Genomic DNA, 57,671 nt, shown 5'->3' on the forward strand with positions numbered 1-57,671 from the left:
CGCGCGGACCGAGGCTGGCCACCGCCAGGTCCAGGTCGGCGCCCGGGTCGGCGGCGGCGTGCCGGGCCAGCTCGACGACGAGGTTCTCCGCCCCGCCGAAGCTGAAGGAGTCGAGGACGTGCAGCACTCTCACGAGGCACCTCCGGGTCGCAGCATGCGGGTGACGCGGGGCAGGGCCTGCCGGTCCAGGAGGGCGAGGGCGCCCACGTAGACGACGGCGCCGGCCAGCACCTCGAGGACGAGCAGGACGAAGGGTTGCGGCAGCGGGACCAGCCGGTCGACCAGCGTGACCGCCCCCGCCATGACCAGAGCGCTCACGGTGGCCGGGACCACGGCCCGCAGCTGGGCCCCGAGGGGGATGCCGATGACGCGGTCGGTGACGACGAAGCGCAGCAGGGTGAACGCGACGTGGCACGCGAGGAAGGCCACGGCCACCGCGAGGGTCGACCGCCCGGCGGCCAGCCACAGGACCGGCGCGAAGACGGCGACCTGGGCGATCGCCAGCCGGTTGAGCAGGCCCGCGTGCCCCGTGGCCTTGTAGACCTCGCCGGAGTGGAAGCCCAGCGCGTAGACCGCGGAGTAGCAGCCGAGCACGACGAGGATCGGCTCGGAGGGGGCGTACTGCTCGCCGAACACCGTGTCGACGACGGGACCGGCGGCGGCGGCCAGGCCGAGCCCGGCGGGCACGGTGAGGGTGGCGACGGCGGCGATGGCGCGCAGGTAGTGCTCGCGCAGCGCGTCCCGGTCGTCCTGCAGCCGCGAGAACGAGCTGAACAGCACCTGGCCGATGACGATGCACACCCCGATGACGACGAGCTCGGGCAGCCGGAAGGCCATCGTGTAATAGCCCAGCTCGGTCTCGCCGAGACGCCGACCGATGCTGAAGTAGTCGAGGTTGTCGATGACCAGGGCCAGCAGCGCCAGCAGCGACAACGACCCGCCGAAGCGGAGCAGCTCGCCGGCCACCGGGCGGTCCCAGCCGAGGTGGCGGTCCGCCGGCTCGGCGAGCGGAGACGCGGTGGGCTCCGCGCCCGGCACACGGGCCCGACCGGTTAGGTGCAGGTAGACGAGCCAGTAGAGGACGGCCATCGTCGCGGTCGCCGCAACCTGGCCCCAGACCAGGCTCCACGCCCCGGCCCCGGCCAGCGCCATCCCGATCGAGACGATGGCCTTGACCACGGCGCCGCCGAGCTCGGGGAGCGTGCGCTCCTTGAACGCCAGGTGGCGGCGCAGGGCGGCGTCGGGAAAGACGGCGAGGCCCTGCAGCAGCATGGACACCGACAGGGCCTGGATCAGCGGGACCAGGGCGTCGTTGCCGAGCAGGGCGGCGAGCCACGGGGCGGTGACGAGGCACAGGAGGCCGAACCCCAGCGCGAGGACCAGCGTGAGCGTGGCCCCGGTGGGCGCGATTCGGCGCCACGACCCGGAGTGTTGCACGAGCGCCGTGCCGACCCCGAGGTCCTTGAGCCGGTCGAAGATGTTGATGGCGAGCAGCGCCAGGGCCACGAGGCCGAAGGCCTCCGGGGCCAGCAGACGCGCGAGGACGACGGTGGAGACGAAGGTGACGAGCTTGCTGCCGCCGTACTGCAGGACGTTCCAGACCGTGCTGGTGCCGACGCGACCGGTGGGCGTGGAGCGCGACTCCTCATCTGGCGGCGGGTGGTGCTCGTCGGTGACGTGCTCGCTCATGGGGCGTCCGGGAGGCCGTCGAGCAGGGCGGCGGCGACGTCGTCCCACGAGGCGCCGCTCGCGAGGCCGGCCCGGCCCGCGTCGCCCAACCGGGCCGCGAGGTCCGGGTCGCGCAGCAGGGTGACGATGCCGTCGGCGAGCCGGTCGGGGTCGTCGGGCGGGACGACGACGCCGGTCCGACCGTCCTGGACCACGGCCGGTATGTCGCCCACCGCCGTCGCGACCGCCGGGCGCGCGAAGGTGTGCGCGAGGTGCGCGACGCCGCTCTGGCTGGCCCGGCGGTAGGGGAGGACCACCGCCCGCGCCCGCGCCAGGATCCCCGGGACGTCCTCGACGGCGACGTAGCCGTCGCGCAGCTCCACGCCGGGGAGGGCGGCCACGCGTCGGCGCAGGGCGTCGGCGTCGACGTCGGCGCTGATCGACCCGGCGATGGTGAAGGTCGCGTCGGGGACCTGCTCGCGCACCCGCGGCCAGACCGCGAGGACGTCGTCGAGGCCCTTGTAGCCGGTCACGGTGCCGAAGAACACCAGGTGAGGGGCGGTCGAGCCGGCGCTGGTCGGTGCGCCGGTGCGAAAGACGTCCTCGTCGCCGTGCGGGATGACGTGGACCGGGCCGGTGACGGGCCAGGTCTCGAGGATCACCTGGCGGGCGCGCTCGCCGAGGACGTACACGACGTCGACGGTGCCGTAGGCCGCGCGCAGGGCTTGGTAGGTGGGGCCGCTGTCGTTGTAGAGCCCGTCCTGGCCGGGCTGCTCGACCAGCGGGCGGGGCTCGTGCGCCACGATGCCGAGGGTCGCCCACGGCGCGAGGCGGCGGGCCGCGACGACGCCCCACCCGTCGACGGGGAAGCGCCACGCGGACCAGAGGACCAGGTCGGGGCGGCTGCGACGGATCTCGAGCAGGAGACGCACCCACGCGGCGTGGTGCTGCCCGGCCCGGACGACGCGGCGCGCCTTGCGCCACAGCTCGGGGACGTCGGCGCCGGCGGTGGGGTGCCAGGTCGGCAGGATGGGCTCGACCGTGCAGCCCTGCTCGCGGGAGGCCAGCTCGGGGGAGGGGCCGGTCACGACGCGCACCGACTGCCCGCGGCGAGCCAGGCCCTCGCCCAGCTGCACGGCGAACTGGAAGAGGCCGCCCGCCGGCGGGAGCTCGACCAGCATGATGCGGCGACGGGAGGACGGCGGCACGGGGGACGACCTCCGGGGAGGGGGCGGGACGGGCTGGACCTGGCGCGGGGGCATCCGCTCCAGGATAACGAGACGCCGTCGACGCCCACGGGGTAACGGCGAAACCGCCTGTGGACGACGCGACGCAGGCCGGTGAGCAGCTGGCCTAGCGTGAGGCGGACGTCAGGAGGCGTGACCGTCGAGGTGGGGAGGGTGCGATGCCGTGGGCCACGAGCGTGGTCGTCGCGCTGCTGGGCCTGACCGTGGGGCACTACCTGCGCGGTTGGCTCGCGTCGGGCGCCTACCGGCGTGACGGGGACGTGGTCCGGCGGCGGGGAGCTCCTTGTTGGGTGCGGCCCGTCGCCGCGGTGCTGCCGGCCCTCGCGTGGTGGCAGCTGTGCGCGCACGACCGTGCCCCGCTCGCGATGGTGGTCGTGCCCCTCGCCTGGCTCATGGTGGCGCTCGCCGCGATCGACCTGGACGTCCATCGGCTCCCCGACGCGGTGCAGCTGCCCCTGTATCCCGTCCTGGCCGTCGCGCTGTCGGCCGTCGCCGTGATCACCGGTGACGGTGCGTCGCTGCTGCGGTCCGTGGCGGCGTGCGCGGTCGTGCTCGCGGTGGGCGCGCTGCTCTGGCTGACCGCCCCGCGCCAGGGTCTCGGGCTCGGGGACGTCAAGCTCGCCGGCCTGCTGGCGGCGGTGCTCGCTCAGCTCGGCTGGTCGCAGGTGCTGCTGGGGCTGTGGGCGGGCTTCGCGCTGGGCGGGGTGGCCGCTGCCGCCCTGCTGGTGACGCGCCGGGCGGGCCGGCGGGACCACCTGGCCCTCGGGCCGCCGCTGATGCTGGGCTCGCTGCTGGGCGTCCTCGTCGGGTGAGGTGTCGCCGTAGACTCCGCGGCATGACCATCGCCTTCCTCGTCCTGCACTACCTCACGCTCGCCGTGCTCGTCTTCGGCTACGTCCAGAGCATCGAGCCCGGCGCCGCCACGAAGCTCATGGCCTGGGGCGCCCGCCTGCAGCTCCTCTCCGGGCTGGCGCTCGTCGTCCTCGAGGAGATGGAGGGCGACGCACCCCACATGTTCATCGGCATCAAGCTGCTGGTGATGCTGGGCGTCCTCGCGCTCACCGAGATCTCGCACGCTCGGGGTCGCCGTGGCGTCGCCGCGCCGGCCCTGCTGCACGCGGCCGCCGCCCTCGTCGTGGTCAACCTGGTCGTGGCCTACACCCTGCCCCACTGATCGGACCGGGTGACCCGTCCCGGTCACGGCCCGTATGCCGACGGCCCGGCCTCCTCGCGGTGATCTGCGAGGAGGCCGGGCCGTCCGTCATACCGGGTCTGGATCTGAGCCCGGCCGCCGGTCACGCGGCCCGGCTCAGCCCTCGGCCTCCACGGCCGCCACGGCCTTCGGGTGGTGCTCCGCGAAGTGGTCCACGGCGCGACGCACACGGCGACCGAGCAGCGTCGAGGCGAGCAGACTGCCGACCACGAAGGCGGCGAGCCCGGCCCAGGCGAAGGTCTTGAGCCATTTCTCGGCGACCGTGCCGAGGACGTAGACGCCGTAGGTCGTGGCGAAGGCCCACGTCGCGCCGCCCAGGGCGTTGGCCGGCAGGAAGCGGTGGTAGGGCAGGCGCAGGACGCCCGACAGCGGACCGGCAAAGATCCGCAGGAGCGCCACGAAGCGGCCGAAGAACACCGCCCACACCCCGTGCCGGGTGAAGACGGCCTCGGCGTAGGCGATCTCCTTGGCACCGAAGTGCCGCGAGAACCGGTGCCGCAGCCAGACCAGCAGCCGGCGCCCGACGTGGTGACCGACGCCGTAGCCGATCGAGTCGCCCACGACGGCACCGGCCGTGCCGGCGACGGCGACCCACAGATGGCTGACGTCGAGCTGGTGGTGGGACGAGAGGATGGCGGCCGTGACGAGGGTGACCTCGCCGGGGAGGGGGACCCCCATGGACTCGACCATGACGACGAGGGCGACGACGAGGTAGACCGCGAGCGGCGGGATCGACAGGAGCAGCTGGTCGAGGCTCACGAGCCGGCCTCGGAGATCCCCGAGATCTCCGAGGTCTCCGAGGTCTCCGAGACCTCCGAGGCATCCCGGGCCCGGCGGGCCACCCGGGCGAGGGCGTCGCCGTGCAGCCGCTGGGTGCGCCACTGCTCGAGCGGCTCGGCGCCAAGAGAGCGGTAGAAGCGGATGGCGGGGGCGTTCCAGTCCAGGACGGTCCACTCGACGCGGGTGCCGCCACGCTCGACGGCGCGGGCGGCCAGGCCCTCCAGGAGCCGGCGGCCCAGCCCACGGCCGCGGTGCTCCGGCTCGACGTAGAGGTCCTCCAGCCAGATGCCGTGCTGCCCGGTCCAGGTGGAGAAGGTCAGGAACCACACGGCCATCCCCACCACGTCGCCGTGGACCTCGACCACGTCCGCGTGGACGGCCGGGTCGGCGTGGACGGCCGGGTCGGCGGATCTGGGGAAGAGGGCGATGCGCAGGTCCTCGGGCGTGGCGGTGACGGCGTCCGGCTCGCGCTCGTAGGCCGCGAGGTCGCGGACGAGACGGTGCAGGGCCGGGATGTCGTCGACGGTGGCAGGCCGGATGAGGGGTCGGGTCACGGGATGAGGAGCACCTTGCCCGACGTCCCGCGGCCCTCGAGGGCGTCGTAGGCGGCCCGGGCGTCGGCGAGCGGGTGCCGGGAGTCGATCGCGATCTCGAGGGACCCGTCGGCGATCAGGCCGAGCACCTCGCCAGCGCGGGCCAGCAGCTCCTCGCGACCGGCGATGTAGTGACCAAGGCTCGGCCGGGTGAGGTAGAGCGAGCCGCCCTGGTTGAGCCGCTGCGGGTCGACCGGCGGCACAGGCCCGCTGGCGGCGCCGAAGAGGACGAGCAGGCCGCGGGGTCGCAGGCTCGCCAGCGACGCGTCGAAGGTGGCCTGACCGACCCCGTCGTAGGCCACGTCGACCCCCCGCCCCGCCGCCTCGGTGACGGCGTGCGCGAGGCTGTCGCCGGTGTCGTGCTCCCGGTAGTTGATGACGTGGTCGGCGCCGCGCTCGCGCGCGACGGCGAGCTTGTCCGCGCTCCCCGCGGTGGCGACGACGGTGGCGCCCTTGGCCTTGAGCAGCTGCACGAGCAGCTGGCCCACGCCACCCGCCGCCGCGTGGACCAACGCGATCGTCTCGGCGGTGCAGGGGTAGGTGTCGTTGACCAGGAAGTGAGCGGTCATGGCCTGCAGCATCGCGGCAGCGGCCACGTCGAGGTCGACGTCGTCGGGCACGGGCACGAGGCTCGCGGCCGGAAGGGTGGCAACGGTGGTGGCGCTGCCCAGCTGCATCGCCCAGGCGACCCGGTCACCGGCCACGACCTCGGTGACTCCCTCCCCGACGGACTCGACGGTCCCGGCGCCCTCCATGCCGAGCACGAACGGCGTCTCGACGGGGTAGACGCCGCCGCGCTGGTAGGTGTCGATGAAGTTGGCGCCGCTGGCTGCGACCCGGACGCGGGCCTGGCCCGGGCCGGGGTCGGGGACCTCGCGCTCCTCGACGCGGAGCACGCTGGAGTCGCCGTGCTTGGGGACGATCAGGGCTGAGGCGGTCAGGCTCGTCATGACCAAACCCTACCGGGGGTAGGGGCATCGACCGGGCTTCGTTCGCCAGGCTGATGATCCCGCCGGGGGTAGGGGCATCAGCCGGCCTTCGTTCGCCAGGCTGATGATCCCGCCGGGGGTAGGGGCATCAGCCGGCCTTCGTTCGCCAGGCTGATGATCCCGCCGGGGGTAGGGGCATCGACCGGCCCTCGGACCGGCGGCCCGTCAGAGCGCGATCCAGTAGCGCCGCGTCCGCGCCCCGGGCGCCAGCTCGCGCACGTCCTCGAGCTCGCCCCCGTTGCGCTCGATGACCGCGGCCGACGCCAGGTTGGCGTCGTCGCAGGTCACGAGGATGCTGTCGAGGTCGAGCCGCCGGGCTCGGGGGAGCACCGCTGCGAGCGCCCAGGTGGCCAGCCCACGCCCGCGCACAGACGGCCGTATGCCGTACCCCACGTGGCCGCCGACCTCGATCAGGTGCGGGTTGAGCGTGTGCCGCAGCTGGATGGCGCCGAGGTAGGCGTCACCCTCCACCACCCACAAGGAGGTCGCCGGCACGTAGCCGTGCGGCCGCTCGGCGGTCGGGTCGGCCTGCAGCAGGAGCTGCTCGACCCACGCCGCGAAACCCTCGGCATGGCAGAGAGGTTCGACGTGCGGGGGGAGCGAGGCGCCGTCCTGGTGGACGCCGGGCCCCCACTCGTCGAGCGACTCCAGCCAGGAGCGGTGCAGACGGGTGGTCGGGGCGATCAGCTGCGGCATACGGCCCACCCTCCCAAAGATCGCGAGGGGAGGGGCGAGGTCAGGCCAGGGCGGTCGACAGCGCGGCCCAGTCCACCTGCCGCGGCGCCGCGGCGCGGACCGAGGCCAGCAGCCCGAGCCGCGCGGCCCGCACCTCGGGGTCCTCGGCCATCACCAGGATGTCGTCGAAGAACCGCGCCACCGGGTCGACCAGCGCCTTGCCCTGCGCCGCGAAGGTCTCGAGGTCGGCGCTCGACCCCTCGGGCAGGCCGTCGAGGGCCTCGCGCAGCTCGACCTCGGCCGGCTCGGTGAGCCGGGAGGCGTCGTATGCCGCCGCGGTGCCCTCAGGCACGATCCGCCCGATGCGCTGCAGGGACGCCACGATGGACCGGAAGCCCTCGTCGCCGCGCAGAGCCTCGGCCTGGGCGAGCGCCGTGGTGGCCTCGCCGGGGGTGGCGGCACCGGGCAGGACGGCGTCGATGAGGTGCACGGAGGTGCCCTCGTCGCGCAGCAGCTGGGCATAGCGGCCGACGGTGAACTCCAGTGCGGCGTCGACCGACGCGTCGGCGACCTCGACGCCCTGGGAGCGCAGGCGCACGGCGGCCGCCTCCAGCCCGGAGCGGATGGACAGGGCTGCGAGCGCCTGACCGACCGAGCCCTGGTCGCGCAGGATCCGCACGACGCCGAGGGCGGCGCGGCGCAGGCCGAAGGGGTCGGAGGAGCCGGTGGGCTTGGCGCCGATGGCGAACATCGCCATGAGCAGGTCGAAGCGGTCGCCGAGGGCGAGCAGCGCGCCGGGCACGGACGCGGGCAGGGCGTCGGCGCTGGTCTTGGGCTGCTCCATCTCGTAGAGCGCGTCCGCGACGGCCTGGGGCTCGCCGGTGCGGACGGCATACTCGCGGGCGACGAAGCCGGCCAGGGAGGTCATCTCGGTGACCATCTGGGTAGCGAGGTCGTACTTGGCGAGAGCGCCTGCGCGCGTGAGGGTCTCGCGGTCGGTGGCGCTGAGGCGGACCTGGTCGGCGAGGGCGCCGGCGACGTCGGCGATGCGGCGGGCGCGCTGCCCGACGGAGCCGAGCCGGTCCTCGAAGGTCAGCTGGTCCAGGCCGGGCACGAAGGACTCGACGGAGTCGGTCTGCAGGTCGGCGTTCCAGAAGAACAGGGCGTCCTCGTAGCGCGCCCGGATGACCGACTCGTTGCCGGCCTTGACGGTGGCGTCGTCGCACAGGCCGTTGGCCATCGTGACGAAGTGCGGCAGCAGGTCCCCCGAGGCATCCAGCACGGGCAGGTAGCGCTGGTGCTTGCGCATGACCGTCGTCAGGATCTGCGCCGGCAGGTCGAGGTAGCGCTCGTCGAAGTCGCCGAGCACGCCGTGCGGCTCCTCGACGAGGTTGGTGATCTGGTCGACCAGGGACGCCTCGGCGGCTACGTCGACGCGGCCGCCGGCGCGGGTGGCCAGCGCCTCGGCCTGCTCGACGACGGCGGCGCGGCGCGCCTGGGTGTCCAGCACGATGGCGCCGCGGGCGATGGTGGGCAGGAGCTCGTCGGACGAGGGCACGTCGACGTGGCCCAGCAGGACGCCGTCGCGACGCTCCTGGCGCTCGGCACCACCGGTCGTGCGCTGCAGGTAGGTCTCGCGCCCGGCGACGACCTCGGACACCTGGACGGGCACGACGGTCCCGCCCCACAGCACCACCAGCCAGCGGATCGCGCGGGAGAAGGACAGGGAGGGGTCGGACCAGCGCATGTTCTTCTCGGCGCGCAGGCCCGTGACGACCTCGGCGAGGAGGGGGGACAGGACCTCCATGACGCTGCGTCCGGGCTGCTCGACCACGACGCAGGCGTGCTCGGCGCCCTGGACCTCCAGGCGCTGGACCTGGTCGAGCGAGACCTTCTGCCCCCGGGCGAATCCCTCCAGCGCCTTGGTGGGTCGGCCCGCGTCGTCATACGCGGCCTGCCACTTGGGGCCCTTGCGGACCTGCTCGGTGTCCGGCTCCCGGGCGGCCACGGAGTCGATGACGGCGACGATGCGCCGGGGGGTGCCGTCGACCCGTATGACGCCGTGCTCCAGCCGGGTCGCCGCGAGGCGCTCGGTGAGGGCGGCGCGGACCTGCTCGATGGTCGCGGGCACGACGTGCGGCGGCAGCTCCTCGACACCGATCTCGAACGCCAGGGTCTGCGGCTCGGCCGGCAGCGTGGACTCGTCCACGGTGGGCAGCGCGTCCGCCGCGGCCTCGAGGGGCCGCATCAGCGGGTGGCCCAGCTCGGCGCGACGCTCGATCCACAGGGCCGCGGTGTCGCGCATGAGCCGACGCATCGTGGCGAAGGCGCGCGCCCGCTCGGTCGTGGAGATGGCGCCGCGGGCGTCGAGCACGTTGAACGCGTGCGAGGACTTGAGGATGTAGGAGTGCGCCGGGACCGGGAGGCGGGCCTCGACCATGCGCGTGGCCTCGGCGACATAGCTGTCGTAGAGCGCGCGGTTGGTCTCGACGGACGCGTCGTCGAGGTAGTAGCGGCTCATCTCGTACTCGGACTGCCCGAAGGCCTCGCCGTAGGTGATGACCTCGCCGGACGGCGTGCGGGCGTAGGCGATCTCCTTGAAGTGGGTCACGCCCTGGACGGCCATCAGGATGCGCTCGACGCCATAGGTGAGCTCGACGGGGATGGGGTCGAGGTTCTGCCCGCCGACCTGCTGGAAGTAGGTGAACTGGGTGATCTCCATGCCGTCGAGCCAGACCTCCCAGCCGAGGCCCCACGCGCCGATGGCCGGCTGCGCCCAGTTGTCCTCGACGAAGCGCACGTCGTGGGCGGCCAGGTCGATGCCGAGCGCCTCGAGGGACCCGAGGTAGAGCTCCTGCGGGTCGCCGGGCTCGGGCTTGAGGATGACCTGGAACTGCGTGTGCGTCTGCAGGCGGTTGGGGTTCTCGCCGTACCGGCTGTCGTCGGGTCGCACGGACGGCTCGACGTAGGCGACGTCCCAGGGCTCCGGTCCGAGGACCCGCAGGACGGTGGCGGGGTTCATGGTCCCCGCTCCGACCTCGGTGTTGAAGGGCTGCACGGTCAGGCAGCCCCGCTGGGTCCAGTAGTCGGACAGGATGCGGAGGGCGTCTTGCATGGTCAGCACCGGGCCAGCCTACGGCGTCCGTCGCGGTGGGGTCTGTCACTGCTCGGCCTTAGTCTTGCTGTCGCGATGGAATCCCTCTTCGACGACCTGCCCCTGTCCCCGCCCACCCCCGCGATGCGCCCGGCCGCGGCCTCCGGCGAGGTGGACGACTCCGGCCTGCCCGCCTGGGCGCTCTCGGACGACGTGCCCCCGCCGACGGACGCTGATGCTCCTCCGGCCGACGACGGGTCGTATGCCGGATCGCCCGCCGGGCGCGGGGCTGCGCCACGTGGCGGGTTCGCCGCCTCGCGGGACCCGGAGCAGATCGTGGCGGGCCTCAACCCCCAGCAGCGCGAGGCGGTGCTGCACGAGGGCGCGCCGCTGCTGATCGTCGCGGGTGCCGGCTCGGGCAAGACGCGCGTGCTGACCCAGCGCATCGCCTACCTCCTGGCGGCGCGCGGCGTGCAGCCGGGCGAGATCATGGCGATCACCTTCACCAACAAGGCGGCCGCCGAGATGCGCGAGCGCGTCGAGGCGATCGTCGGGCCGCGGGCCAAGGCGATGTGGGTGTCGACCTTCCACTCGGCCTGCGTCAAGATCCTGCGCCGCGAGGCCAAGGCCGTGGGGCTGAGCTCGAGCTTCTCGATCTACGACGCCGCCGACTCGCAGCGGCTGATGGCGATGGTGCTGCGGGACATGGATCTCGACCCCAAGCGCTACCCGCCGCGGTCGTTCAGTCACCAGGTGTCCAACCTCAAGAACGAGCTGGTCGACGAGGAGACCTACCGAGATCGCCTGGGGGAGAGCGCGACCCACCAGGAGCGGCTGCTCGGTGAGGCCTATGTCGACTACCAGCGGCGGCTGCGCCAGGCCAACGCGATGGACTTCGACGACCTGATCATGACGACGGTCAACATCCTGCAGGCCTTCCCGCAGATCGCGCAGCACTACCACCGCCGGTTCCGGCACATCATGGTCGACGAGTACCAAGACACCAACCACGCGCAGTACGAGCTGGTCCGGCAGCTGGCGGGCGGTCCGACGGTCGAGGGCGAGCTGCCGATGGCCGAACTGGTCGTGGTGGGGGACGCCGACCAGTCGATCTACGCCTTCCGCGGGGCGACGATCCGCAACATCGTCGAGTTCGAGCAGGACTACCCGCAGGCGCGCACGATCCTGCTGGAGCAGAACTACCGGTCGACCCAGACGATCCTGCAGGCGGCCAACGCCGTCATCGCCAAGAACCCCGACCGCCGCGAGAAGTCCCTGTGGTCCGACCAGGGCGACGGGGCGCCGATCGTGGGCTACGTCGCAGACAGCGAGCACGAGGAGGCGTCCTTCGTCGCGCAGTCCATCGACCGCCTCGGCGACGAGCACGGGGTCAAGCCGCGCGACGTCGCGGTGTTCTACCGCACCAACGCCCAGTCCCGGGCGCTGGAGGAGGTGTTCGTGCGGGTCGGCCTGCCCTACAAGGTGGTCGGCGGCACCCGCTTCTACGAGCGGCGCGAGGTCAAGGACGCCCTGGCCTACCTGCGCGTCATCGCCAACCCCGAGGACACCGTCAACTTGCGCCGCATCCTCAACGTCCCCAAGCGCGGCATCGGCGACCGCGCCGAGGCGTGCGTCGCGGCGCTGGCCGAGCGCGACCGCACGAGCTTCGTCGCGGCGCTCGGGCACCCCGAGGACGCCCCGGGCATCGCCACCCGCTCGGTCACCGCCATCAAGGGGTTCACCGCGCTGCTGGAGTCGCTGCGCCAGGTGCGCGACGGGGGAGGGGGCGTCGGCGAGCTGCTCGAGGCGGTCGTGGACCGCTCCGGCTACCTCGCCGAGCTGCAGGCCAGCCACGACCCGCAGGACGAGACCCGCATCGAGAACCTCAACGAGCTGGTCGCCGTGGCACGGGAGTTCGACGAGACCTATCCCGAGGGCGGGCTCGACGACTTCCTCGAGCAGGTGTCGCTGGTCGCCGACTCCGACGAGATCCCCGACGAGGACGACGGCTCCGGCGTGGTCACCCTGATGACCCTGCACACCGCCAAGGGCCTGGAGTTCCCCGTCGTCTTCCTCACCGGCATGGAGGACGGCACCTTCCCGCACAGCCGCGCCCTCGGCGACAGCAAGGAGCTCGAGGAGGAGCGGCGCCTGGCGTACGTCGGCATCACGCGCGCTCGCGAGCGGCTGCACCTCTCCCGCGCCGCCGTCCGCTCCGCGTGGGGGCAGCCGCAGTACAACCCCGCGTCACGCTTCCTCGACGAGATCCCCGACGGGCTCTTGAACTGGCAGCGCACCGAGTCCGCCCTGATGGGTCGCTCCTCGGCCCCCACCGTGGCCCGGCTCGGCGGCCTGAGGCCGTCGCGCGGGCCCGCCAAGCCGGTGCCGTCCCTGTCCGCGGGCGACCGCGTCAACCACGACTCGTTCGGGCTCGGCTCGGTCGTCCGGGTCGAGGGCGTCGGCCCCAAGGCCATGGCCACCGTCGACTTCGGCGGCGACACCGGCGTCAAGCGCTTCCTGCTCGGGATCGCCCCGCTCGAGAAGCTCTAGCGCCCCCTCCCGCCCCCCCGAGGTGTCCGGTCGGGGTGGGTGGGAGGGTCTGTCAGAGGCGCTCGCGGGGCGAGCTCAGACGACGACCTTGCGCTTGCGCAGCTCGACCTCGGGGTCGGCGGCGTCCGTGAGCAGCGGGTCGCCGTGCGGGTGGATCTCGAGGTGCAGGTGCGGTCCGGTGGACCGGCCGCTGTTGCCGGACAGGCCGATCGTCTGGCCGGTCACGACCTTGGCACCCAGCGCCACGTCCGCACGGCTCAGGTGGCCGTAGCGTCCAAGGCTCCCGTCGGCGAACTTCACGTCGATGTAGGTGCCGTACACGGAGTGACCGGTCTTGACGTCGGTGACGACACCGGCGGACAGGGAGCGCAGGGGGGTGCCGACCGGAGCGGCGAAGTCCAGGCCGTGGTGGAAGCCACCCCACCGGGGACCAAACCGGGACGTCAGCTGGTAGGGGCCACCCATCGGGCCGACCCATTGCGGGGGAACGGGTCGCGTCGGCGCGGCGGCCGGCGTGGACGGGGCGGCGGCCGGCGTGGACGGGGCGGCGATCGCCGCCGGGACGGTGATGGTGGCCGGGCCCGTAGGGGCGCGATAGATCGCCCGGGGTGCCGAGACGGTGCGAGCGGAGCGGTCGGCCCGGTCGGCCGTGGCGGAGCGCCGGGCGAGGATCGATGACTCCTCGGCCGCCGGCATGGGCGTGGCGCCCTGGGGTGCGGCGGCCGCCGTGACGTCCGGAACCGTCTCGGCGGCGGAGGTGCCCGACGGGGCGCGGGAGACCGCCTGTGCCGCCCCGGTCCGGGCATCGTCCCCACCCACGGTGGTGACGGTGACCGCCACGACGACCGCGGTCAAGGTGGTCACGGCGCCGGCGGTGGCGAGGCGGGGGGAGCGTCGGCCGATGCGGTGCCGGCCGCCGCCGCTGCGGGCGTGCGCAACCTCGGGCGGGGGGAGGAGGGGCATGCGGGGCTACCTGACATCGACGGGCGAGGGGGCGGCTTAGACTATCCCGTGACGAATTCGTTATGCAACGTGGGCGTACGGGTGAAGCGGTGCGTCTGACCTGCGCAGATCGGCGTCCAGGGAGCTCACGTGGGGGGGCGTCACCCTGCCGCTGCCGACCGAGGTGCCCTGGGCTACGCTGGCGGCATGAGCGAGTCCAGGTTGCGAATCCTTGTGGCCAAGCCGGGTCTTGACGGCCACGACCGTGGTGCAAAGGTGGTGGCTCGCGCCTTGCGTGATGCCGGCATGGAGGTCGTCTACACCGGCCTGCACCAGACCCCCGAGCAGATCGTCGAGGCGGCGATCCAGGAGGACGCCGACGGGGTCGGCCTGTCCGTCCTGTCCGGCGCCCACATGACCCTGTTCAAGAAGGTCCTCGAGCTCCTCCAGGCCAAGGAGGCGTCCGATATCGTGGTCTTCGGCGGCGGCATCATCCCCGAGGACGACATCCAGCCGCTCAAGGACATGGGCGTGGCCCACGTCTTCACCCCCGGCGCCACCACCACGGAGATCGTCGACTGGGTCACCTCCAACGTCGAGGCTCACTGACCCGGCGCCGCCGTCCGCCGTCCCCCAGGGGCACCCTCGCCGCACCGGCAGGGTGCCCCTTCCTCGTGCCCGGACGGCGCCCGTCAGGCCGGCGCGTACCCCGGACCTAAATGCTGACACTTGTCTGTAAGACACCTGGCTGCATGTAACGCCATGTCACACTTTCCCGCGATATTCCCCACAAATGGGGTAAATGGCCACCCTTTCGGCGGAACTTGACGCACGGTTGTTTACACCCGAACGAGCGGTGTGTGAGATTCCCTGCACCGGTCGGCGGGTCCATCAGGACGGCTCGCGTCCCCCACGGCCGGTCCCCTCCGGCGGCGCTCTGCTCGGCGTCGCCGCGTACCCGCAGGAGCCATCTCATGAAGCGAATCACCATCGGTGCTGCGTTCGCCCTCGCGTGCGCCACGGCTGCCACGCCCCTGGTCGTCACGGGCGCCCAGGCCGCTGACCACGGCGGCGCCGAGAAGGCCACGGCCTTCGTGGCCGCCGACGCCCACGCCGGTCTGGTCAAGGCCGCGCAGGCGCAGTCCGACGCCTTCGTCAAGGCCCTCGGCCTGTCCTCCGACGACGCTTTCGTCGTCAAGGACGTCATCACGGACGCCGACGGCAGCTCGCACGTCCGCGTGGACCGGACCTACAAGAAGGTGCCGGTCGTCGGAGGCGACCTGGTCATCCACCGCGACGCGTCCGGCAGGGTCACGGGTCACGACGGCACCTTCACCGGCGCCATCACGGTCGACCTCGCCCCGAGCGTCTCCAAGGCGCAGGGCCAGGCCAAGGGCCTCGCCGCCGCCAAGGCGCACAAGGCGCGCAAGGGCTTGGACGGTGCGGCCGTCGCCGGCAACGACCTGGTGATCTACATCGCCCAGGACGGGACCCAGCGCCTGGCCTACCAGGTCCGCACCACGGGCCTGCAGAAGGACCGCACCCCCTCGCGCGTCCGCACCCTCGTCGACGCGGACTCCGGCGTCGCCCTGCGGTCCTTCGACGAGGTCCACCAGGGCTCGGGCACCGGCATCTACGTCGGCAGCGTGCCGCTGAGCACGACCTACTCCGGCGGCACCTACTCGCTGCGCAACCCCTCGACAGGCAACTACACGACGGACGCCAACAACACGACGTCCAGCGGCGCCACCATGACCGACGCCGACGACCGCTGGGGCACGGGCTCGAACAGCAACCGTCAGAGCGCCGGCGTCGACGCCCAGTTCGGCGCGGACAAGACCTTCGACTACTACAAGACCGTCATGGGCCGCAACGGGATCTGGAACGACGGCCGCGGCGCCCGCTCGCGCGTGCACTACGACACCAACTACGAGAACGCCTTCTGGGACGGCACCCAGATGACCTACGGCGACGGGGCGGGCAACGCCCACCCGCTGACCGAGCTGGACGTCGCGGGCCACGAGATGTCGCACGGCGTCACGCAGAACACCGCCGGACTCGTCTACTACGGCGACGCGGGCGGTCTCAACGAGGCCACCTCCGACATCCTCGGGGCCGGGGTGGAGTGGTACGCGAATCTCTCCACGGACGTCCCGGACTACTACATGGGCGAGGAGATCGACCTCAACGGCAACGGGACGCCGCTGCGCTACATGGACAAGCCCTCCAAGGACGGCCGCAGCTACGACTGCTGGACCCCGGACATGAACGGCTGGGACGACCAGGGAGCCGGCAACCCCCACTTCACGTCGGGCCCGCTCAACCACTGGTACTACCTGGCCTCTGAGGGCTCGGGCAGCAAGACCATCAACGGCCGCACCTACAGCAGCCCGACCTGCAACAGCTCGACGGTCACCGGCGCCGGCCACGACAAGATCGAAAAGATCTGGTACCGCACGCTGTCCACCAAGCTGACGTCCTCGTCGCGCTATACGGCGGCCCGTGAGGGTGCCATCCAGTCCGCGATCGAGCTGTATGGCGCCTCCAGCCAGGCCTGCGCGTCGGTGGAGAAGGCCTTCAGCGCCATCAGCGTGCCCGCGGGCGCGGCCAAGTGCTCCAGCACGAGCCCAACACCCACGCCGACCCCGACGACCCCGACGCCCACCCCGGGCAGCAACGCGGTCGTCAACGGCGGCTTCGAGTCCGGCCAGACCGGCTGGACCGGCACCAGCGGCCCCATCACCGCCAACGCCGGCCGCGCCGCCCACTCCGGCAGCTGGAAGCTCTGGCTCGGCGGCAACGGCACCACCGCCACCGAGTACGAGCAGCAGAGCGTCACCGTGCCCAACAACGGCAAGCTCACCTTCTGGGTCGCCGTGGACACCGCCGAGACCTCCACCGCCACCGCCTACGACAAGGCCACCGTCACTGTCAACGGCACCACGGTCGCGTCCTACAGCAACCTGACCAAGACCAGCGGCTACGTCCAGAAGGCCGTCGACCTGGCCGGCTACGCCGGGCAGACGGTCACCCTCAAGCTCACCGCCACCGAGGACTCCTCGGCCCAGACGAGCTTCGTCTTCGACGACATCGCCGTGCAGTGACCCCCTGAGTCACCGTCACCCCGCGTGACACCGAGGCCGTATGCCGAGACCCCTCCCGGCATACGGCCTCGACCGTGGTCGGGTGTGGCATCGGTCGCAGGGGGATGGCTGGCGTGGGCCGGGTCGTCCGAACCGCGTTATCCTCGCGAGGACACTTGACCACCTAACCCAAGGACGGATGAGCGTGGATCTTTTCGAGTACCAGGCACGCGACATGTTCGAGAAGCACGGCGTGCCGGTCCTGGCGGGCAAGACCGCCGAGACCCCCGAGCAGGCTCGGGCCGCCGCAGAGGAGATCGGGGCCAGGAGCGGCGGGGTCACCGTCGTCAAGGCCCAGGTCAAGACCGGAGGTCGCGGCAAGGCCGGTGGCGTCAAGGTCGCCAGGTCGGCCGACGAGGCCGAGCAGCACGCCCAGCAGATCCTCGGCATGGACATCAAGGGCCACACCGTCTACACCGTCATGATCGCCCAGGGCGCCAAGATCGCCGAGGAGTACTACTTCTCGCTGCTCCTGGACCGCGCCAACCGCACCTACCTCGCGATGTGCAGCAAGGAGGGCGGGATGGAGATCGAGCAGCTCGCCGTCGAGCGCCCCGAGGCCCTGGCCCGCATCGCCGTCGACCCGCAGGTGGGCATCGACGAGGCCAAGGCCAAGGAGATCGTCGACGCCGCCGGCTTCGACGCGCAGACGGGCGCCTCGATCGCCCCCGTCCTGCAGAAGCTGTGGGACGTGTACCGCGAGGAGGACGCGACGCTGGTCGAGGTCAACCCCCTCGTCAAGACCGAGGACGGTGAGGTCGTCGCTCTCGACGGCAAGGTCACCCTCGACGACAACGCGTCCTTCCGCCAGCCCGACCACAAGGCGCTGGTCGACGAGCGGACCGAGGACCCGCTGGAGGCCAAGGCCAAGGCGATGCACCTCAACTACGTCAAGCTCGACGGCAACGTCGGCATCATCGGCAACGGCGCCGGGCTCGTGATGAGCACCCTGGACGTCGTCGCCTACGCCGGCCAGGACCACACCGGCGGGGCGAGCAAGCCCGCCAACTTCCTCGACATCGGTGGCGGCGCGTCCGCCGAGGTCATGGCCAACGGCCTGGACGTCATCCTCGGCGACGAGCAGGTCAAGGCCGTCTTCGTCAACGTCTTCGGCGGCATCACCGCGTGCGACGCGGTCGCTAACGGCATCGTCGGCGCGCTCAAGACCCTGGGCGACCAGGCCACCAAGCCGCTGGTCGTCCGGCTGGACGGCAACAACGTCGTCGAGGGTCGCCGGATCCTCGAGGAGTTCAACCACCCGCTGGTCACCGTCGAGGAGACCATGGACGGCGCCGCCCGCAAGGCCGCCGAGCTGGCCGCCAAGTAAGCGTTCGAGCGAGAGAGACAGGACTACACAACCAATGGCTATCTTCCTCAACGCCGACTCCAAGGTCATCGTCCAGGGCATGACCGGCTCCGAGGGCATGAAGCACACCACGCGCATGCTCGCCTCGGGCACCGACATCGTCGGTGGCGTCAACCCCAAGAAGGCCGGCCAGACGGTCGACTTCCCGGAGGGCAAGCAGGTCCCCGTCTTCGGCTCCGTCAAGGAGGCGATGGACGCGACCGGCGCCAACGTCTCGGTCGTCTTCGTGCCGCCGGCCTTCACCAAGTCCGCCGTCGTCGAGGCCGTCGACGCGGGCATGCCGCTGCTGGTGGTCATCACCGAGGGCATCGCGGTCAAGGATTCGGCCGAGTTCTTCAACTACGCCAAGGACAAGGGCACGACGCGCATCATCGGCCCCAACTGCCCCGGCATCATCAGCCCCGGGCAGTCCAACGCCGGCATCATCCCGGCGGACATCGCGGGGGCCGGCCAGATCGGCCTCGTGTCCAAGTCGGGCACCCTCACCTACCAGATGATGTACGAGCTGCGGGACTTCGGCTTCACTACGGCCGTCGGCATCGGTGGCGACCCGGTCATCGGCACCACCCACATCGACTGCCTCGAGGCCTTCGAGAAGGACCCGGAGACCAAGGCGATCGTCATGATCGGCGAGATCGGCGGCGACGCCGAGGAGCGCGCGGCGGCGTTCATCCGGGACAACGTCACCAAGCCCGTCGTGGGCTATGTCGCGGGCTTCACCGCTCCCGAGGGCAAGACGATGGGCCACGCCGGCGCCATCGTGTCCGGCGGTGCCGGCACCGCCGCCGCCAAGAAGGAGGCCCTCGAGGCTGCCGGGGTCAAGGTCGGCAAGACGCCGTCGGAGACCGCCGAGCTCATGCGCGAGATCATGAAGTCCCTCTGACCGTTACCGGTCGCGGCGAGAGCCGGTCACCCTCGGGGTGGCCGGCTCTCGGCATACGGCAGGATCTGCCCGCTCGGCCCGGGACCAGGGTGGGGCCGGACCGGCGAGCCGGGTCGGACCACCCGGCCCTGGTGAGGGACGATGAGGGCACCCATGACTGACTCGCCCCGCCTCCGCCCCGCCGCCGTCCCCGCCACCCGGGCCGTGCGCGCCGCCGTCGTCGCCGTCGTGACGAGCTGGCTGCCGCTCGTGCTCCTCTCGGTCGTCGCGTGGGCGGGGTCCGCGGGCGCCACCGCGGGGTGGGACGCGGCGGTGGCGGTGGGGTCGCTGGCCTGGGTGGCGGGCCACGGTGCCTCGGTGCGTCAGGCCGGGGTCGTGCTGTCCCTGACGCCGCTGCTGCTCACGGGGCTCGCCGTCGCGTCCGCTGCGGTCGCCGCCCGCACGCTCTCCGGGCCCGTCGAGGACGACCGTTCGCCTCGGCTCGGCTGGCTGGGCGGGATGCGTTCGGGGGTGGCTCGCCTGACGGGGGTGTTCGTGGGGTCGTATGCCGTCCTCGGGCTGCTCGTGGCCCTGCACGCCTCCAGCCTGCCGGTCCGGCCGTCGTGGCCGTCGACGGCGCTGGGTGTCGTCGTCGTGCCGCTGCTCGGCGTCGTGATCGGGCTGCGGCACGCGTGGGCCCGGCCGACCGCCGCGCCGGGCTGGCACGACCAGGTGGTCGGACTCGTGCCGGGGCCCGTGCGCCGCGCCCTCGGGGAGGGCTTGCGTGGCGTGGGGCTGCTGCTGCTCGCCGGTCTGGTGCCGGTGGTGCTGGGGCTCGTGACGCACCTCGGGCGGGTCCGCGACCTGACCTCGTCGCTGGACGCCGGAGCCCTGGGCAATGTCCTGCTCGCCGTCGTCCAGCTGGGCTGGCTGCCGGACGCGGCGGCCTGGGGGCTGTCCTGGCTGGCGGGGCCGGGGTTCTCGCTGGGGCTGGGATCGGCCTACACGTGGTCGCAGGCGCAGTCGGGCCTGCTCCCGATGGTGCCGGCGCTCGGCTCCCTGCCGGACAACGGCGCGTTGCCCTGGTGGGCGCGTCTCGCGGGGCTGCTGCCCATGGTCGTGGGCGCCGTCGTGGCGCACCGGGCCATCGGGCGGCTGGCGACGCTGTCCACGCTGGGAGCCAAGGCCCTGGCCGCGGCCACCGCCTGGCTGGTGATGGTGCTGGGATCGCTGGTGGTGATGCTGCTGTCCAGCGGCTCGTTGGGGTCTCGGGCCCTGGTGTCGGTGGGTCCGCACGCGTGGTGGGCGACGCTGGCGCTGGCCGGCGAGCTGGCGGTGGGGGCGCTCCTGGCGATGCTGCTGACCTGGCGCCGCTACCACCGCTGACCTACCGGGGGCAGGGGCATCGACCGGCCTTCGTCCCCCAGGCTGATGATCCGGCCGGGGGTAAGTGCATCAGCCGGCCTTCGTCCCCCAGGCTGATGATCCCGCCGGGGGTAGGGGCATCAGCCGGGCTTCGTCCCCCAGGCTGATGATCCGGCCGGGGGTAGGGGCATCGGCCGGGCTTCGTTTCCCAGGCTGATGATCCCGCCGGGGGTAGGGGCATCGACCGGGCTTCGTTCGCCAGGCTGGTGCCGGGCCCTCACAAACCGAGGGTGCTGGACAGCCAGGCCGGGACCGTCTCGTCGAGGCGGGCATCGCACTGCGCCTGGGCCGTCCTCGTGTTGGCTCCAGCGGTGCACGTCGACCACGTGGACATCTGCGTCGGATAGACCGACTGCACCCCAGCCGTGAAGAGCAGGTAGCCTCCCAGCGTCACCCCCACGAGCTGCCACGACGCCCAGCCGTACCGCTTCGCCCGCACCTGCTGCGCCACGGCCCGCCCCGCGAACCACATCGCCGCCAGGCTCGTCGCGACCGCTACCAGCGACCAGGGATGCTGCAGCGACAGCAGGGGCACGGTCACCACGATCCCGAGCGCCGCCCGCATGCCGTCGGTCGCGCCGGGCGGTGTGGGTCGCCGCCCGTCTCCGGCCGGACGCTGCTCGTCGTCGGACGGGCGGGGGCGGGGAGCTCGGTCGGCAGGCACGCGTCCCATCATCCCCCATGCCACTAGGGTGCTGGCTGTGAGCGACTCGCCCCGTCCCGTGCCGATCGTCGTGCTCGTGTCCGGCTCGGGCACCCTCCTCCAGGCGCTGATCGACGCGAGCGTGGACCCTGGCTACGGCGTGCGGATCTCCGCGGTGGGGGTGGACCGCGACGGGACCGCGGGCCAGGAGCGCGCCGAGCGGTCGGGCATCCCGACCTTTGTCGTGCGGCCCCGCGACCACCGTGACCGGGCTGCCTGGGACGAGGCCTTGGCCGCCGAGATCGCCCGTCACGAGCCGCGATTCGTGGTCAGCGCAGGCTTCATGCGGATCCTTGGACCGCGCGCCCTCGCCGGGCCCACCGTGATCAACACCCACCCCGCGCTGCTGCCCAGCTTCCCGGGGGCGCACGGCGTGCGAGACGCGCTCGCCCATGGGGTGGCGGTGACCGGGACGACCTGCCACGTCGTCGATGCCGGTGTCGACACCGGGCCGATCATCGCGCAGCGGGCGGTCGTGGTCGAGGACGACGACACCGAGGAGTCCCTCCACGAGCGGATCAAGGTCCAGGAGCGGGAGATGCTCGTCGACGTGGTCGGCCGTATGGCGCGCCACGGCCACCGCATCGACGGCCGCCGCGTGCGTCTCGGCGGCTGAGACGGCGGGCGCTGCGGCATACGGCTCAAAGACGCGCCCCCGGCGGGATCATCGACCTGGGGGGCGAAGGCCGGCTGATGCCCCTACCCCCGGCGGGATCAGCGACCTGGGGGGCGAAGGCCGGCTGATGCCCCTACCCCCGGCGGGATCCGCGACCTGGGGGGCGAAGGCCGGCTGATGCCCCTACCCCCGGCGGGATCATCGACCTGGGGGACGAAGGCCGGCTGATGCCCTTACCCCCGGTAGGGTTGGAGGCACACGACTGGCGCGGGTGGACCACCACCGGGGAGTGACGTTCGTGGGCATCGCCCGCCTGGGTGCCCGCACCGATCCAGCCGCACCGCCGCAGGAGTGACCTGATGACTGCTACCGACCCCACCGCTGCTTCCGAGACCGGGGAGGGGCGTCGGCCGATCCGCCGCGCGCTCGTCTCCGTCTACGACAAGACCGGCCTGGAGGCCCTCGTCCGCGGCCTGCACGACGCCGGCGTCGAGCTCGTCTCGACCGGCGGCTCCGCCGCCCTCATCGACGGCCTCGGCCTGCCGGTGACCCGCGTCGAGGAGCTCACCGGGTTCCCCGAGTGCCTCGAGGGGCGCGTCAAGACGCTGCACCCGCGCGTCCACGCCGGGATCCTCGCCGACACCCGCAAGCCCGACCACCTGCGCCAGCTCGAGGAGCTCGAGGTCGCGCCCTTCGAGCTGGTCGTCGTCAACCTCTACCCCTTCACCGCGACCGTCTCGTCGGGCGCGAGCCCCGACGAGTGCATCGAGCAGATCGACATCGGCGGGCCGTCCATGGTGCGCGCCGCCGCCAAGAACCACCCCAGCGTGGCCGTCATCACCTCGCCGGACGACTACGCGTCGGCCCTGTCTGCGGTCGATGCCGGCGGATTCACCCTTGAGCAGCGGAAGTCCTTGGCCGCCAGAGCTTTTGCCCACACCGCGGCCTACGACGTGGCCGTCGCGTCGTGGCTGGTCTCGTCCTACGTCGGCGACGCCCAGACCTTCCCCGAGTTCGCGGGCGCGACCTGGTCCAAGGTCTCCGACCTGCGGTATGGCGAGAACCCCCACCAGCGCGCCGCCCTCTACCGCGGGGACGGGCCTGGCGTGGCCTGCGCCGAGCAGCTGCACGGCAAGGAGATGTCCTACAACAACTACGTCGACACGGACGCCGCCGTGCGGGCCGCGCACGACCACGGCGACCGGCCGACCGTGGCGATCATCAAGCACGCCAACCCCTGCGGGATCGCGGCGGGCTCGCCCGGGGAGGAGATCGCCGACGTGCACCGGCGCGCCCACGAGTGCGACCCCCTGTCGGCCTTCGGCGGCGTGATCGCCACCAACCGCCCGGTCACCGTCGCGATGGCCGAGGCGGTCAAGGACATCTTCACCGAGGTCGTGGCGGCGCCCGACTTCGAGCCCGGCGCACTGGAGATCCTCACCGCCAAGAAGAACATCCGACTGCTGCGCCTGCCTGCCGACGTCCGCTCGGGCGCCTCCGCCCTCGAGCTGCGCCCGATCTCCGGGGGCCTGCTCGTCCAGGAGGCCGACCGGATCGACGCCGTGATCGAGCCGAGCGAGGACGACAAGGAGACCGCCGGGCACGGGGATGCACCGCTGCACTGGACCCTCGTCGCCGGGGAGTCCGTCGACGACCGGACCCTCGTGGACCTCGACTTCGCGTGGAAGGCAGTGCGCGCCACCAAGTCCAACGCCATTCTGCTGGCGCGCGACGGGGCCTCCGTCGGCATCGGCATGGGGCAGGTCAACCGCGTCGACTCCTGCCGCCTCGCGGTCGAGCGGGCGGGGGAGGAGCGGGCGCGCGGTGCGGTCGCGGCGTCGGACGCCTTCTTCCCCTTTGCCGACGGGCCGCAGATCCTGATCGATGCCGGCGTCCGCGCCATCGTGGCGCCGGGCGGTTCGATGCGCGACGCGGAGACGATCGAGGCCTGCCGACAGGCCGGGGTGTCGCTCTACTTCACCGGCACCCGGCACTTTGCCCACTGACCCGCGGACCGTCGTCGCCCTGTCGGCGGCGGCCGCGCTCCTGGCCGGTGGGCTGTCGTCGCTGCAGTCCCGGGCGAACGGGACGCTGGCCCACGCCTTCGCCAGCCCTGTGGATGCGTCGTTGTGGAGCTTCGGCTCCGGGTGGGTGGTGCTGCTGGCCGCGGTGCTGCTGCTCCCCGGGCCGCGTCGGGCGCTGAGAGAGGTTGCCCACGCCGTCGGGACCGGCCGCCTGCCCTGGTGGCAGACCCTCGGTGGCCTCAGCGGCGGCTTCTTCGTCGCCGTGCAGACGACGGCCGTGCCCGTCCTCGGCGTCGCCCTGTTCACCATCGCCATCGTCGGCGGCCAGACGAGCAATGCCCTGCTCGTCGACCGGCTCGGCATCGGCCCCGCGGGCCACGTGCCGGTGACCCGCGGCCGGGTCCTGGCCGGCCTGACGACCTTCGTGGGGGTCGGGGTGGCCGCCTCGGCCCGGTCCGGGAGCGGTGGGGCGGACGGCATACCTCTGCTGCCTGTCGCCCTCACCGTGCTCGCCGGTGCTGCGATCGCCCTCCAGCAGGCGCTCAACGGGCGCGTCAACCGCGTCAGCGGCGACGTCGTGGTCACCTCGACCATCAACTTCACCTGGGGGCTCGGGCTGCTGCTCGGGTGGGCCGGCCTGCTCCTGGCGCGCGGTGGTCTGCGGGCACCGGCCACCTGGGACCTGCCGTGGTGGGCCTACGTCGGGGGACTGATCGGGATCGTGTATGTCGCCATCGGCGCCGTCGTCGTGCACCACCTGGGGGTGCTCGTGGCCACCCTCATGACGCTCACCGGTCAGCTCGGGTCGGCGGTGCTGGTCGACCTGCTGGACCCCGCCGCCCGCTCCCACGTCGGCCCCCAGCTGCTCGCGGGGGTGGCCATCACGCTCGCGGCCGCCGTCGGGGCGGGGGTGGCGGCGCAACGGACGACCCGGGTGGCAAGATGAGCGACGTGACTGCGACGATCCTCGATGGCAAGGCCACCCTCGCGACGATCAAGACCGAGCTCGCCGAGCGCGTCCGCGCGTTGGCCGAGCGCGGCATCACTCCCGGTCTCGGCACGGTGCTGGTGGGCGACGACCCCGCCAGCACGTGGTACGTCAACGCCAAGCACAAGGACTGTGCCGAGATCGGCGTCGCCTCGATCCAGCGCCACCTGCCCGCGAGCGCCACCCAGGCCGAGGTGGAGGCCGTGATCGACGAGCTCAACGCCGACCCCGCCTGCACGGGCTTCCTCGTGCAGCAGCCCACCGGCCTCGACGACAGCGCGATTCTGGCGCGCGTCGACCCCGCCAAGGATGTGGACGGCCTCAACCCCGTCAACCTCGGCAACCTCGTGCTCGGCATCCCCGCCCCGCTGCCCTGCACCCCGATGGGCGTGGTCGAGCTGTGCCGCCGCTATGACATCCCGCTCAAGGGCGCCGAGGTCGTCATCATCGGCCGCGGCATCACGGTGGGAAGGCCGCTCGGCCTGATCCTCACCCGTCGCTCCGAGAACGCCACGGTCACGTCGTGCCACACCGGGACTCGTGACCTGGCGGCCCACACCCGCCGCGCCGACGTCGTGGTCGCGGCTGCGGGGGTGCACAACATCCTCACGCCCGACATGGTCAAGCCCGGGGCCGCGGTCTTTGACGTCGGGGTGTCCCGCGTCGCCGGCGAGGACGGGAAGTCACGGGTCGCCGGTGACATCCACCCCGCCGTGATGGAGGTCGCGGGCTGGATGACGCCCAACCCCGGCGGCGTCGGCCCGATGACCCGCGCGCTGCTGCTCCGCAACGTCGTCGAGTCGGCCGAGCGAGCTGCGTCCGCGTGACGTCTGTCGGGCCGGGGCGCCTCGCGCTGTGGTGGGTGCTGGGCCTCGGCTGCGTCCTGGCGCTGGCCGTGGTGGCGGTGGTGTCGCCACGGTTGGGGGGCAACCTGCTCGCGGCGGCGCTCGCCGTGGCGGGGGTGCTGCGCCTGATGGTGTCGGACGCCGCGGCCGGCGGGCTCGTCACACGGTCCCGGGGCCTGGACGTGCTGATGTATCTCGCTCTGGCCACGGTGGTCGCCGTGGGCGCCAACTCGGTCAACTGGGACCCCACCCGCTGACCTACCGGGGGTAGGGGCATCAGCCGGGCTTCGTTCGCCAGGCTGATGATCCCGCCGGGGGTGGGGGCATCGACCGGGCTTCGTTCAACCGGCGGCGCTCCACTCCTGCCCATTCGGTCGTGTCCGACCGAACAGCGGCGCCGGCGTGGGCCTCCGCAAGGCATCACCCGCGTGCTGCACCACAAGGGGGCGCAGCGTATCCCTGGCGTTGATGTCGTCCATCGTCAGATGCACGACCCCGTGGCCGGTCGCCTCCAGGGCCCGGTCCCTTGTGCGGTCCCGGCGGACGCGAGCCGTCACGAGCTGATCGTGCTCGTCGAGATACTTCCCCACGCCGTCCAGCTCGATCAGCGTGGCGGTGCCGCGCACCCGCCAGTCGGCCCGGTACCACCCGGTCGGCGTCTCGACCCACACCTGGGACTCCACGTCGAAACCGACCTGAACCAGTGCCAGCCGGGCCTTGCTCTCACCGCCGTTCTCAGCGAGCGGGTCGAGCAGCCCTGGGAGCATCGACACACGTCGTATGCCGGTCCGGCCGGCCCGACGCCCGATGGCCGCCGTGATGTCCGCGGTCTTGGCCACCCCAGACCGCAACGCTGCGTCTCCCGCGGCGACCCCCGCCGGCAACCCGGACTGCAGGGCGTACTCGACCACCGCCGCGGCCGGTCTGAGCACGGGCACGCCGGGGATGACGTCATCCGGCTGGCAGCTGGCACGGATCAGGACCCGGGTGGACGAGGTACCGTGCGCGCACGGAGGGATGCCGTCATCCAAGGTGCGTCGGGTGACCAGGACGCGGTCGAGGTCACGGTCGTCCACCGGCAGGTCGTGGAAGAGGCACGCGGACACGCCCGAGGTGACGAGGCGCCCCTCGTACGCGAGATGGGTTGCGGCCACCGTCTCCAGGTGCTGCGCTGCCGGTGCGTCGGGGAGGGGTCCGTGGGCATACCACCCGCGCAGCACGCTGTGGCACAGTCCGGCCGCCTTCGCCTCGGCCAAGGTGCGACGGCACCAGCCGAGTGCATAGGCCGCAGCGGTGCAGAAGATGGGATCCGGGGGGAGGGGGTGCGAGAGTTCCATGCCCCCGAGCCTGACGGTCACCTCGGCGCGCGAGAAGGCCCGCGTCGTCACCTGTGGACGACGCGGGCCGTGACACGCCAACCTGGGGAAAACCTACCCCTGGTAGGTACATCAGCCTGGCGAACGAGGCCCGGTCGATGCCCTTACCCCCGGCGGGATCATCAGCCTGGCGAACGAGGGCCGGTCGATGCCCTTACCCCCGGCGGGATCATCAGCCTGGCGAACGAGGCCCGGTCGATGCCCCTACCCCCGGTAGGTCAGATGAGGCCGAGCTGCTGGACCTGGTCGCGCTCGCTCTCGAGGCGGGCGGCGGAGGCCATGATCCGCTCGCGAGAGAAGTCGCCCAGCTTCAGCCCCTGGACGATCTCCCACTTGCCGCCGCGCACCCGGCACGGGAAGGACGAGATGATCCCCTCGGGCACGCCGTAGGAGCCGTCGGACGGGACCGACATGGAGACGACCTCGTCGGTGCCCAGCATCCAGTCGCGCATGTGGTCGATCGTCGCGTTGGCAGCCGAGGCGGCCGAGGACGCACCGCGCGCCTTGATGATGGCGCCACCGCGGGTGGCGACCGTCGGGATGTACTCCTCGGTGATCCACGTCTGGTCGACCAGCTCGGTGGCGGCCTTGCCGTTGACCTTGGTGTTGAACAGGTCGGGGTACATCGAGTCGTCGTGGTTGCCCCAGATCGCCAGGTCCTTGATCTCGGCGACGCTGACGCCGAGCTTCTTGGCCAGCATCGACTTGGCGCGGTTGTGGTCCAGGCGGGTCAGCGCGTTGAACTGCTCGGGGGCCATGTCGGGGGCGTTGCGCATCGCGATGAGGGCGTTGGTGTTGGCCGGGTTGCCGGTCACGAGGACCTTGGCCTTGGGGGCGACCTTGTTGAGGGCGGCGCCCTGACCGGTGAAGATCTTGCCGTTGGCGGCGAGCAGGTCGGCGCGGTCCATGCCCTCCTTGCGCGGCATGGCGCCGACGAGCATCGCGCCGTCGACGTCGGCGAAGATCTCCTCGGGGTCGTCGCCGATGACGACGCCGGCCAGGGTCGGGAAGGCGCAGTCGTCGAGCTCCATGACGACGCCCTCGAGCGCCTTGAGCGCGGGGGTGATCTCCAGCAGGCGCAGCTCGACGGGGGTGTCCTTGCCGAGCAGCTCACCGCTGGCGATGCGGAAGAGGAGGCTGTAGCCGATCTGGCCGGCAGCGCCGGTCACGGCGACCTTGACGGGAGTAGCGCTCACGAGTTCGTCCTTCACGCGGGTGGTCCGATGGGTACCTCTCGAACCTATCAGCCACCTCGGACACCCTCACCTCCTGGTGCGCCGGGCGTGACGCAGCAGACAGGAGCGACGCGGGCCGTATGCGGGGCGCCCGCCGCCGACGGGGTCACCGTCAGCGGCGGGCGCTGCGTCATACCTGCCGGGTGTGTCCCGGGTGGAGGTCAGGCGCGGGTGGCGCCGTCCTCGCGGCCGGTGCCGCGGGAGTCGACCTCCAGCTCGCCCTGCAGGTTGATGCCGGAGCGGTCGTTGCCGGTGATGGCGGTGTAGGTCAGGCCGGCGACGACCGCACCGATGATCGGGGCGACCCAGAACAGCCACAGCTGGCCGAGCGCCCCGTCCTGGTAGAACGCGACGCCGAGCGAGCGGGCCGGGTTGACCGAGGTGTTGGACACCGGGATGGAGATGAGGTGGATCAGGGTCAGCCCGAGGCCGATGGCGATCGGGGCGAAGCCGACGGGGGCGCGGTCATCGGTGGCGCCAAGGATGATGTAGAGGAAGAACATGGTGCAGACGACCTCGCACACGAGGACGGCGAGCATCGAGTAGCCGGCGGGGGAGCCGGTGCCGTAGCCGTTGGCGGCGAAGCCCTTGGATGCGTCGAAGCCGTCCTTGCCGGAGGCGATGAGGTAGAGCACGCCGCCGGCGGCGCAGGCCGCAAGGCACTGGGTGACGATGTAGGGCAGGACGTCCTTGACGTCGAACCGGCGGGCGGCGGTCAGGCCGAGCGTGACGGCCGGGTTGAAGTGGCCGCCGGAGACGTGGCCCACGGCATACGCCATGGTGAGGACGGTGAGGCCGAAGGCCAGGGCCACACCGGCGAAGGCGATGCCCATGTTGACCGGGTCGGACTTGTGCATGACGTGGGCCGCGAAGATCGCGGAGCCGCAACCGCCGAAGACGAGCCAGAAGGTGCCGAGGAACTCGGCGCCGAGGCGGGAGGCGAGCTTGGGCTGGGACACGGTGGTGCTCCTGTGGTGATGAAGGTGGTGAGGGGGGCGTCCCGGGCGCACGAACGAACTGCCCATGGTGGCACCTCGGCATGGTCGGCCGCTGGGCCGATCCCCGCGGGACGCGCGTCGTCGCGGTCTCATGGTGGCACGCCGACTCGGTGAGCGTGCGGTGTTCGGGTGAACTGCCGGGCGATTCGTCCAGTTCTCTCCCGGCGGTGAAGCGGCCGCATCGTCACTGAGCGTATGGAACTGCCCGATATAGGGCGGCATCGGTGGCAAGGACGAGGGCGGGTGCTACCCCGACGTCTCCTACTCCTCGCCCTTCGGTGCGTGGAGCACCCAGCTGCTGCAGCGGGCCGTGCGTCACGCCGCGCCCGACGTCGTGCGCGTCCCCGGGGCAGCTGCTGACCCGCCGCGGCGCAGGCGTCCGCGCGACGTCTCAGACCTCCGCGTGACAGCGGCCCCGCAGGCGGTTCGTCATACCGGCTGGATAGGGTGAGGGCACCGCCCGCCGGGCCGCACCAGGTCGTCCTGGGCCGATATCTCGACGTTGAGATATCGTGGGCGTGAGCCGTGCCGACGGCACGCACCGCAGCGACGACTTTGGAGACTCTCATGACGTCACAGAAGATTGTGTGGACGAAGATCGACGAGGCGCCGGCTCTCGCGACCTACTCCCTCCTGCCGATCGTGCAGGCCTTCACCGGTGCCGGTGGCGTGGAGGTCGAGACGGCGGACATCTCCCTCGCGGGCCGCATCCTCGCGCAGTTCCCCGAGCGGCTCACCGACGAGCAGCGGGTGCCGGACAAGCTGGCCGACCTGGGTGCGCTGGCCCAGTCGCCCGAGGCCAACATCATCAAGCTCCCCAACATCTCCGCCTCCGTGCCGCAGCTCAAGGCCGCGATCAAGGAGCTGCAGGACAAGGGCTACGACATCCCGGACTACCCCGAGAGCGCCACGACCGAGGAGGACAAGGACGTCCAGGCGCGCTACGCCAAGGTCCTCGGCTCGGCGGTCAACCCCGTGCTGCGCGAGGGGAACTCGGACCGCCGCGCCCCCCAGTCGGTCAAGAGCTTCGCCCAGAAGCACCCGCACCGGCTCGGCGCCTGGGACCAGGACGCCAAGGCCCGCGTCGTCGACATGGCGGGCGGCGACTTCTACGGCAACGAGAAGTCGGTGGTCATGGACCACGACTCGAGCCTGACGATCACCCTGCGCGGCGAGGACGGCTCCGAGACGGTCCTCAAGGACGGCGTCGACGTGCTCGCGGGCGAGATCGTGGACGGCACCTTCCTGAGCGCCGCGGCGCTGCGCTCCTTCTACGACGAGCAGATCGCCGCCGCCAAGGCCGAGGACCTGCTGCTGTCGCTGCACCTCAAGGCCACGATGATGAAGGTCTCCGACCCGGTCCTGTTCGGCCACGCCGTGCGCGCGTTCTACGCCCCGGTGCTCGAGGAGTTCGCGTCGGACCTCGAGCAGGTCGGCTTCAACCCCAACCAGGGCATCGGCGACCTCTACACCAAGATCTCGGGCCTGCCCCAGGACACGCAGGACGCCATCACCTCGGCGATCGACCGGCTGTATGCCGAGCGCCCGGCCCTGGCGATGGTCGACTCGGACCGCGGCATCACCAACCTGCACGTCCCGAGCGACATCATCGTCGACGCGTCGATGCCCGTCGTCATCCGCGACTCCGGCCAGATGTGGAACGCCCGGGGCGAGCTGCAGCCGACCCTCGCGATGATCCCGGACCGCTCCTACGGCCCGATGTACCAAGCGGTCATCGAGGACTGCAAGCGCAACGGCGCCCTGGACCCCGCCACCATCGGCACGGTTCCCAACGTCGGGCTCATGGCGCAGAAGGCCGAGGAGTACGGCTCCCACCCCACGACCTTCGTCATCCCGAGCGACGGCACCGTCGTGGTCACCGACGCCGAGGGCACCACCCTCATGGAGCATCAGGTCGAGGCGGGGGACATCTGGCGCCAGGCGCGGGTGCGTGACATCCCGGTCCAGGACTGGGTCAAGCTGGCAGTGACCCGCGCCCGTGCCACCGGCGCCCCGGCCGTGTTCTACCTCGACCAGGGCCGCGCCCACGACCGCAACGTCATCGCCAAGGTCGAGCGCTACCTCCAGGACCACGACACCGACGGCCTGGAGATCCAGGTGCTGGCGCCGGTCGAGGCGATCACCTACTGCCTGGAGCGGATCCGGGCGGGCGAGGACGCGATCTCCGTCACCGGCAACGTGCTGCGCGACTACCTCACCGACCTGTTCCCGATCCTCGAGCTGGGCACCTCCGCCAAGATGCTGTCGATCGTGCCGTTGCTCTCGGGCGGCGGGCTCTTCGAGACCGGCGCGGGCGGCTCGGCGCCCAAGCACGTGCAGCAGTTCGTCAAGGAGGACTACCTGCGCTGGGACTCGCTCGGCGAGTTCTCCGCGCTGGGCGCCTCGCTCGAGCACCTCGCCTCGACCTACGACAACGCCAAGGCCCAGGTGCTGGCGGACGCCCTCGACGTGGCGATCGGGCGTTTCCTCGACGAGAACAAGTCCCCGGCCCGCAAGGTCGGCCAGATCGACAACCGCGGCAGCCACTACTACCTCGCGCTGTACTGGGCCCAGGCCCTCGCCGCGCAGGACCAGGACGCCGAGCTCAAGGAGCGGTTCACGTCCGTGGCCGAGGAGCTGGCGGCCAAGGAGGAGCAGATCAACGCCGAGCTGATCGGGGTGCAGGGCAACCCGGTCGACCTGGGCGGCTACTACAAGGTCGACGACGCCAAGGCGTCAGCGGCGATGCGGCCGAGCGCCACGCTCAACGCGATCATCGACGCGATCTGATCGGACGTCGCGGGCGTCAGCCTGCGCTGCCTCGAGAGGCGACAGATCGGGGTCATCCGGTGCGGACAACCCCGATCTGTCGCCTCTCGACGTGGGGGAGGGGCAGGGGCCGGGCGGGTCAGCAGGTGTCAGCCGAGCCCTGTGGCGATGGCCTGCGCCGCGCGCGAGCGCAGCGCGGGGTCCGCTCGGACGGACCGCTCCAGCTCGACGTGCACGAAGTCAGCACCGACCGCCCGGGCGTGCAGCCCCTGGACGTTGGTGCGGGCGGTAGGGGCGTCAGCCGGGCTTCGTCCGCCAGGCTGATGGTCCGGCCCCCGGTAGGGGCGTCAGCCGGGCTTCGTCCCCCAGGCTGATGGTCCGGCCCCCGGTAGGGACGTCAGCCGGGCTTCGTCCCCCAGGCTGATGGTCCGGCCCCCGATAGGGACATCAGCCGGGCTTCGTCCGCTGGGCCGCCTCCGGTGCGTCAGCGGGGGCTGTGGTCGCTCGACCTGCCCCCGCCGCGGTCACCAGTTGCGCTGGGCCGGCGCTGCCGGCAGGGCCTTCCACGTCGGCCGCATGACATAGGTCGTGCCGCCGGAGCGGGCCCAGGCGTTCTCGAGCTGGGCCCGGTTGTAGGTCCTGCGGACGTAGGCGTTGGAGGCGCGCATCCCGGAGGCGGGGTCGTTGACCACCACGTTGCCCGCGCCGTCGAAGCCGACGATGACCATGAGGTGCCCGTTGGTGCCGAAACCGGCGCCGGTGAGCTGCGAGCTCGTGAACGACGTCGAGATCACCAGCGGGATGCCGGCCGCGATGAACCGCTCGGCCTCGTCGAGGGACCGCAACCTCGTGACGAACGCGTCCAGGCCCCGGGTTCCGGCATACGCGGTGTTGAAGGCCCAGTTGCCCGACCCGTTGTAGCCGTAGTCGAAGGCCTTGGCGACGGCGTGGTCGACCTGTGGGTTGGTGTGCGGCTTGGGGCTCACCCAGGCCACCTCGGTGCTGCCGGGACCGGCCTTCCAGTAGTCGAGGACCATCGCGGTCGACGTGCCGGAGCACCAGGCCTCGCCGCCACCGTTGAGGCTGGGGTAGTGCCCGGCGTGCACCATCTGGCTGTAGGTCGGCACCGCGAGGACGACGCCGCGCGCGCCGCCGACCGGGCTCACCGGGACGTTCACCGTCGATCCGGTCGGCACGGCCGAGGACATGACGTTGGCCGCCGTGACGGTGGGGGTGGCGGTGGTGCCCGCGGGGCGGTTGAGGGTGATGCGGAGCCGCCAGCTCCGGAACGCGTAGCCGGCCTTGGCGCGGAGCGTGTCCGTCGCGACGCTCGCGTAGGCGTCGGCCTGCCCGTTCACGGTCATGCGGTAGGGCGAGCCGGGCTGGATGTCGGACCAGCGGCCGAGCGAGAACCACTGCGTGGTGGCGCCGCTCGTCGTGGTCGCCTGGACCCACACGGAGATCCACGTGCCGCCGGGGGTGATCGCCCGCCACGACGGGATGACCTGCGTCATCGCGAACTCCGGCGTGTACCACCCGGTGGTCCAGGTGCCGTGGTCGTAGGTCCGGGTGGTGCGGGGGCCGTAGGGGTCGGTGTAGGTGAGCCGTCCCTGCGGGACGCCCATGACGATCGTGCCGGCGGCGTACCGTGTGCCCGTGTGGTAGCCGCCGCTGAGGGCGGAGCCGAGGCAGCGCCAGAGGCGGACGTTGCGGACCGCCGCGGCCTGCGCGGAGGGGCTGCCGAGCGGGAGGGCGAGGGCCGTGGCCGCCGCGCCGGCGCCGGCGAGCACGGCCCGACGCGAGGGGGAGAAGTCGGTCATGCGGGGACTGTATGACGCACAGTCACCATCCGTCACGCAAAGTATTGCGAGTTCACCCGACGGCGGCAGATGCATCGACCGGCCCTCGTTCCCCAGGCTGATGCCTTTACCCCCGGCGGGTCCGCGGGTCGGTGAGCCTGACCGACCTGGATCAGCCCGTATGACGCCCGCCCGGTCCCGGCGCGCCCAGAGTGGTCACCGATCCGACATCTGGGGCCTGCTGATGTCGGATCTGCGACCACTCTGTCGACGTGCGGGCGTGCGGACGTGCTGTCGCGGTTCAGGCGGGGGTGCGGCGGCGCCAGGCGGCGATCCCGGCCAGCAGTGCACCCACCGCGAGGAACGGCAGGCCGTAGCGCCAGGTCTCCGCATCCACCCGCGTCGCCAGCAGCAGGCACGAGAGCAGTCCGAGCACGGGCAGGACCACCGGCGCGCGGAAGTGACGCTGCGAGACCTCGTCGCGGCGCAGCACGAGCACCGCGAGGTTCACGGCGGAGAAGACCACGAGCAGCAGCAGGACCATCGTGCTGGCCAGCACCTCGATCGTGCCCGTCAGCGCGAGCAGCAGCGACAGCGCCGTGGTGGCCAGGATCGCGACCCACGGGGTGCGGCGCTGCGGCAGCACCCGCTGGAGCGCCGAGGGCAGCAGGCCGTCGCGCGCCATGCCATAGGCGAGGCGCGAGGACATGATGCCGGTGAGCAGGGCACCGTTGGCGACGGCGACCAGCGCGATGACCGAGAACAGCACCGGGGGTATGCCGCCCGCCGCCTTCACGATCTCCAGCAGGGGAGCGCTCGAGGACGCCAGCTGGTCGGTGGGCACGATCGCGCTGGCGGCGATGCCGACGCCGGCATAAACCAGCCCTGCGACCACGAGGGCCCCGAACAACGCCCGCGGGTAGGACCGGGCGGGGTCCTTGGTCTCCTCGGCGACGTTCGCGCTGGTCTCGAAGCCGGCGTAGGCGTAGAACGCCAGCACGCTGCCCGCCAGCACGGCGCTGATCGGAGAGTGCTCCGCGGTGCCGAGCTGGGTCAGCCGGCTGAGGTCGCCGTCGCCGCGCGCGATGACGACGATCCCGAGGATCACGATGAGCACGAGGCCGCCGACCTCGATGATCGTGGCGACGGCGTTGGCGCCCATTGACTCGGAGATGCCACGCGCGTTCAGCGCCGCCAGCAGGGCAAGGAAGACGACCACGACGCCCACCGTCGGCAGCGTCACGAAGGCCGCCAGGTAGTCGCCCGCGAAGCCCAGCGCCAGCGCACCGACCGAGACGATGCCGGCCGCGAGCATGCAGAAACCGACCAGGAAGCCGACGAACGGCCCGAACGCGCGCGTGGCGTAGTGCGACGAGCCGCCCGCGCGCGGGTACTTCGTGGCGAGCTCGGCGTAGGACGCCGCGGTGAGCAGCGCCAGCAGCAGGGCCACCACCAGCGGCACCCAGACGGCGCCTCCCGCGGTGCCGGCGATCTTGCCGGCGAGGACGTAGACGCCCGCCCCCAGCACGTCGCCGAGGATGAACAGGAACAGGCCGGTCGTCGTGACGGCACGGCGCAGCGTGGGGTTCCCCGAGGACGTGGCCTCGAGGGCGTTCTGGGTGGGCATGCTGTCACCGTACGTGCGCGGCGACGCGCGGAACGCGTTGCCGCGCACCGGAGCCGCGGCGCCTGCCCCGCCGTGCCCCCGCAGCACCCCGCCAGGCCCCGCCACGCCTGGTGCGCGGGGCGAACGTCATACGGCATCTCCCTGCCGCAGGACCGGCCGCCGCACAATGGTCAGCACCGGGGCCACCCACCGGCGCGCACCCGCCGCCGAGACCGGCTCCTCCGTCGAGAGGCACCGACATGAGCGACACGACCGGTCAGCGCGCGACCAACGACGAGGACCTCCGCGACGAGGATCGACGCGACCGGCCGATCGGCGGATCCGACGACACGGCGGGCGACGACGGGGGCCAGGTGTCCGAGACCGGTCTCGGCAGGACGGCTCCCGACGGCGGCGCCGACGCCGTGCCGAGCGAGCACACCACCCCCGGCCAGGACGGAGCCGATGTCTGACGGGCGGGTGACGACGGTCCTGCAGCGCCGCATCGGGGAGGCGGTCCGCGAGAAGGTCGCCGGCGCCGACGCCGTGGCCGCCCACGACCGCATCTGGGGCACGCCGGGCGAGCGGTGGTTCACCGAGGACGACCCGATCTGGCGCGTGCACGGCGACGCGTCGATGTTCGCCGCCGGGATCACGGCCCTGCTGCTCCAGTCCCTGCACCCCTCCGCCATGGCCGGGGTCGCGGGGCACAGCGGCTACCGCGGCGACCCCTGGGGGCTGCTGCAGCGCACCAGCCACTACCTCGCGACCACGACCTTCTGCACGATCGAGCACGCGGAGCAGGCCATCGCCACCGTCCGCAGCGTCCACGAGCGGGTCCGGGGCAAGGATGACCTCGGCCGGCCCTACCGCGCGAGCGATCCGCACCTGCTGCGCTGGGTGCACGTCGCCGAGGTCTGGTCCTTCATGACCGGGCACCAGCGCCACGGGTCGCGACCCCTCACCCCGGCCGAGGCCGACACGTATGTCGCCCAGACCGCCATCCCCGCCGCCCGCCTCGGTGCCGCGGGCCTGCCCGCGACCGTCCGCGAGCTCGAGGAGGCGTTGGCCAGCTACCGGCCCGAGCTGCGGGTGACCCCGGCTGCCCGGGACGCCGCCGACTTCCTGCTGCGCGAGCCGCCGCTGCCGCGTCCGGCGCGTCCCGGCTATCAGCTGCTGGCCCGAGGCGCTGTCGACCTGCTGCCGGGATGGGCCCGCGACGAGCTGGGCCTCGCCCGCCCCGCGCTCGCCGCACCCGCCGGTGCAGTGGGCACCCGGCTCGTCCGCTGGGGCCTCAGCGCCGTCGGCTGACCCCCGCCTCACCCCCCTCGCTCCGGACAGCCCACCAGACGCCATTGGTCACCAATCACGTCCGAGCCGCCCTTGTGAACGATCCAAAACGTCACTGGTGACCAATGGCGTCGTGGCCTGGGCGTTCTCCGAGCACCCTGGCCGCCGTCAGGGACTCACCCCAGGCGCTCGGCCGGAGCAGCCGCCGTCGCCACGAAGTGCTGCGGGGCGCCCAGCCCCGCCTGCGCGAACGCCCGGGCCACGGCGGCGGCCACCTGGTCCCCGGTCCCGCGTCGCACCAGCGCGATGGCGGAGCCGCCGAAGCCGCCGCCCGTCATACGCGCTCCCAGGGCACCCTCGGCGCGGGCGGTGTCGGCGACCAGGTCGAGCTCGGCCCCGGTGACCTCGTAGTCGTGGCGCAGCGACGCGTGCGACTCGTCGAACAACCGCCCCACCTCGCTGAAGTCGCCCGCCGCGAGCGCGGCCACGCAGTCGCGCACGCGCTGGATCTCGGTGACCACGTGGCGGACTCGTCGGCGCTGCACCTCGTCGTCGAGCCGCGCCAGCGTCGGCTCCAGCTCCGAGGGCGCGATCTCGCGCAGCGAGGCGATCCCGAGGGTGCGGGCGGCGGCCTCGCAGGCGCTGCGGCGCTCGCCGTACTGCCCGTCGGTGAGGGCATGCGTGGCCCGCGTGTCGACGACGAGCAGCTCGAGGTCGTGCGCGTCGAGGTCGAAGGGCACGAGGCGCGTCGCCCCGTCGCGGCAGTCGAGCAGCAGCGCGTGGCCCTCGGCGCAGCGCAGGGCAGCAGCCTGGTCGAGCCCGCCGGTGGGGGCCTCGGCGATGACGTTCTCGGCGCGCATGCAGACCTCGGCGAGCCGTGACCGACCCTCGTCGGAGCCGAGCAGCCCGAGGCCGAGCAGGTCGGAGGCGGCCGCGCCGACGCAGCCCTCAAGCGCCGCCGAGGAGGACAGGCCGGCGCCGATGGGCACGTCCGAGGCCACGGCGACGTCCAGGCCGTGCACCTCGTGCCCCGCCTCGCGCAGCGCCCACAGCACCCCGGCGGCATAGGACGCCCATCCTCCCGGTGTGCCGGGGGCGATGTCGGCGAGCTCGACCTCCACCCGGCCGTCCGGTATGTCGGCGGACACCAGCACGAGCCGGTCGTCACCACGCCGTCGGGCTGCGGCACACGCCCGGTGGGGGAGCGCGATGGGCAGGCACAGCCCGTCGTTGTAGTCGGTGTGCTCGCCGATGAGGTTGACCCGCCCGGGCGCGGCCCACACCCCCTCGGGCTCGGCCCCGAAGGTCTCGCGGAAGGTCTCCTCGGCGCGGTCGCGGACGCTGCTCACGGTGCTCTCCTCACTGGGCGATGCTCATCTCGGGGGTGGGCGGCGGGATCACGAGTCCCGTCGTGATCGTCGCGGTCAGCGCGGTCCGACCGGCGCCACGACCACGTCGGGGACGTGCTCGGACAGGGCGGCCCGGTCCTGATCGGCGAGCAGCGAGTCGGTGACCACGACGTCGGCGCGGCTGAGGGGGACCACGCCGGCCAGCGCCACGACCCCCGCCTTGGTGTGGTCGACGAGCACGACGAGGCTGCGCCCGCAGTCGATCATCGCCTGGGCCGTGGCGACCTCGGCGAGGTTGGGGCAGGTGAACCCGGCCTTCAGGTCGAAGCCGTGGAAGCCGTGGAAGACCAGGTCCACGTGCAGGCTCCGCAGCGCCGAGATCGCGACCGGTCCGACGAGGGCGTGCGAGCGGGTGCGCACGCCGCCGGTGACGACGACCTGGCTGGAGCGGGGCAGCGCGTCGAAGAGCAGATCGGCGGTGTCCGTGCTGTTGGTCACCACCGTGAGGTCCTCGACGTCCGTCACCGTCGCGGCGAAGGCATAGGTCGTGGTCCCCGCCGAGATGGCGATGGTCATGCCGGGCCGCACGAGCTCGCGGGCGGCCTGGGCGATGGCCTGCTTGGCCGCGAGCTCGCGGGTCGCCTTGGCGGCGAAGCCCGGCTCGTCGCTGGCTCCGGGGCCGAGCGAGGTGGCTCCGCCGTGCACGCGTCGCACGAGGCCGAGCCGGTCCAGCTCCTCGAGGTCGCGGCGGATGGTCATCTCCGAGACCCCGAGCGCGTCCGCGACGTCGACGACCCGGACGGCGCCCGACGCCTGCACCTCCTTGAGGAGGGTGTCCCTGCGCTGATGGGGGAGCACGGCGCTCAGCCCCTCGGGGCGCGGGTCTCGCGGATGACGGCGACCTGGCCGGCCGCCAGCTCGACGCGCCCGTCGACCGGGGCCTCCGCCACGACGTCGTGCCCCGTCGCCGTCACCTCGGCGGGGGTGCCGCCGTGGTTGATCGCGAAGAGCCACGACCCGCGGTCGCCGGTCCGGCGCACGAGCTCCACGCCCGGTGACGCCTCGGCCACCCGGTCGATGCCCGCCTCCTCGCGCAGCCCGTCGAGCAGGCGGCGCCAGCCCGCGTCGTCGAGCAGGGTGCTGACGTATGTCGCCGAGCCGCCCCCCGGGACGCGGCGGCGGGTCACGGCGGGGCCGCCCTCGAGCGGCCCGTCCGCGTAGCGCGCCAGCACCTCGCCGTCGACGGCGTCGAGGTCCTCGGACCAGACCGTGCCGGTGGTGCCGTCGTCGAGCCGGACCTGCTCGCCGACGCGCAGGGGGTAGAACTCCTGGCAGCGCACGCCCAGCAGGTCACGGAACGCCCCGGGGTAGCCGCCGAGGCGGACGTGGTCGTGCTCGTCGACGATGCCGGAGAAGTAGGTGACCACGACGTGCGCCCCGCGCGCGGCGGCGTCGGCGACGGCGGAGGCGTGCTCGTCGCGCACGAGATAGAGGGTGGGCACCACGAGCACGTCATAACCCATGAGGTCCGACCCCGGGTGCACGACGTCCGCCGTGACGTGCAGGTCGCGCAGCGCGCGGTGCACCGCGAGCGCCGCGTCCGGGTAGTCGAGGGCCTCCGACGGCAGGGCGGGCCCACCGGCGGCCCACTGCGCCTCGTAGTCCCACAGCACGGCGACACGTGCCTCCACGCGGCTGCCGAGGAGGTCCGGCATACGACCGAGGACCTCTCCGAGCCGACGGACCTCGGCGAACCGGCGGGTGTCGGGGCCGGCGTGGGGCAGCATCGCCGAGTGGTACTTCTCGGCGCCGGCCCTCGAGGCCCGCCACTGGAAGTAGCCGACGGTGTCCGCGCCGTGGGCGACGTGGGCCAGGCTGTCGCGCAGCAGCTGACCGGCGGGCTTGGCCGGGTTGACGGGCTGCCAGTTGACCGCGCTGGTGGAGTGCTCCATGAGCATCCAGGGCCGACCTGCGGCAACGCCACGGGTGATCGCCGCCGACAGCGACAGCTCGGCGGTGGGGTCCGCAAGCAGGTCCACCCGGTAGTGGTCGGTGCTGACGACGTCCACGTGCGAGGCCCAGGCGTGGTAGTCGAGGTGCCGGAACCCGGTCATCGTCATGAAGTTGGTGGTGACCGGGACGCCGGGGGAGAGCTCTCGCAGGACCGCCCGCTCGGCGTCGTGCTGGGCGAGCAGCTGGTCGGACTGGAAGCGAAGGTAGTCCAGCACCTGCGTGGGGTTGTTGATCGTGGGGGTGGCGCGCGGCGGGAGGATGTGCTCCCAGTCGGTGTAGCGCTGGCTCCAGAAGGCCGTCCCCCAGGAGTCGTTGAGCGCCTCGAGCGTGCCGTGGCGGGCCTGCAGCCACGTGCGGAAGGCCGCCGCGCAGCGGTCGCAGTAGCACGGGGTGTTGTGGCACCCGTACTCGTTGGACACGTGCCACATGGCGAGGGCCGGGTGGGCGTGGTAACGGCGCGCCATCTGGGCCGTGAGCGCGACGGCGTGGTCGCGGAAGGTCGTCGAGCTGGGGCACCAGGCCTGCCGCGAGCCCTGGCCGAGCACGTGCCCCGCACGGTCCACCGGCAGCGTGTCGGGGTGCTCCTGGCTCAGCCAGACGGGCGGGGCCGCGGTCGCGGTCGCGAGGTCGACCGCGATGTCGGCGGCCGCCAGCTTGTCCATGATCGTGTCCAGCCACTCGAACTCGTAGACGCCCGCCTTGGGCTCGAGCCAGGACCAGGCGAACACCCCGAGCGTCACGAAGGTCACCCCCGCCTGCTGCATGAGCTCGAGGTCCTCGTCCCAGGTGCTGCGGGGCCACTGCTCGGGGTTGTAGTCCCCGCCGTAGGCCACCCCGTCGTCAGGCCACTGTCGCATGTTGTCCATCGTGTGAGACTTTGTGCGAGTTGTCAACAGAGGTGCACACAGGTCTTGACAGGGCCTGGCGAGCAGGTGAACGATGAGCGCCACCTGAGCGGAAATGTGTGAGTGTCGGCTCTCGCGTGACAGTGCCGCACATCGCCCTCCCGCTACTTCATCGTCGAAGGAGCCGCCATGCCGCGTCCGTCCTCAGAGGGCGAGTACCTCGCCTCCCTGGTCCCCTCCTCCGTCCGAGCGCAGCAGCTGAGCCGTCGGAGCATCCTCAAGGGCGTGGCCGGTCTGGGGGCGGCAGCCACCCTCCCGTCGCTGCTGGCCGCCTGCGGAGGTGGCGGCGGATCCTCGTCAGGGTCGGCCGGCGGCACCCTGAAGCTCGGGTCGAACCAGTCCGACGCGGTGCCCAAGGCGGCCGTGGAGGCGATCGTCAAGGGCTTCGAGGCCGCCAACAAGGGCATCGACGTCGCGATCAACACCATCGACCACAACTCCTTCCAGGAGAACATCAACACCTACCTGCAGGGCTCGCCGGACGACGTGTTCACCTGGTTCGCGGGCTACCGCATGCGCTTCTTCGCCGAGAAGGGGCTGATCGGGGACGTCTCCGACGTCTGGGGCTCCGGCGCGGCCTACAGCGACGCGGTCAAGAAGGCCTCGACCGGCACGGACGGCAAGCAGTACCTCGTCCCCACGACCTACTACCCGTGGGCTGTCCACTACCGCAAGAGCGTGTTCGACAAGCACGGCTACACGGTGCCCAAGACGCTCGACGAGCTCGTCGCGCTGGCCGGGCGCATGAAGAAGGACGGGCTCGCGCCCATCGCGTTCGCCGACAAGGACGGGTGGCCGGCCATGGGCACCTTCGACATCCTCAACCTGCGCGTCAACGGCTACGACTTCCACGTCAACCTGATGGCGGGCAAGGAGGACTGGTCCGGCGCCAAGGTCAAGAAGGTCTTCGATGTGTGGCGCCAGCTGCTCCCGCTGCACCAGCCGGACGCGCTCGGACGCACCTGGCAGGAGGGGGCCCAGTCGTTGCAGAAGGGCCAGTCCGGCATGTACTACATGGGCACCTTCCTCGCGCAGCAGTTCGCCAAGGGCGCTGAGCAGGCGGACCTGATGTTCTTCAACTTCCCCGAGATCGACCCGACGATCGGGGCCGACGCCATCGACGCCCCCATCGACGGCTACATGATGTCCAAGCGCCCCCGCAACCAGGAGGCCGCCAAGAAGCTGCTCGGCTACCTTGCGACCGGGCCTGCCCAGGACACCCTGGTCCAGGCTGACCCCTCCGTCGTCGCGTGCTCGGACCAGGCCACGACGGCCAAGTACACCCCCCTGCAGAAGGCCTCGCTGGACTTCGTCAAGCAGGCCAAGTCCATCGCGCAGTTCCTGGACCGTGACTCGCGGCCCGACTTCGCCTCGACCGTCGTGACCCCGGCGCTGCAGTCCTTCATCAAGAACCCCGGCGACGTCGACTCGATCGTGAGCCAGATCGAGAAGCAGAAGAAGATCATCTTCACGTCATGAGCACCTCGTCACTCTCGAAGCGGCGGGCCTCACGGGCAGGGACCCGGCTGTCAGGTCGGGACCGCACCACCATCGCCCTGATGGTGCTCATCCCCACCGTCGTGGTGGTGGGCCTGGTCTGGCTGCCCGCCATCGCGACCGTGGTGCTGTCCTTCTTCGACTGGGACGGCCTCTCGCCGTTCTCGGAGGCCGCCCCGGTCGGCGGGCAGTTCTACGACGAGGCCGTCAACACCTATCCGGCGTTCTGGCCGGCCATCCAGCACAACCTGATCTGGCTGGCGGTCCTGTTCTTCGTGGCGACGCCGCTCGGGATGTTCATCGCCGTGCTGATCGACCGCGAGTCCCGGGGGACGAAGTTCTACCAGTCGTCCTTCTACCTGCCCGTCGTCCTGTCCATGGCCCTCGTCGGCTTCATCTGGCAGCTGATGTTCTCTCGCGACCAGGGGTTCATCAACGCCGTCACGGGGTGGACGATCGACTGGTACGGCGACTCGAGCTACAACCTGTGGGCGGCCCTCATCGCCACCACCTGGCGCCACACGGGCTACATCATGCTGCTCTACCTGGCCGGTCTCAAGGGCGTCGACCCGTCGCTGCGCGAGGCCGCGAAGGTCGACGGCGCCGGGGAGCGCCAGACCTTCTTCAAGGTCGTCTTCCCCGTGCTCGCCCCCATCAACATCATCGTCCTGGTCGTCACGGTGATGGAGTCCCTGCGCGCCTTCGACCTCGTCTGGGTGATCAACAAGGGGCGCAACGGCCTGGAGCTGATCTCCACCGAGGTGACCCGCAACATCGTCGGCGAGGCCCAACGCATCGGCTTCGGCTCGGCCCTCGCGACGATCATGCTCGTCATCTCCTCGCTGTTCATCGCCGTCTACCTACGCATCGTCATGAAGGAGGAGACGTGAGCACCACGGTCCGAGAGCTCCGGTCCGGCGGACGGCGCCCGATGACGGCCGGCCGGTGGGCGACGCACGCCTTCCTGCTGGTCATGGCCCTCCTGTGGCTGTTCCCGCTCGCATACGCCGTCCTCGCGAGCCTGCGCTCCTACGACTACACCGCGCAGCACGGCTACCTGTCCTTCGGGGGCTTCACCCTCGAGAACTACCGCAACGCCTGGGAGCAGGCCGGCTTCACGCAGAAGTTCCTCAACTCGGTCATCATCACGGTGCCCGCGGTCCTGCTGACGCTGGCGCTGGCGTGCGCCATCGCCTTCGTGGTCGCCAGGTTCAGCTCGCGGTGGAACCTCGTGCTGCTCGCGGTGTTCACCGCGGCCAACCTCCTGCCCCCGCAGGCGCTGCTGATCCCGGTCTTCCGGCTGTTCCAGCGGGTCGAGGTGCCCTTCTGGTTCAGCGACTCCGGCACCCTGCTCGACAGCTACTGGGGACTGATCATCGTCAACGTCGCCTTCCAGACGGGCTTCTGCGCGTTCGTGCTCAGCAACTACATGAAGACCCTCCCCAAGGAGCTCTACGAGTCGGCGATGGTCGACGGCGCCAGCGTCTGGCGGCAGTTCTGGCAGCTGACGCTGCCGCTGTGCCGGCCCCCGCTCGCCGCGCTGGCCACCCTCGAGGTGACCTGGATCTACAACGAGTTCTTCTGGGCGACGGTGCTGATGCAGAGCGGTGACAAGTACCCCGTCACCAGCTCGCTGAACAACCTGCGCGGACAGTTCTTCACCGACAACAACCTCGTCGCGGCCGGATCGCTCATCGTGGCCGTGCCCACCCTCGCGATCTACTTCGCCCTGCAGAAGCATTTCGTCTCCGGTCTCACGCTCGGGGCCACCAAGGGCTGAGGTTCCGAAGGCTCCGAGTTGCCCCCCACGCCCCCTGGACACGAAAGTGGTGCCATGAGCCACGACGGACTCGCACGCGCGCAGCAGGTCATGACCGACGCCGGGGTCCACCCCACGGCGATCCAGGTCTTCAGCCACTACTACGAGGAGCTGGAGGGCGGGGCCACCGGCGTCATCCTCGAGGACTCGATCCGGCCGCTGACCGACCCGCCGTCGCTGGAGGCCGCCGACATCGACGAGGAGACCGCGCGCGAGGCGCTCGGCCGCACCGTCGTGATCAAGCTCAACGGTGGGCTGGGCACCTCCATGGGGATGAGCAAGGCCAAGACGCTGCTGCCCGTGCGGGACGGCAAGTCCTTCCTGGACATCGTGGTGCAGCAGGTGCTGGCGGCGCGCGAGCGCTACGGCGTCCGGCTGCCGCTGCTGCTCATGGACTCGTTCAACACGCAGGCCGACACCTTGGCCGCGCTGGAGGGCCACCCGGAGCTGGCGGTCGATGACCTGCCGCTGGACTTCCTGCAGAGCCAGGAGCCCAAGCTGCGCACCGACGACCTCACCCCCGTCGCGTGGCCGGACGACCCGCAGCTGGAGTGGTGCCCGCCGGGCCACGGCGACCTCTACCCCTCCCTGCTGTCCTCCGGCATCCTGAAGGCCCTGCTGGACAGGGGTTTCCGCTACGCCACCGTCAGCAACGGCGACAACCTCGGCGCGTCCCCGGACGCCCGCCTCGCTGGCTGGTTCGCGAGCTCCGGTGCGCCCTACGCCGCCGAGGTCTGCCAGCGAACGGCCATGGACCGCAAGGGCGGTCACCTGGCGGTGCGCAAGGAGGACGGCCAGCTGATCCTGCGCGACACCGCGCAGACCGCGGACGACGAGATGGACCACTTCACCGACGAGCACCGCCACCCGTTCTTTCACACCAACAACCTGTGGCTGGACCTGCAGCGCCTGCACGACGAGCTCGTCGCCCGCGACGGCGTCCTCGGCCTGCCGCTGATCCGCAACGTCAAGACGGTCGACCCCAAGAATGCCGACAGCCCCGAGGTCTACCAGATCGAGTCGGCCATGGGCGCCGCGGTCGAGGTCTTCGAGGGAGCCCAGGCGATCGAGGTGCCCCGCAGCCGCTTCCTGCCCGTCAAGACCACCAACGAGCTGATGCTGCTGCGCTCCGACGTCTACGACCTGCGCGAGGACGGCACCCTCGTGATGCAGGTGGACAAGGCCCCGGTGATCTCGTTGGACAGCAAGCACTTCAAGCGGATCGGTGACTTCGAGCAGCGCGTCCCCGGCGACGTCCCCTCGCTGCGTGACGCCACGTCGCTCACGGTCGAGGGCGACTGGTCCTTCGGCGACGACGTCGTGGTCAAGGGTGCTGTCACACTCCCCGACGAGGGCGAGCCCCGCCGCGTCGAGGACGGCGCCGTGCTGCAGGGCTGAGACCGAGGCCGTATGCCGGGGACCGGGCGGTCCCGGCATACGGCCTGGGCTCCCGGGCCACCGCGCCCCGGAGCCGTCCGCACGACCCACCGCCGCCCGGACCACACCCTGCCACCTGCCACAATGAGAGCCATGTCCTCCGAGCCCACCGCGCGCCCACGCACCCTGTCCGGCATGCAGCCGACGTCCGACTCGCTGCACCTCGGCAACTACCTCGGGGCGTTGGTCAACTGGGTGGCGCTGCAGGACGAGTTCGACGCGTTCTACTTCATCGCGGACCTGCACTCGCTGACCGTGGCGACCGACCCCGAGCTGATCCGCCGGCGCACTCGCGTGACCGCCGCGCAGTACCTCGCGGCCGGCGTGGACCCGCAGCGATCGACGTTGTTCGTCCAGAGCCACGTGTCCGAGCACACCGAGCTGGCGTGGATCCTGTCCTGCCAGACCGGGTTCGGCGAGGCCAGCCGGATGACGCAGTTCAAGGACAAGACCGCCAAGGGGCACACCGCCAACGTCGGTCTGTTCACCTACCCGATCCTCATGGCCGCCGACATCCTGCTCTACGACGCGGCCAAGGTGCCCGTCGGGGAGGACCAGCGCCAGCACCTGGAGATCACGCGCGACCTCGCGATCCGGTTCAACCAGCGCTTCGGCGACACCCTGGTCGTGCCCGAGCCGCACATCGTCAAGGAGGGCGCCAAGATCCAGGACCTGCAGGACCCGACCGCCAAGATGAGCAAGTCGGCGGCGAGCGACAAGGGACTGATCAACCTGCTCGACGAGCCGGCCAGGAGCGCCAAGAAGATCCGCTCGGCCGTCACCGACGCCGATCCGCAGGCCGTCGTCCGCTACGACCCCGAGCACAAGGCGGGCGTGTCCAACCTGCTCACCATCAACTCCGTCCTGTCGGGCCGGCCGATCGGTGAGCTCGAGGCGCACTTCGCGGGTCGGATGTACGGCGACCTCAAGAAGGACACCGCCGAGGTGCTCGTCGAGTGGGTCACGCCGTTCCGCGACCGGGCGACGGAGCTGCTCGACGACCCGGCCGAGCTCGACCGCATCCTCGCCGCCGGCGCCGAGCGCGCCCGCGAGGTCGCCTCGGCCACGCTGGGTCGGGTCTATGACGCCGTCGGCCTGCTGCGACCGGCTCGGCGCGGCTGACCGCGGGCAGGAGCAGCCGTGCCGGTCATCGGAGTCTCGATCGCCATCCCCGACCCCTGGGGGTGTGAGCTCCAGCGCGCGCGGTTGTCCTACGGCGACGAGCAGGCGCGCGGCATCCCCACGCACGTGACGGTGCTGCCGCCGACCGAGGTGGACGACGCGGCGATGGACGACATCCACGAGCACCTGCTGCGCGCCGCGGGGTCCGTCCCGCCGTTCCTGCTCGAGCTGCGCGGCACGGGCACCTTCCACCCCGTCTCCCCGGTGGTCTTCATCCAGGTGGCACGGGGCATCCCCTCCTGCGAGCAGCTCGAGGCGAGGGTGCGCGACGGGGTCCTGGCGCGCGAGCTGAGCTTCACCTACCACCCGCACGTGACGGTGGCTCACGGCCTGCCGGACGACGCCCTCGAGCGGGCGCACGCCGAGCTCGCCGACTACCACGCGCAGTTCGCCGTCGATGCCTTCTCGCTCTACGTCCAGGGCGAGGACGGCGTATGGCGTCCCATCCGCCGCTACCCGCTCGGGGACGCCAGCGAGGCCTTTGTCGGCTGCGAGAGCTGAGGGGCTGAGGCCGGGACGGGCGCTGCGGCTCAGCGGCGGCCGATGCGCCGCGTGAGCAGGGCTCCGGCCGCCGCCAGCAGGAGCGCGAGCACGCCCGCCCCCCACCACTTCTCGCCGATCTCGCGCAGCCCGGCCGGAGTCGACGCCGGGTGCGACGCGTCGGCCGCGCCGGTGCTCCCGGCGGTGGCCGGCGTGCTCGAGGCAGGCCCCGGCGTGACGGCCGGGGAGGCCGTGGGGGGTGCCGTGGGAGAGCTGCCGGGGGCACCGCCGGTCGCCGGACGCGTGGTGGCCCTCGGGTCCAGGGTGCCCACGCCCCCGACCGTGCCGCCGTGCGCGAAGGCCCAGTCCATCACCGCCCCCACGTGGTGCCAGTCGACCGTGTCGGAGCACATGAAGCTGAGGACGTAGGCGCGCCCGCCCCGCGTGGCGGAGCCGACGAAGGTGCGGTGGGCGCCCGTCGTGTAGCCCGTCTTGACGCCCGTCGCGCCCGGGTAGTGGAGGACGAAGTGGTTGAGGTTGGGGACGGCATACGGCTTGACCACGGTCCCGTCCGCCTGCCGCGCCCCGGGGAAGGGCATCTCTCGGGTTACCACGTAGGCCCGGAAGTCCTGGCGCTGCATGGCTGCCCGGCCGATCACCGCCAGGTCGTAGGCGCTGCTGCGCTGCCCCTGCGCGTCCAGCCCCGACGGGTCGACGGCCACGGTGTCGCGGGCGCCGAGCGCGGCGGCGGTGGCGTTCATGCGCTGCAGGGTGCCCGCCACGCCACCCGGCGCCGACCGCGCGAGGGCATAGGCGGCGTCGTTGGCGGACTGCATCAGCAGCGCGCCGTAGAGCTGGTGCACGGGGTAGGGGTTGTCGGCCACCATGCCCACGCGGGTGCCCTCGGCGGCCTGGTCGGACGCGGTGGCCGTGACGACCCGGCGGGGATCCAGCTGCGTCATGACGGTGAGCGCAGTCAAGGTCTTGAGCGTGCTGGCGGGGTAGAGGTGGGCGTGGGGGGCCTTGGCCGCCAGGATCACCCCGGTCTGCTGGTCTGCCAGCACGTATGACGTCGCGTCGAGCTCGGGGGGCTGCGGTGTGCCGGCGGGCACCGCCGTGACGATGCCGCTCGTCCCGAGCTGGTCGCCGCCGACGGGGTGGTCGCCCGCACGGACGGCCGGCGCGGGGTAGTAGCTCGGGCTCGGGGTGGCCGTGGGCGTCGGCGTCGGGCCGGCCGTGGCGCCCGCGCGGCCACGTCGGGTCTGCGGTGCGGGAGGCGGCGGGATGCGGGTGCCGGCGCACGGGGTGCGGGTGACCGTGAAGGTCGGCGCGGGTGTCGGCGCTGGTGTCGGCGCGGCCGGCGTGGGCGAGGCGGGTGCTGCCTGGGCGAGGCCGCCCAGCGTGAGGGCCGCGCCGAGCGTGGCGACGGCGACCCGGCGCCGGCAGCGGCCCGGTGTGCGGTGGTGCGGCATACGTGATCCCCCCGAGGCCCCCGTGGCTGGAGGCGACATCTCTCGGCACCCTAGCAGCGCCGCCCGCACCCGATCACCCGCCCGTGGCGCGCGCACCGAGGGGTCGCAGGTGTCCGCGACACGCCGTGCTACGCGGCATTCGTGCCCCCTCGGCGCGGGGCGCGAGCCGGGCGCGCGGGCTGGTGGGGCGTTCGTGCGCTCGGAGCTCACGGATGCGTGCGCGGCCGGGCCGTTCAGGCGGCGGTGGCCCCGTGGCGAGCGATGGCGTCCTCGTAGTGCCCCACCAGCTGGTCGACCAGGGCCGCCCAGGACCGCGGCGCGACCTTGGCGAGCCCGGCCGACCCCATCGACTCGCGCAGGGCGGGGTCCTCTACGAGGCTGCGCACGTGCTCGACGATCGAGCGCGGGTCCTCGGGGTCGAAGAGCAGCCCCGTCGTGCCGTGGTCGACGAGGTCGAGCGGTCCGCCCATGGCGGGGGCGACGACCGGGAGCCGGCAGGCCGCCGCCTCCTGCAGCGTCTGGCCGAAGGTCTCGCGGGTCCCCGTGTGCGCGAAGACGTCGAACGCCGCGTAGGCGCGGGCCAGGTCGTCGCCCGAACGGCGCCCGAGAAAGACCGGCGGCAGGTTGGGTCGGCCCGCGCTGCCCGCGACGGCCTCGCTCAGCTGCTCGGCCAGGGCGGTGCGCGACGGCCCGTCGCCCACGAGCACGAGGCGCGTGCCGGGGATGGTGGCGACGTCGACGAGACGGTGGATCTCCTTCTCGGGGGCGAGGCGCCCGACGTAGCCCACGAGCACCTGGCCGTCCGGCGCGAGGGCCCTGCGCAGCGCGCGCGACCCGGCGTCCGCGCGCCACTCGGGGCGGAACAGGCCGGTGTCGACGCCGCGCCCCCACAACCCGGTGCGGGGCACCCCGTGGGCGCGGATGTCGTGCAGCGCGGCGCTCGAGGGGGCGAGGGTGAGGTCGGCGAGGGAGTGGATGCGGCGGATCCAGCGCCAGGCGGCCTTGGCGGCGGCGCGGCCGGTGGCGGCGCCGGCGACGTTGCCGTGCTGCTCGAGATAGCTGGGCATGTCGGTCTGGTAGATCGCGACGCACGGCAGCCCCAGCCGGTCCGCTGCGGTCAGCCCCCGCGCACCGAGCACGAACGGCGACGCCACGTGCACCACGTGCGGCCGGAACTCTCGCAGCACGTCCTCGATCTCGCCGGTCGGCAGCCCCACCTGGAACTGCCGCACCGGGATGCTGGTGACGGCCCGGACGGGGAACCCGGCGTAGGTCTCGGGGGCGGGGGAGGGGGCGATGACGACGGCGTCGTGGCCGGTCTCGCGCAGGCGGTCCAGGACCCGGCAGACGCTGGTGGTCACCCCGTTGAGCGACGGGAGGAAGGACTCCGTGACGATGGCGATCCGCACGTCCTCACGATCCGCGACGTCGGTGAGGTGGGGGAGACGGGGTGGGGTGTGTCGGGTGGCGCTCAGGTGTCCTTCGGATGACGTGCCGTATGACGACCCGCCCGATGCCGGCGAAGGGGGCAGGTGAGGGCCGCCCGTTGGCTAGCGTGTGACCCATGTCTGACGAGGCCACCGATCCCCGCCTGTACTGCGTGATCCCCGCCGGTGGTGCCGGCACCCGCCTGTGGCCGCTGTCGCGGTCCGGCCGCCCGAAGTTCCTGCACGACCTGACCGGGTCGGGGCGCTCGCTGCTGCAGGCGACCTACGACCGGCTGGCGCCGTTGTGCGAGGGTCGGGTGCTCGTCGTGACCGGCGCGCGCCACGAGGCGGCGGTGACCTCGCAGCTGCCCCGCGTCGCCGCGGGGGACGTGCTGGTCGAGCCGGGCCCGCGCGACTCGATGGCGGCGATCGGGCTCGCCGCCGCCGTGCTCGAGCGCCGCGACCCCGAGGCGATCCTGGGGTCGTTCGCGGCCGACCACGTGATCGAGGGCGAGGAGCGGTTCCACGCGTGCGTCCGCGAGGCCGTGGCTGTCGCCGCCCAGGGCTACATCGTGACCATCGGCATCGAGCCCACCTATCCCGCAACCGGTTTCGGCTACGTCCGTGAGGGCGAGGCGCTGGACGTCCCGGGGGCGCCGCGTGCCCGGCTCGTGTCGGAGTTCGTCGAGAAGCCCGACGGCGGCACCGCTGCGGCATACCTCTCTCTCGGCACCTATCGCTGGAACGCCGGCATGTTCGTCGTCAAGGCGTCCGTTCTGCTCGACCTGCTCGCGCAGTACCACCCCGAGCTGGCCTCCGGGCTGCGCGCGATCGCCGCGAACCCCTGGGTCCTCAACCAGACCTGGAAGGAGCTGGACAAGATCGCCATCGACCACGCCGTGGCCGAGCCGGCCGCCGCCGCCGGTCGCGTCGCCGTCATCGCGGGGGACTTCGGCTGGGACGACGTGGGCGACTTCGACTCCCTCGCGGGCCTGCTGCCCGCGGCGGGGGAGACCCCCGACCGGGAGAACGTCGCGGTGCTCGGCCCGGCCGACAACGTCCACATCCGCAACGCCTCGGGCGTCGTCGTCAACCGCTCCGGGCGGCAGGTGGTCCTGCTCGGCCTGGAGGACGTCGTCGTGGTCGACACCCCGGACGTCCTCATGGTGACGACCCGCCGCCAGGCGCAGGACGTCAAGTCGATCGTCGAGCTGATGAAGGAGCGGGGCTACCCCGAGCTCACGTGACCTGGATCGTTCCATCCGCGGCGCGTTAGGCCGGGGGTGCCCGCGACCGGCCGTGACCGCACGACTAGGGTTTGAGCCATGGCTGACAGCACCGACAAGCCCACCGCCCGCACCGAGTCGGACCTGCCGTTGGAGGCGGTCTACGACGCGTCGTCGCTGCAGGGTTTCGACCCCGACGACAGGCTCGGCAAGCCTGGGACCTATCCGTTCACCCGAGGCGTCTACCCGACGATGTACACCGGTCGTCCATGGACGATGCGGCAGTATGCCGGGTTCGGCACCGCCAGGGAGTCCAACCAGCGCTACCACGAGCTGGTCAACGCGGGGACGGGCGGCCTCTCGGTCGCCTTCGACCTGCCGACGCAGATGGGCTACGACTCCGACGCGCCGCTGGCCAGCGGCGAGGTCGGCAAGGTGGGCGTCGCGGTCGACTCTCTCGACGACATGCGCGTGCTGTTCGACGGGCTGCCGCTGGACAAGGTGTCGACGTCGATGACGATCAACGCCCCGGCATCGACCCTGCTGCTGATGTACCAGCTGGTGGCCGCCGAGCAGGGTGTGGCGGCGGGGCAGCTCACCGGGACGATCCAGAACGACGTGCTCAAGGAGTACATCGCCCGCGGCACCTACATCTACCCGCCGGCCCAGTCGCTGCGCCTGATCTCCGACATCTTCGCCTACTGCAACAAGGAGATCCCCCGCTGGAACACCATCTCCATCTCGGGCTACCACATGGCCGAGGCGGGGGCCACACCGGTGCAGGAGATCGCGTTCACGCTCGCCAACGCCAAGGCGTACGTCCAGGCCGCGATCGACGCCGGCCTCGACGTCGACGCGTTCGCACCGCGTCTGTCCTTCTTCTTCGTCGCCCGCACCACGCTGATCGAGGAGGTCGCGAAGTTCCGCGCCGCCCGGCGCATCTGGGCGCGCATCATGCGCGACGAGTTCGGCGCCAAGAACCCCAAGTCGCAGATGCTGCGCTTCCACACCCAGACGGCCGGGGTGCAGTTGACTGCCCAGCAGCCCGAGGTCAACCTCATCCGCGTCTCGCTGCAGGGCCTGGCCGCCGTCCTCGGCGGCACGCAGTCGCTGCACACCAACTCCTTCGACGAGGCCATCGCCCTGCCGACGCAGAAGGCCGCCCGCCTGGCCCTGCGCACCCAGCAGGTCATCGCCTTCGAGACCGACGTGTGCAAGACGGTCGACCCCTTCGCCGGCTCCTACGTCGTCGAGTCCCTCACCAACGACATCGAGGAGGCCGTCTGGGAGCTGCTCGCCAAGGTCGACGACCTCGGTGGTGCGGTGCCGGCGATCGAGCAGGGCTTCCAGAAGTCCGAGATCGAGCGCTCCGCCTACGCCACCCAGCTCAAGACCGACTCGGGCGAGCGGACCGTCGTGGGCCTCAACAAGTTCACGATCGACCAGGAGGAGCACTACGACCCGCTGCGCGTCGACCCGCAGATCGAGGTCGACCAGTGCGAGCGCCTCGCCGAGCTGCGCAAGAACCGCGACAACGGCGCGGTCGAGGCCGGGCTCGACGGGCTGCGCACGGCCGCCGAGGGGTCGGGCACTAACCTGCTCATCCCGATGAAGGAGGCGCTGGAGGCGGGCGCCACGGGTGGTGAGGTGTCCAACGCGCTGCGCGACGTGTGGGGCCAGTACGTCCCGCGCGACGCCTTCTGACCCTCGGCCGGACCCTCGGCCGGACCCTCGGCCGGACCCTCGGCCGGACACGGAGCCCGTGGGCGGTACCCTTGCCGCCCATGGGCTCCGAGCACGTTCAGCAGGTCGCACCCCCGAGTGACGCACAGGTCGCGGACGAGCTGCGGGCCGACATCTCGGCCTCGGTGGACGCCCTCGAGCCGGAGCTGGTCGAGGTCCGCCGTGACCTGCACGCCCACCCCGAGCTGGGCTTCGCCGAGCAGCGCACGACCACGCGGGTCTCCCATCGGCTCAAGGCCGCAGGCCTGCGGGTCACCCCCGTGCACCCGACGGGTCTCGTGGTCGACCTCGGACCGGCGCAGGCTCGTCGTCGCGTCGCCGTCCGCGCCGACATCGACGCCCTCCCGCTGTCCGAGACCTCCGGCCTGCCCTACGCCTCGGTGACCGGCGGAGCCTGCCACGCGTGCGGGCACGACGTGCACACCACCTGCCTGCTCGGTCTCGGCCTGGTCCTCGCGCCGCACCAGGAGTGGTTGCGGGAGCAGGGGTATGCCGTCCGCCTGCTCTTCCAGCCCGCGGAGGAGGTCATGCCGGGTGGGGCCCAGGCCCTGGTCGCCGCAGGCCACCTGGACGACGTGGACCAGGTCTTCGCCCTGCACTGCGACCCGGGCACGGACGTCGGGCAGGTGGGGCTGCGCACCGGCGCGATCACGGCGGCCACCGACGTCCTGACGGTGCGCCTGACCGGCGCGGGTGGCCACACCTCGCGCCCGCACATCACCCAGGACCTCACCTACGCCCTGGCGTCGGTCGTCACCGGGCTGCCCGCGGCGCTGTCGCGTCGCGTCGACCCGCGTGCGGGGCTGGCGCTCGTGTGGGGGTCGATCCACGCGGGGGAGGCGGGCAACGTCATCCCGTCGACCGGCACCGCGTCCGGCACGCTGAGGATGCTGGACGCGGACGTGTGGGACTCCATCGGCCCGCTCGTGGACGACCTCGTCGGGCACCTGGCGGCGCCGTACGGCGTGGGGGTCGAGATCGACCACCGGCAGGGGGTGCCTCCGGTGGTCAACGACGCCGACGCCGTGGCGCACCTCGTCAGCGGCGTCACGACGATGGTCGGGGCCGACGCCGTGGCGCCGACCCCGCAGTCGCTCGGCGGCGAGGACTTCTCCTGGATGCTGCGGAACGTCCCCGGCGCCCTCGCGCGCCTCGGGACGCGCACCCCCGGCGGCCCCACCTATGACCTGCACCGGCCCGACCTGGTCGTCGACGAGCGCGCGATCGCCGTCGGCGTGCGGGTGCTGGCGGGGACCGTCCTGTCCGCGTTGGCGGCCTCTGCATAACAGTTCGTCACCGCTTCGGCGCACTCGGGGCAACCCGACGTCGGCGCGCCGGGGCCGCGGTCTAGGGTTTGCTCATCCGTTCCAACGAAGGAGTCACCCTTGATCCGCATCGTCAAGGTCGCGACCGCGCTCACGGCCGCCTCGCTCGCCCTCGCCGCCTGCGGCAGCCCCAACGACACCGAGTCCGGCTCCTCCGGCACGTCCTCCGGCGCGTCCGGTGGCTCCGCGGTCAAGGTCGGGATGGCCTACGACGTGGGCGGCCGCGGTGACCAGTCCTTCAACGACTCGGCCGCCAAGGGGCTCGACGAGGCCAAGGCCCAGCTCGGCGCCCAGACCAAGGAGTCCGTGGCGACCGCCGGCGAGGCCGAGTCCGCCCGCGAGGAGCGCCTGCAGCAGCTGGTCGAGGCCGGCTACACCAACGTCGTCGCCGTGGGCTTCGCCTACGCCCCGGCCGTCAAGAAGGTCGCGGCGGACAACCCGGAGGCCAAGTTCGCGCTGGTCGACTCCACCGACGCCAAGGCCGCCAACATCCAGAACATCGTGTTCTCCGAGCAGGAGGGCTCCTACCTCGCCGGCGTCGTCGCCGCCAAGAAGTCCAAGACGGGCAACATCGGCTTCGTGGGCGGTGTCCAGACGGACCTGATCAAGAAGTTCGAGGCGGGCTACGTCGCCGGTGCCAAGGCGACCAACCCCAACATCAAGGTGCAGGTCAAGTACCTCACCCAGCCGCCGAACTTCTCCGGCTTCGCCGACCCGGCCGCCGGCAAGACCGCCGCCGAGGGCATGCTCTCCGCGGGTGCCGACGTGGTCTACCACGCCGCCGGCGGGTCCGGCTCCGGCGTCTTCACCGCCGTCAAGGCCAAGAACGCCATGGCCATCGGCGTCGACTCCGACCAGGCCAAGACCGCCCAGGCCGACGTCCGCGACGCCGTCATCACCTCCGTCGTCAAGCGCGTCGACGTGGGCGTCCTGGAGTTCATCAAGCAGGTCAAGGACGGCAACCTCAAGTCCGGCGAGGCCGTCTTCGACCTCAAGTCCAACGGTGTCGAGCTCGCCACCACCGGCGGCAAGATCGACGACCTCAAGGCCGAGCTCGACAAGGTCAAGGCCGACATCGTCTCCGGCAAGATCGTGGTCCCCACCAAGCCGTGACCGGTCCGGCCTGACCGACCCTCACGCACGTATGCCGCAGCCCGGCCGCCAGACGGACACCCCGACGGCGGTCGGGCTTCGGCATACGGGGTGGATCAGCGGTCCGGCACCCTGGACCCCGTGAACACCGACGGTAGGGTGGGGCGGTCAGCCGCCACGTCCACGACGACGTGACCGAGCAAGGAGCGTGCACCATCGGAACTCCACCCACCTCGGCGAGCGCGGACGCGCCGCCCGCCGTCGCCGTCCGCGGCGTCACCAAGAGGTTCCCGGGCGTGGTGGCCAACAAGGACATCACCTTCTCCGTCCGCAAGGGCAGCATCCACGCGCTGGTGGGGGAGAACGGCGCGGGCAAGTCGACGTTGATGAAGATCCTCTACGGCGTGCAGCGCCCCGACGAGGGCTCCATCGAGATCGACGGCCGTGCGGTGAGCTTCCACGGGCCGAGCGACGCGATCGCAGCGGGCGTCGGCATGGTCTTTCAGCACGTCAAGCTCGCCGACAACCTCACCGTCACCGAGAACGTCGTCCTCGGCGCGGAGAAGCTCCACGGCATCGGCGACCGCGCGCAGGCCGAGATCCGGCGCATCTCCAAGGAGTACGGCCTCGGCGTGGACCCGGAGGCGCTGGTCGCCGACCTCGGCGTGGGAGCCCGCCAGCGCGTCGAGATCCTCAAGGTCCTCTATCGCGGCGCCCGCATCCTCATCCTCGACGAGCCCACCGCCGTGCTCGTGCCGCAGGAGGTCGACGAGCTCTTCGACAACCTCAAGACCCTCACCGCCGAGGGCCTGACCATCATCTTCATCTCGCACAAGCTCGACGAGGTGCGAGCCGTCGCCGACGACATCACCGTGATCCGACGCGGGACCACCGTGGGCAGCGCGGACCCGCGCACCGTCACCTCCCGCGAGCTCGGCGCGCTCATGGTCGGTCGCGAGATGCCCAGCCCCCAGACGGAGGAGTCCACCGTCACCGACCGCGCCGTGCTCGTCGTGGAGCGCGTGCGGCTCGAGCGCCTCGGCGCCCGCGACGTCCTCGACGACGTGTCCCTGACCGTCCACGCAGGCGAGGTCCTCGGCATCGCCGGGGTCGAGGGCAACGGCCAGGACGAGCTGGTCGAGGTCATCATGGGCATGCGCGACCCCTCCGCAGGGCGGGTCTACCTGGGCGGCAAGGACATCACCGACTGGCCGACGCGCCGCATCCGCGAGGCCGGCGTCGGCTACGTCCCCGCCGACCGCCACCGGCACGGGCTGCTGCTCGAGGCGCCGCTGTGGGAGAACCGCATCCTCGGCCACCAGACACAGGCCCCCAACGTGTCCGGGCCGTTCATCAACGCCCGCGGCGCGCAGCGCGACACCACGCGCATCGTGGAGGACTACGACGTGCGGACGCCCTCGATCCACGTCACCGCGGGCTCCCTGTCCGGCGGCAACCAGCAAAAGCTCATCATCGGTCGCGAGATGTCCCACGAGCCGCGGGTGCTCGTCGCCGCCCACCCGACCCGCGGCGTCGACGTCGGCGCGCAGGCCGCGATCTGGGACCACATCAAGCGGGCCCGGCACGAGGGGCTCGCCGTCCTGCTGCTCACCGCCGACCTGGAGGAGCTGCGCGGCCTGTCCGACACCATCCGCGTGATCAACCAGGGACGCCTCTCCGAGGACCTGCCCCCGACCACGTCCCCGGCCGACCTGGGCGCCGCGATGACCGGCGGCCGGCGCGACGACCAGCACGCGACGACGGGCGGTTCCGGCATACCGGCTCCTGCCCTGCAGACCGAGCCGACCCACCAGCAGGAGTCCACCCGATGAAGGTCTCGCCCCGCGCCGTCCTGCTCGCGCTCGCGGCGCCGCTGCTCGCCATCGTCGTGGCGTTCGTGATCACGTC

General features: G+C 72.0%; 48 protein-coding genes (2 of these 48 running past the window's edge). 28 read left to right on the plus strand and 20 right to left on the minus strand.

From position 1 onward, the window contains the following. The 3 genes in view from ACF3NS_RS08160 to ACF3NS_RS08170 are tightly spaced (each overlapping or abutting the next) and all read right to left on the minus strand, a layout consistent with a single transcriptional unit that may run on beyond the window. Positions 1-133: the 5' end (the start) of a glycosyltransferase gene (locus ACF3NS_RS08160; RefSeq protein ID WP_311966521.1), read on the minus strand. The gene continues 1,022 nt to the left of window position 1, outside the view; the window shows 133 of its 1,155 coding nt (coding positions 1-133); its start codon is at positions 131-133; the stop codon falls past the left edge of the window. Beyond that, positions 130-1,689: a lipopolysaccharide biosynthesis protein gene (locus ACF3NS_RS08165; protein WP_392465424.1), complete on the minus strand. Its 1,560-nt coding sequence runs from the start codon at positions 1,687-1,689 to the stop codon at positions 130-132. The genes ACF3NS_RS08160 and ACF3NS_RS08165 overlap by 4 nt, the downstream gene beginning before the upstream one ends. Beyond that, positions 1,686-2,930 (minus strand): glycosyltransferase family 4 protein, encoded by a 1,245-nt coding sequence (locus ACF3NS_RS08170; protein ID WP_392465426.1) that lies wholly within the window; start codon positions 2,928-2,930, stop codon positions 1,686-1,688. Before ACF3NS_RS08170 ends, ACF3NS_RS08165 begins: the two co-directional genes overlap by 4 nt. Before the next feature lie 143 nt (positions 2,931-3,073). Between ACF3NS_RS08170 and ACF3NS_RS08175 the strand changes: the two genes are divergently transcribed. Together ACF3NS_RS08175 and ACF3NS_RS08180 are read left to right on the plus strand one after the other, a co-directional pair. Beyond that, positions 3,074-3,727, plus strand: coding sequence for a prepilin peptidase (locus ACF3NS_RS08175; protein ID WP_392465429.1), 654 nt, complete (start codon positions 3,074-3,076; stop codon positions 3,725-3,727). A 23-nt stretch (positions 3,728-3,750) separates the two neighbouring features. Continuing rightward, positions 3,751-4,089, plus strand: coding sequence for a hypothetical protein (locus tag ACF3NS_RS08180; protein WP_154593209.1), 339 nt, complete (start codon positions 3,751-3,753; stop codon positions 4,087-4,089). Between the two features lie 135 nt (positions 4,090-4,224). Here ACF3NS_RS08180 and ACF3NS_RS08185 read toward each other — a convergent pair whose 3' ends face one another. From ACF3NS_RS08185 to ACF3NS_RS08205, 5 genes are all read right to left on the minus strand, one after another. Further along, the gene (locus ACF3NS_RS08185; RefSeq protein WP_392465432.1) at positions 4,225-4,887 is read right to left on the minus strand and encodes a DedA family protein; all 663 of its coding nucleotides are present in this window, start codon (positions 4,885-4,887) and stop codon (positions 4,225-4,227) included. After that, entirely contained in the window at positions 4,884-5,462 is a 579-nt protein-coding gene (locus ACF3NS_RS08190) for a GNAT family N-acetyltransferase (RefSeq protein ID WP_392465435.1), read from the minus strand. The genes ACF3NS_RS08185 and ACF3NS_RS08190 overlap by 4 nt, the downstream gene beginning before the upstream one ends. Beyond that, on the minus strand, positions 5,459-6,451 hold the full coding sequence (locus ACF3NS_RS08195) for a quinone oxidoreductase family protein (protein WP_392465437.1): 993 nt from the start codon (positions 6,449-6,451) through the stop codon (positions 5,459-5,461). The genes ACF3NS_RS08190 and ACF3NS_RS08195 overlap by 4 nt, the downstream gene beginning before the upstream one ends. Positions 6,452-6,655: 204 nt before the next feature. Then, entirely contained in the window at positions 6,656-7,186 is a 531-nt protein-coding gene (locus tag ACF3NS_RS08200) for a GNAT family N-acetyltransferase (protein ID WP_392465439.1), read from the minus strand. Between the two features lie 40 nt (positions 7,187-7,226). Next, positions 7,227-10,280 carry a glycine--tRNA ligase gene (locus tag ACF3NS_RS08205; RefSeq protein WP_392469101.1) on the minus strand — a complete coding sequence of 1,018 codons (3,054 nt, stop codon included), beginning with the start codon at positions 10,278-10,280 and terminating at the stop codon, positions 7,227-7,229. A 75-nt stretch (positions 10,281-10,355) separates the two neighbouring features. Between ACF3NS_RS08205 and pcrA the strand changes: the two genes are divergently transcribed. Then, positions 10,356-12,809: a DNA helicase PcrA gene (pcrA, locus tag ACF3NS_RS08210; RefSeq protein WP_230082811.1), complete on the plus strand. Its 2,454-nt coding sequence runs from the start codon at positions 10,356-10,358 to the stop codon at positions 12,807-12,809. Between the two features lie 75 nt (positions 12,810-12,884). On the opposite strand, the gene ACF3NS_RS08215 is transcribed toward pcrA, so the two are convergent. Then, positions 12,885-13,772, minus strand: coding sequence for a M23 family metallopeptidase (locus ACF3NS_RS08215; protein ID WP_392465442.1), 888 nt, complete (start codon positions 13,770-13,772; stop codon positions 12,885-12,887). Between the two features lie 186 nt (positions 13,773-13,958). Here ACF3NS_RS08215 and ACF3NS_RS08220 point away from each other — a divergent pair, with 186 nt between their 5' ends. From ACF3NS_RS08220 to ACF3NS_RS08240, 5 genes are all read left to right on the plus strand, one after another. Further along, positions 13,959-14,360 carry a cobalamin B12-binding domain-containing protein gene (locus ACF3NS_RS08220; protein ID WP_154593205.1) on the plus strand — a complete coding sequence of 134 codons (402 nt, stop codon included), beginning with the start codon at positions 13,959-13,961 and terminating at the stop codon, positions 14,358-14,360. 365 nt (positions 14,361-14,725) lie between these two features. Continuing rightward, positions 14,726-16,855: a M4 family metallopeptidase gene (locus ACF3NS_RS08225; protein WP_392465445.1), complete on the plus strand. Its 2,130-nt coding sequence runs from the start codon at positions 14,726-14,728 to the stop codon at positions 16,853-16,855. A 184-nt stretch (positions 16,856-17,039) separates the two neighbouring features. Beyond that, positions 17,040-18,221, plus strand: a complete 1,182-nt coding sequence (gene sucC, locus ACF3NS_RS08230; protein WP_392465447.1) for an ADP-forming succinate--CoA ligase subunit beta — start codon at positions 17,040-17,042, stop codon at positions 18,219-18,221. A gap of 34 nt (positions 18,222-18,255) precedes the next feature. Next, positions 18,256-19,143, plus strand: a complete 888-nt coding sequence (gene sucD / locus ACF3NS_RS08235) for a succinate--CoA ligase subunit alpha (RefSeq protein ID WP_154593202.1) — start codon at positions 18,256-18,258, stop codon at positions 19,141-19,143. A gap of 153 nt (positions 19,144-19,296) precedes the next feature. Continuing rightward, entirely contained in the window at positions 19,297-20,508 is a 1,212-nt protein-coding gene (locus ACF3NS_RS08240) for a DUF6350 family protein (protein WP_154593201.1), read from the plus strand. A 256-nt stretch (positions 20,509-20,764) separates the two neighbouring features. Here the strand turns inward: ACF3NS_RS08240 and ACF3NS_RS08245 are convergent, their stop codons facing one another. Beyond that, on the minus strand, positions 20,765-21,211 hold the full coding sequence (locus ACF3NS_RS08245; RefSeq protein WP_392465449.1) for a hypothetical protein: 447 nt from the start codon (positions 21,209-21,211) through the stop codon (positions 20,765-20,767). Positions 21,212-21,248: 37 nt separating this feature from the next. On the opposite strand from ACF3NS_RS08245, the gene purN reads away from it, so the two are divergent. From purN to ACF3NS_RS08270, 5 genes are all read left to right on the plus strand, one after another. After that, the gene (gene purN, locus ACF3NS_RS08250) at positions 21,249-21,866 is read left to right on the plus strand and encodes a phosphoribosylglycinamide formyltransferase (RefSeq protein WP_392465451.1); all 618 of its coding nucleotides are present in this window, start codon (positions 21,249-21,251) and stop codon (positions 21,864-21,866) included. A 359-nt stretch (positions 21,867-22,225) separates the two neighbouring features. Beyond that, positions 22,226-23,872 (plus strand): bifunctional phosphoribosylaminoimidazolecarboxamide formyltransferase/IMP cyclohydrolase, encoded by a 1,647-nt coding sequence (purH, locus tag ACF3NS_RS08255; protein ID WP_392465452.1) that lies wholly within the window; start codon positions 22,226-22,228, stop codon positions 23,870-23,872. Next, positions 23,862-24,836, plus strand: coding sequence for a DMT family transporter (locus ACF3NS_RS08260; protein ID WP_392465454.1), 975 nt, complete (start codon positions 23,862-23,864; stop codon positions 24,834-24,836). The genes purH and ACF3NS_RS08260 overlap by 11 nt, the downstream gene beginning before the upstream one ends. A 5-nt stretch (positions 24,837-24,841) precedes the next feature. Then, a complete protein-coding gene (locus tag ACF3NS_RS08265; protein ID WP_311966516.1) occupies positions 24,842-25,705 on the plus strand; it encodes a bifunctional methylenetetrahydrofolate dehydrogenase/methenyltetrahydrofolate cyclohydrolase in 864 nt (287 codons plus the stop codon). Next, positions 25,702-25,980, plus strand: a complete 279-nt coding sequence (locus ACF3NS_RS08270) for a DUF3017 domain-containing protein (RefSeq protein WP_154593195.1) — start codon at positions 25,702-25,704, stop codon at positions 25,978-25,980. Before ACF3NS_RS08265 ends, ACF3NS_RS08270 begins: the two co-directional genes overlap by 4 nt. An 84-nt stretch (positions 25,981-26,064) precedes the next feature. Here the strand turns inward: ACF3NS_RS08270 and ACF3NS_RS08275 are convergent, their stop codons facing one another. The 3 genes from ACF3NS_RS08275 to aqpZ all read right to left on the minus strand — a co-directional run bounded on the left by ACF3NS_RS08275 (position 26,065) and on the right by aqpZ (position 29,293). Continuing rightward, on the minus strand, positions 26,065-27,060 hold the full coding sequence (locus ACF3NS_RS08275; RefSeq protein WP_392465457.1) for a hypothetical protein: 996 nt from the start codon (positions 27,058-27,060) through the stop codon (positions 26,065-26,067). Between the two features lie 257 nt (positions 27,061-27,317). After that, positions 27,318-28,295, minus strand: a complete 978-nt coding sequence (locus tag ACF3NS_RS08280; protein WP_392465459.1) for a malate dehydrogenase — start codon at positions 28,293-28,295, stop codon at positions 27,318-27,320. A gap of 200 nt (positions 28,296-28,495) precedes the next feature. Beyond that, positions 28,496-29,293 (minus strand): aquaporin Z, encoded by a 798-nt coding sequence (aqpZ, locus tag ACF3NS_RS08285; protein WP_288799948.1) that lies wholly within the window; start codon positions 29,291-29,293, stop codon positions 28,496-28,498. A 606-nt stretch (positions 29,294-29,899) separates the two neighbouring features. On the opposite strand from aqpZ, the gene ACF3NS_RS08290 reads away from it, so the two are divergent. Next, positions 29,900-32,122, plus strand: a complete 2,223-nt coding sequence (locus ACF3NS_RS08290; RefSeq protein ID WP_392465461.1) for an NADP-dependent isocitrate dehydrogenase — start codon at positions 29,900-29,902, stop codon at positions 32,120-32,122. Positions 32,123-32,625: 503 nt separating this feature from the next. On the opposite strand, the gene ACF3NS_RS08295 is transcribed toward ACF3NS_RS08290, so the two are convergent. Further along, positions 32,626-33,921, minus strand: a complete 1,296-nt coding sequence (locus tag ACF3NS_RS08295) for a C39 family peptidase (RefSeq protein ID WP_392465464.1) — start codon at positions 33,919-33,921, stop codon at positions 32,626-32,628. Positions 33,922-34,201: 280 nt separating this feature from the next. Beyond that, complete coding sequence (locus tag ACF3NS_RS08300) at positions 34,202-35,527, minus strand: APC family permease (RefSeq protein ID WP_392465465.1); 1,326 nt, start codon at positions 35,525-35,527, stop codon at positions 34,202-34,204. A 239-nt stretch (positions 35,528-35,766) separates the two neighbouring features. On the opposite strand from ACF3NS_RS08300, the gene ACF3NS_RS08305 reads away from it, so the two are divergent. Both ACF3NS_RS08305 and ACF3NS_RS08310 read left to right on the plus strand, forming a co-directional pair. Beyond that, positions 35,767-35,979 (plus strand): hypothetical protein, encoded by a 213-nt coding sequence (locus tag ACF3NS_RS08305; RefSeq protein WP_154593188.1) that lies wholly within the window; start codon positions 35,767-35,769, stop codon positions 35,977-35,979. Further along, the gene (locus ACF3NS_RS08310; RefSeq protein WP_392465468.1) at positions 35,972-36,817 is read left to right on the plus strand and encodes an oxygenase MpaB family protein; all 846 of its coding nucleotides are present in this window, start codon (positions 35,972-35,974) and stop codon (positions 36,815-36,817) included. The genes ACF3NS_RS08305 and ACF3NS_RS08310 overlap by 8 nt, the downstream gene beginning before the upstream one ends. A 155-nt stretch (positions 36,818-36,972) precedes the next feature. Here the strand turns inward: ACF3NS_RS08310 and galK are convergent, their stop codons facing one another. From galK to ACF3NS_RS08325, 3 genes are all read right to left on the minus strand, one after another. Then, a complete protein-coding gene (galK, locus tag ACF3NS_RS08315) occupies positions 36,973-38,145 on the minus strand; it encodes a galactokinase (RefSeq protein WP_392465469.1) in 1,173 nt (390 codons plus the stop codon). Between the two features lie 75 nt (positions 38,146-38,220). Further along, positions 38,221-39,003 (minus strand): DeoR/GlpR family DNA-binding transcription regulator, encoded by a 783-nt coding sequence (locus tag ACF3NS_RS08320; RefSeq protein WP_288799623.1) that lies wholly within the window; start codon positions 39,001-39,003, stop codon positions 38,221-38,223. Between the two features lie 5 nt (positions 39,004-39,008). After that, positions 39,009-41,015 (minus strand): beta-galactosidase, encoded by a 2,007-nt coding sequence (locus ACF3NS_RS08325; protein WP_288799625.1) that lies wholly within the window; start codon positions 41,013-41,015, stop codon positions 39,009-39,011. A gap of 177 nt (positions 41,016-41,192) precedes the next feature. On the opposite strand from ACF3NS_RS08325, the gene ACF3NS_RS08330 reads away from it, so the two are divergent. The 6 genes from ACF3NS_RS08330 (at position 41,193) to ACF3NS_RS08355 (ending at position 47,499) form a co-directional block, all read left to right on the plus strand. Further along, the gene (locus tag ACF3NS_RS08330) at positions 41,193-42,542 is read left to right on the plus strand and encodes an extracellular solute-binding protein (protein ID WP_392465471.1); all 1,350 of its coding nucleotides are present in this window, start codon (positions 41,193-41,195) and stop codon (positions 42,540-42,542) included. Beyond that, positions 42,539-43,450 carry a carbohydrate ABC transporter permease gene (locus ACF3NS_RS08335; protein ID WP_154593184.1) on the plus strand — a complete coding sequence of 304 codons (912 nt, stop codon included), beginning with the start codon at positions 42,539-42,541 and terminating at the stop codon, positions 43,448-43,450. The genes ACF3NS_RS08330 and ACF3NS_RS08335 overlap by 4 nt, the downstream gene beginning before the upstream one ends. After that, a complete protein-coding gene (locus ACF3NS_RS08340; protein WP_311966511.1) occupies positions 43,447-44,340 on the plus strand; it encodes a carbohydrate ABC transporter permease in 894 nt (297 codons plus the stop codon). Before ACF3NS_RS08335 ends, ACF3NS_RS08340 begins: the two co-directional genes overlap by 4 nt. 54 nt (positions 44,341-44,394) lie before the next feature. Beyond that, the gene (locus tag ACF3NS_RS08345) at positions 44,395-45,777 is read left to right on the plus strand and encodes a UTP--glucose-1-phosphate uridylyltransferase (RefSeq protein ID WP_392465474.1); all 1,383 of its coding nucleotides are present in this window, start codon (positions 44,395-44,397) and stop codon (positions 45,775-45,777) included. 132 nt (positions 45,778-45,909) lie between these two features. Beyond that, positions 45,910-46,938 carry a tryptophan--tRNA ligase gene (trpS, locus tag ACF3NS_RS08350; RefSeq protein ID WP_392465477.1) on the plus strand — a complete coding sequence of 343 codons (1,029 nt, stop codon included), beginning with the start codon at positions 45,910-45,912 and terminating at the stop codon, positions 46,936-46,938. 18 nt (positions 46,939-46,956) lie between these two features. Then, a complete protein-coding gene (locus tag ACF3NS_RS08355; RefSeq protein ID WP_392465478.1) occupies positions 46,957-47,499 on the plus strand; it encodes a 2'-5' RNA ligase family protein in 543 nt (180 codons plus the stop codon). A gap of 29 nt (positions 47,500-47,528) precedes the next feature. On the opposite strand, the gene ACF3NS_RS08360 is transcribed toward ACF3NS_RS08355, so the two are convergent. After that, positions 47,529-48,950 carry a D-alanyl-D-alanine carboxypeptidase family protein gene (locus ACF3NS_RS08360; protein WP_392465480.1) on the minus strand — a complete coding sequence of 474 codons (1,422 nt, stop codon included), beginning with the start codon at positions 48,948-48,950 and terminating at the stop codon, positions 47,529-47,531. 233 nt (positions 48,951-49,183) lie between these two features. After that, positions 49,184-50,359: a glycosyltransferase family 1 protein gene (locus ACF3NS_RS08365; protein ID WP_288798755.1), complete on the minus strand. Its 1,176-nt coding sequence runs from the start codon at positions 50,357-50,359 to the stop codon at positions 49,184-49,186. Positions 50,360-50,514: 155 nt separating this feature from the next. Here ACF3NS_RS08365 and ACF3NS_RS08370 point away from each other — a divergent pair, with 155 nt between their 5' ends. The 6 genes from ACF3NS_RS08370 to ACF3NS_RS08395 all read left to right on the plus strand — a co-directional run. Continuing rightward, on the plus strand, positions 50,515-51,624 hold the full coding sequence (locus tag ACF3NS_RS08370; RefSeq protein WP_392465483.1) for a mannose-1-phosphate guanylyltransferase: 1,110 nt from the start codon (positions 50,515-50,517) through the stop codon (positions 51,622-51,624). A 78-nt stretch (positions 51,625-51,702) separates the two neighbouring features. Further along, entirely contained in the window at positions 51,703-53,307 is a 1,605-nt protein-coding gene (locus tag ACF3NS_RS08375) for a methylmalonyl-CoA mutase (protein ID WP_392465485.1), read from the plus strand. An 80-nt stretch (positions 53,308-53,387) separates the two neighbouring features. Further along, the gene (locus ACF3NS_RS08380; protein ID WP_392465486.1) at positions 53,388-54,632 is read left to right on the plus strand and encodes an amidohydrolase; all 1,245 of its coding nucleotides are present in this window, start codon (positions 53,388-53,390) and stop codon (positions 54,630-54,632) included. A gap of 99 nt (positions 54,633-54,731) precedes the next feature. Next, a complete protein-coding gene (locus ACF3NS_RS08385; protein ID WP_392465488.1) occupies positions 54,732-55,784 on the plus strand; it encodes a BMP family protein in 1,053 nt (350 codons plus the stop codon). Between the two features lie 170 nt (positions 55,785-55,954). Continuing rightward, positions 55,955-57,595: an ABC transporter ATP-binding protein gene (locus ACF3NS_RS08390; RefSeq protein ID WP_392465490.1), complete on the plus strand. Its 1,641-nt coding sequence runs from the start codon at positions 55,955-55,957 to the stop codon at positions 57,593-57,595. Continuing rightward, a protein-coding gene (locus tag ACF3NS_RS08395) for an ABC transporter permease (RefSeq protein WP_154593175.1) crosses the window boundary here: on the plus strand, positions 57,592-57,671 show its start. 1,048 nt of this gene lie beyond the right edge of the window; 80 of the gene's 1,128 nt are visible here — the first part of the coding sequence; it begins with the start codon at positions 57,592-57,594; its stop codon lies beyond the right edge, outside the window. The genes ACF3NS_RS08390 and ACF3NS_RS08395 overlap by 4 nt, the downstream gene beginning before the upstream one ends.

Source organism: Arsenicicoccus cauae, from assembly GCF_043162025.1.
GTDB classification, from domain to species: domain Bacteria; phylum Actinomycetota; class Actinomycetes; order Actinomycetales; family Dermatophilaceae; genus Arsenicicoccus; species Arsenicicoccus cauae.

What these genes read in the sequence shown, in the direction of transcription:
- ACF3NS_RS08165 (WP_392465424.1), bottom strand. Translation starts at nt 1,689, where the DNA reads ATGAGCGAGCACGTCACCGACGAGCACCACCCGCCGCCAGATGAGGAG.
- ACF3NS_RS08170 (WP_392465426.1), bottom strand. Translation starts at nt 2,930, where the DNA reads ATGCCCCCGCGCCAGGTCCAGCCCGTCCCGCCCCCTCCCCGGAGGTCG.
- ACF3NS_RS08175 (WP_392465429.1), top strand. Translation starts at nt 3,074, where the DNA reads ATGCCGTGGGCCACGAGCGTGGTCGTCGCGCTGCTGGGCCTGACCGTG.
- ACF3NS_RS08180 (WP_154593209.1), top strand. Translation starts at nt 3,751, where the DNA reads ATGACCATCGCCTTCCTCGTCCTGCACTACCTCACGCTCGCCGTGCTC.
- ACF3NS_RS08195 (WP_392465437.1), bottom strand. Translation starts at nt 6,451, where the DNA reads ATGACGAGCCTGACCGCCTCAGCCCTGATCGTCCCCAAGCACGGCGAC.
- ACF3NS_RS08200 (WP_392465439.1), bottom strand. Translation starts at nt 7,186, where the DNA reads ATGCCGCAGCTGATCGCCCCGACCACCCGTCTGCACCGCTCCTGGCTG.
- ACF3NS_RS08205 (WP_392469101.1), bottom strand. Translation starts at nt 10,280, where the DNA reads ATGCAAGACGCCCTCCGCATCCTGTCCGACTACTGGACCCAGCGGGGC.
- pcrA (WP_230082811.1), top strand. Translation starts at nt 10,356, where the DNA reads ATGGAATCCCTCTTCGACGACCTGCCCCTGTCCCCGCCCACCCCCGCG.
- ACF3NS_RS08215 (WP_392465442.1), bottom strand. Translation starts at nt 13,772, where the DNA reads ATGCCCCTCCTCCCCCCGCCCGAGGTTGCGCACGCCCGCAGCGGCGGC.
- ACF3NS_RS08220 (WP_154593205.1), top strand. Translation starts at nt 13,959, where the DNA reads ATGAGCGAGTCCAGGTTGCGAATCCTTGTGGCCAAGCCGGGTCTTGAC.
- ACF3NS_RS08225 (WP_392465445.1), top strand. Translation starts at nt 14,726, where the DNA reads ATGAAGCGAATCACCATCGGTGCTGCGTTCGCCCTCGCGTGCGCCACG.
- sucD (WP_154593202.1), top strand. Translation starts at nt 18,256, where the DNA reads ATGGCTATCTTCCTCAACGCCGACTCCAAGGTCATCGTCCAGGGCATG.
- ACF3NS_RS08240 (WP_154593201.1), top strand. Translation starts at nt 19,297, where the DNA reads ATGACTGACTCGCCCCGCCTCCGCCCCGCCGCCGTCCCCGCCACCCGG.
- purH (WP_392465452.1), top strand. Translation starts at nt 22,226, where the DNA reads ATGACTGCTACCGACCCCACCGCTGCTTCCGAGACCGGGGAGGGGCGT.
- ACF3NS_RS08275 (WP_392465457.1), bottom strand. Translation starts at nt 27,060, where the DNA reads ATGGAACTCTCGCACCCCCTCCCCCCGGATCCCATCTTCTGCACCGCT.
- ACF3NS_RS08290 (WP_392465461.1), top strand. Translation starts at nt 29,900, where the DNA reads ATGACGTCACAGAAGATTGTGTGGACGAAGATCGACGAGGCGCCGGCT.
- ACF3NS_RS08295 (WP_392465464.1), bottom strand. Translation starts at nt 33,921, where the DNA reads ATGACCGACTTCTCCCCCTCGCGTCGGGCCGTGCTCGCCGGCGCCGGC.
- ACF3NS_RS08300 (WP_392465465.1), bottom strand. Translation starts at nt 35,527, where the DNA reads ATGCCCACCCAGAACGCCCTCGAGGCCACGTCCTCGGGGAACCCCACG.
- ACF3NS_RS08305 (WP_154593188.1), top strand. Translation starts at nt 35,767, where the DNA reads ATGAGCGACACGACCGGTCAGCGCGCGACCAACGACGAGGACCTCCGC.
- ACF3NS_RS08310 (WP_392465468.1), top strand. Translation starts at nt 35,972, where the DNA reads ATGTCTGACGGGCGGGTGACGACGGTCCTGCAGCGCCGCATCGGGGAG.
- ACF3NS_RS08325 (WP_288799625.1), bottom strand. Translation starts at nt 41,015, where the DNA reads ATGCGACAGTGGCCTGACGACGGGGTGGCCTACGGCGGGGACTACAAC.
- ACF3NS_RS08330 (WP_392465471.1), top strand. Translation starts at nt 41,193, where the DNA reads ATGCCGCGTCCGTCCTCAGAGGGCGAGTACCTCGCCTCCCTGGTCCCC.
- ACF3NS_RS08335 (WP_154593184.1), top strand. Translation starts at nt 42,539, where the DNA reads ATGAGCACCTCGTCACTCTCGAAGCGGCGGGCCTCACGGGCAGGGACC.
- ACF3NS_RS08345 (WP_392465474.1), top strand. Translation starts at nt 44,395, where the DNA reads ATGAGCCACGACGGACTCGCACGCGCGCAGCAGGTCATGACCGACGCC.
- trpS (WP_392465477.1), top strand. Translation starts at nt 45,910, where the DNA reads ATGTCCTCCGAGCCCACCGCGCGCCCACGCACCCTGTCCGGCATGCAG.
- ACF3NS_RS08360 (WP_392465480.1), bottom strand. Translation starts at nt 48,950, where the DNA reads ATGCCGCACCACCGCACACCGGGCCGCTGCCGGCGCCGGGTCGCCGTC.
- ACF3NS_RS08370 (WP_392465483.1), top strand. Translation starts at nt 50,515, where the DNA reads ATGTCTGACGAGGCCACCGATCCCCGCCTGTACTGCGTGATCCCCGCC.
- ACF3NS_RS08375 (WP_392465485.1), top strand. Translation starts at nt 51,703, where the DNA reads ATGGCTGACAGCACCGACAAGCCCACCGCCCGCACCGAGTCGGACCTG.
- ACF3NS_RS08380 (WP_392465486.1), top strand. Translation starts at nt 53,388, where the DNA reads ATGGGCTCCGAGCACGTTCAGCAGGTCGCACCCCCGAGTGACGCACAG.